This is a genomic window from Vibrio jasicida 090810c, assembly GCF_002887615.1.
GTDB classification, from domain to species: Bacteria; Pseudomonadota; Gammaproteobacteria; order Enterobacterales; family Vibrionaceae; genus Vibrio; species Vibrio jasicida.
On sequence record NZ_CP025793.1, the window covers coordinates 2,133,845 to 2,190,850 of the forward strand.

The following is a 57,006-nucleotide window of genomic DNA, read 5'->3' on the forward strand; positions in this document are numbered from 1 at the left end:
CTAACTCAACTGCCAAGCCTTAATCTGAATAGTGGCACCATGATCAGCTTATTATTGGTCGTGTATAACATTTTGCTAGTTTCGCTTTGTTACCAACGCACCAGTAAGCAAGACTCTTACATCATTTATCCCGTGCTCTCTGCAACGCTACTGGCATTCGTATGCTTTTTGTATTTCTTCTTTTTGGTGTGAATCTTGAGATGCTGTCGCATTGAAGCATCAACTTAATGGTACCATTTGTACGTTTTTAACTGAGTGACTATCTAATGGCGCTGCACAGTTGGTGAGCGTTCCAACATCAATACGACTCGTTTTTGAAAAAGCCACAATCACGTCAATACACGCTTCCTCACTTTCTGCTACCGATGGGTTGGCACTGATAAAAGCGCGAATTTTGTCCACATAAACCGGATGCTCTAAATAAAGGCTCGCCAGCTTTTTTCTACCGATATAAGTATGTTGGCGCTCCTCGCCAATTGGGGACAGCTTATTCTTGTGTTCATGCACTAAGTGGTAATTACAATTGTTGCAGCTTCTCACCTGAGTAAGCGTTAAGGTATTTTCTTCGTCTTTAAATACCTTGATGTCGGTTTGAGTTTGGTTGAGAGCAGCATGACTCTTTGTATCGGCTTTTGAATATTCTAACTGCCCTAACAGGTCGGTATTTTTGCTCACTAAGAAAGCCACATCTACCCCAGAAGCACTGATAAGGTGGCTATCAACGGGAGAGGCACTTGAGCATCCATTTAGAACGATCAATCCAAAGAGAAAAGTAAGTAGTTTTGATTTCATATAGGAATCCTTATTGAATGGAAGAAGTCATTTAAAAAGAATAAAGAAACCAAAGACGGATTAATTGTCATTGCATGCCTACCAGAATCCACCCAAAATAAAAAACCCAGCATTATCGCTGGGTTTGCGTTGATACGGCGACTAACAGTCAACCATTAACATGTTATTTGGTGCTCATTAGTTCTTTCTCTGTCAGGTAAGCTTCGATGATCTTTTCTGCTGACAAATCGATATCTTCCTTGGAAGTATGGCAACTTAGTACAGAAAACAGCATGGTCTTAAGCCCCTTATAACCAGAAGTCGATGGATAAAGAGTTCCCTCTTGTTGCAGTCGATGTACAACACGGGCCGTTAGCTCATTGCGATATTCCTCGCCTCCTTCACCAAACTGTGCTGAAAAACGATTCGACACCACATCGTTGAGGATAGTGATGCCATCCACTGTTGAAAGTTTTTCTGCCATACATTGTGCAAGTGCAGTACAACGGTCAACATGGTCTTCGATCCCCTGCTTACCTAATGACTTAAACGCAGCATAAACAGGCACACCACGAGCTCGACGCGAAGCACCAATCCCAAAGTTGATCGCATTGCGATCTGGCTTATCCATCGCGTCATTAAGGTAGTCACCCATATTGCTGCCGCCCATCGCTTGAGCCAGCAAACTTGCGTTCTTCACGATGACCATTCCCGAGTCATAAGGCATGTTAAACCACTTATGACCATCTGTATCAATTGAATCAACTCTATCGATACCATCCAGTAGATAACGATGTTTTGCACTCGCTGCCGCCCAAAGCCCAATAGCGCCATCAACATGCAACCATGCATTACCATGAGCAGCAACGGCATCAGCAAGTACATGGAAAGGGTCGAAAGCTCCTGAGTCGATACAGCCTGCTTGCGCGCAAACTAGGGTTGGTCCCTCAAGTGCAGTAATGGTCTCCATCAGGGAATCTGGAATTATGCGTAGGTTTTCATCCGTTGGAACTTTAACAATGTTTTCCAAACCGATTCCAATCATGGAAAGAGCACGTTTAATCGTTGAATGAATTTGATCGCTCACAACAACATTAATACGCGGCGCACCATACATACCTTGACTTGCCACATCCCAGCCTGCACGTTCTAAAAGTGCATTACGAGCGGTAATAAGGCTTGTATAAATCGCCTCTTGGGCACCAGATGTAAAGCCGATACCCGAATTTGGCGCCAAGCCAAGTAGTTGGGTCATCCATTCTGCGGCGGTTTCTTCAACCACTGACAAAGCTGGACTAGCAACGTAATACGGTACATTTTGGTCCCATGCGCTCACCAGCCAATCTGCCGCCAGTGAAGCAGGGAAAGAGCTGCCAATGGCATAGCCAAAGAAACGTGGTCCCCCCGTTGCGATCAAGCCTGCATCAACATTTTTAACCATCTCATTGATAACGACTGACGGCTGCGTTGGTGTCAATGGGAGTGGCCCACCAATCGCTTGTCTCAACTCCTGAGAAGTGATGCACTTGTCTACAGGTCGCTCATTTAATGACTCTAAGTAGTCAATGGCGTGTTCAAAGGATTGGGTAAGCGGTGAACGGTATTCATGGAATCGATGTGACATGTTTGCTTCTCTCTTTGGTTTCGATACTCCTAATCTTATGGATTGAGAGAAATATAAATTGTCACCTCGTGCCACCAAACTGAACTATTCCGTCGGCACACTCTCTTTAGCCGAAATGTCACTTTATGCGCTAAGACGTAAGAAAAGACGATGCCTTCCGATAAGCAGACGGCGTTACTCCCAATTTTCTTCGAATAAATCGAGTAAAGTTTGCTGTATCGGTATACCCCAATGACGACGCAATGGTTGTGATTGATAGATGTGAATCTTTTAATAAGCGTAAACTTCTTTCCAACAGTAATTCTTCAATGACATCGCTATAGGTGACGCCAGCCATACACAAGCGCCGTTGCAAAGTTCGTTTATTGATCCCCAAAATACGCGACGCGTCGAGAATAGAAAGCCGTCCCATAGAGGTATAAGGCTGAATGGCTAATCGAAAAGAAGGAAGAAAAGACGTTGGTATCTCACTAAGAGCCGCTTTCACAACAGATTGTCTTTTACTGGGCATACAAACCATTTGGCTTAAGATGCCATCATCGAGCTGAATGCCTGTAGCTGCACGATTAGTATAGAACTGAATATGCTGAAGCTGAGAGCAGTTAAAAAACGGTGCCACCCCTGCGCACTTTAGACTCATATTCAACGTTTTTTGCTTAGAGTTCGAGAGCGCATCAACCAACTCATCCATGAAGATAACACTGAATAACTCAGCATATTGGTACCATGATTCAGCTTCACCATCTTTGTATCGAGCAAACCAAAGATGATTGTGGTAACGCTCAAGACCAATACGAGTGTTATTTGAGAACAGGGGAATCACACGGCAAAACTCTTCGATGCCTTCCGCTACCGTCATTGATGGAGTCAGGGATAACTGTTCTAAAATTTTAGGCACATACAAATCACGACACATCCCCCAGATGGTGTAAATAAAGGTTTCTGGTGAGCAAGATTTCCCAAACGCTAAAATAAGATTTTTAAGCGTGGTTTCAGGTAGAAACTCAACATCAGTAATCTGAATATCTTCTGGCGCCTGTGTTACCTTTATAAGCTGATGCACATCGACATCACTCCGCTTATAGAGCTCCGCTAAATAATGCACCCACTCCGCTCTAACCAAAGGGACACCTTCAAATACAACCGCCATCCTCTGCCCTTCACTTTGTCTAAATGTCGAAAGGTAAAGAAACCAAAACCGCTTGTCTTGTCATTTCGCGACAACAAAGGAATTCGCAAACACCATAAATGTGTTTTACGTACCGATGTATTTGAAGAGAGGCTTTACTGAACTCTCAAATGCACCGACGCAGAAATCACGATCGTATCTGCACTTAGCTTCGCAATTTGGAAAAAGCCACCCTTCTCTGAAAGCTGAGAAGCGTTCAGTGAGTCGACGTCCAACTTCTTAAACCAATATGGCGCTAACGTGCATTGTGCCGAGCCCGTTGCAATATCCTCATCAATTCCAATTTTGGGTGCAAAATAGCGCAATACGTAATCGTTAGGGCCTCGTTGAGCGGTAACCATCACCGCATGGAAATCTCGGATTTGTTTTAGGCAAGTAAAATCGGGATGGTAACGGTTCACTTGCTGTTCTGATTCCAACACCACAACAAGATCGCGAGTAGTAAACACATCAACTGCCTGCACTCCCGATGGCTCCAGATTTAACAAGCTTAAATCCAAACTCGTCGGCACTGGCTTACCTTCCCATGATGGAAGTGCCATTTGATACTGGCAACCATGCTTAACGATAGTAATGTCGCCATAATCACTGTGTAACTTAACAGAACGCTGCTTTAGGCGAGCAATCAAGGCCGCACCAGCCCCCATACTGCCATGACCACACAGGTTGATCTCGCTGGTCAAAGAAAACCAACGAATGTGCCAACAGTTATCGATATGACTAAGAAATGAGGTGACAGGTTGTGCGACACTTTGTGCAATCGACAACATCTCTGAATCACTTAACCAATGAGACAAAAACACCACGCCACAAGGGTTACCTTGCGCTTGTTCAGAACAGAATACATCGTAAACTTGGGTATCGATAACTCACCTCATATCGCTAGCAGCCAAAAACCATAATGTTCATTATTAACGCATTTTCCAAATTAGAGAAAAACACTATTTTTCATCCATTAATAGGGAAAATATCGTGCAACAAATCATTAAGCAAGTGTACACATATCAATAATTGAATTTAGAAGGCTATTTATCTCTCTTGCTGGTTTCAACATTTCGCTCAGATAACAAATCAAAGGAATGAAAAAAGGAAGCATGTAATGCTTCCTTAAAACGTGTTATCTATCGTTAACACTCATCGAATCATTAGATAGAAAATAACCCCAGCAGAGAAACCAAGGATAAATATCAGAGACTTGCTGCGTTTACTTAATGCTTCCTTGCCTTGTTTTTGTGTCGCCATGATGACTCCTTGTCTTTGGCTGAATTAGCGCTTAAACCATTGTCTAAGCGAGTACGTGCTCGCTGATCATTTTGTTAAACGATACGAGGTCAAAAGAGCCCCTGATCTCAAACCGCACTCGCCCGACTTCACTTAGGAACAATTCAATTTCACAATCCAGATCAAGTGTGCCAGACGTTTCAACCGAGAAAGCGTTAATTTTGCTGTATGGCAGAGAAGTGTAATCAACTTTTGACCCTGTAATCCCTTGTACATTGGCTGCAATAACACGCTTATTGGTGAACACCACTTGGTCACGCACGGTCTTGAAGCCAGCAAAAATACTTTCTCCTTCAATCAAGAACTTGTGGAAATCGTCGCGCACCTTTGAAGTTTCAATCGGCTTGAGTTTGAATATGGATGAGTTTTCGAAATCGATCATGGTGTTGCCTTAGAATGTAAATAAAATCACTCATCAATTAATAGCAAAGTCTCTAAGACGAGCCTATTGATTTTGATGACTTTTCTAACTCCATCTCGTTTTTGTTATCGCGCCTGCTTATTTCCATCCTTGTCGCCACTGTTGCGTGTCTTTCAAATCATGCCAATCTAGCTCGCGCTCTCGCTTGGTCATAACCGCTTCAATCACGCACCTCACGACGTTGCCTTCTTCATCAAACTCCATTTCTGAAATGATGAAGTGCTTCTCTTTGTTTACCGGCTCTGTCGCAGTCCATTTGCTGCGAAGTAACTTTTTAGGGTGAATTCGATTCATAACACTCTGCCATTCATAAGAAAAATTTTGCTTTTTCATACGTATAAATTGGCAAATGCAATCACATTCAATGTCGCTATTTTTTCTTCAATATGGTGTTTTTTCTTATTGGTTTGATCTCTTTTTCTGATACTTCCTGTTACTTTGAGTGTTCAAACAAACACAACACATAAAACAACGACAATGAAAAAAACAACACTTTTACTTGCTTCCGTAGCACTGGCACTTTCCGGGGTTGCCCAAGCCGATAAGCTGGAAGACATACAAAAATCAGGCACCTTACGTGTTGGAACAACGGGCGATTACAAACCGTTTTCTTACTATGACGGCAAAAGTTATTCTGGTTATGACATTGATGTCGCCAACCACATTGCGGAGCAACTAGGCGTCAAATTGAAGCTGGTTCGAACCACATGGAAAGATCTACTCAATGACCTTGATGAAGACAAATACGACATCGCCATGGGTGGTATCACACGTAAAATGCAACGCCAACTGAACGCAGAGCAAACACAAGGCTATATGACATTTGGTAAGTGTTTCTTGGTTGCAAAAGGCAAAGCAGAGCAATTCAATACGCTCGAAAAAGTTAACGACCCTTCGGTTAGAGTCGGCGTCAATATCGGTGGTACAAATGAAGCCTTTGCGGATAAAAACCTGCAACAAGCTCATTTCACCCGCTACGAAAACAACTTAGACGTACCGAAAGCCGTCGCGGCGGGCAAAGTTGATGTCATGGTGACAGAAACTCCGGAGGGGTTGTTCTACCAAGTCACGGACGAGCGTTTAGAAGCGGTTCGCTGCGAAGACCCCTTCACCAAAGGTCAGTTTGGCTACTTGATCCCTAAAGGCGAACAGCGCTTACTGAATACGGTGAACTTCATCATGGATGACATAAAACTGAAAGGCATCGACGAGCAGTTTATGCACCATAACTCGCTGAAGTAATTAACAGTCCATATCAAAACCGTTCAATTTTGAGCGGTTTTTGTTGCGTCTTAAGATGCTTCACGCCATATTGTAATGCTGCGCTAATTTTACCGCACTAACCATCCTGCTGATGGTTCTAATATCAACCATGATTAATAGGTAAAATATGAAATTCTCAAGCACGCTTCCTCAAACTCATAAACAACTTCTAAGCAAAATCCTTGCGGTATTTACTGCTGACCCACGCATTCTCGGCATTGGTGCAAGTGGCTCTTACGCCTCTGACTCTATGGATAAATACAGTGATTTGGATTTGGTCATCGCCATCAACCCTGAAGATTTTGATTCGGTAATGGCAGAGCGCTTTGCGCTTATCGACCAAGTAGAAGGTCAAGTCGCGGCTTTCACTGGTGAACACGTGGGAGAACCAAGATTAGTGATCGCAATCTACGCGCCAGATGCGATTCATGTCGATTTCAAATTTGTCTCTTTGCCGGATGCAGCCACTCGTGTTGATGACACTAAAGTGCTTTGGGAACGCGACGGGCAGCTATCGCAAGTCTTCGAAATTGCGAAGCCTCATTACCCACAACCGGATCCACAGTGGATTGAAGATCGCTTTTGGATTTGGGTTCATTACGGCGCAACCAAGATTGCGCGTGGGGAATACTTTGAGGCCGCGGAATTTTTATCGTTCCTACGCTCTGTTGCGATATCGCCATTAGCCCTGAAACAACAAGGGTTGACTCCTTCTGGCGTGAGAAAAATAGAATCACGCATGCCTGCGTTTGCGGCGGAGCTAAAACAAACCGTCGCCATGCCAGAACGAGAAGCGCTGATTCCTGCATTTGAAAAGATCGTAGAGCTGTATCTATCGCTGCGAAAGAACGAGCAAGTCAGTATTAAACCGGAAACTCAGCAGCTTTGTATGGATTACTTCCAGCAAGAGCTGAAAAGCGAGTAGATCCGGCACAGCGTAAAAACAACAACAGATAGAAACAACAAAGGGGATATCACTATCCCCTTTTTCATCGGTCTGATTCACTGAGAGCGATTACATCACGCACTCTTTTGCGGCTTGTGCTTTCTCGATGCCTTCTTCAATCAGAGATTTGGTTTCTTCGCTGCCGATAGATGACATCACTTTATCCATCACCTTATCCACTGTCGATTCAGAAGACGCTTCCACCAAACAAGCGTAAGCATTGGCAATGTGTTCTTTCGCTTCAATAAGTGCTTCAGGGTCACTGAAATCCACATTCATTGCTTCTTCAACCGATGCCGCAAACTCTTCTGCAGATTCCGCAGCATCACCAAATTGGTCTAGGTTAAACGCTTCTTCTACTGAATCCATCTGCTCTTGAACCGTATCAATCGCTTTGTTTGCGGCTTCTTGTGCTTGGTCAATGGCTTTGCTTGCGTCATCACAGCCGACAAGTGCCATTGCTAAAACCATTATTGAGATTGTCTTTTTCATATTTGTTCTTCTAACAAGTAAATCGCTAATCATCACAATACGTGATTAGCCGGTAGATTTTAATTCAAGAGTTGTAAGAAGAGGAAACAGAAACGTTTGAAAGCTCCAAAAACAAAGCCGCTACAATGAGCGGCTTTTGTATTTGCTTTAATGTTTACTCAGATGTTTAAGTAAACATTAAATCTGTCAGGCAATTCTTCCGTGGCTGATTGCCATCATTTCATCGTAGGTACGTTGTAATGCATCAAACGTCCATTCGAAGTAGACGCGACGTTCCATCAGCGGAGCAATTTGGTCTGCATCAAATGATTCGATCGTCAGATCAGAATACTCGACTTGCAGGCTGTTGCCGTCCGTACCCCAATCTTCGTACTCACGATTACCAATGAGATCGTAAAGGTTATTACTTAAGAAGCTGTATACCACTAAGAATGATTTTACTGCGCCTTCCGAAAAGTTAAGCATGCTCGCGACTTGCGCGACGTCATACGACTTTTCTTTATCACCTTGGTCAATATCAAGCCTCACCAATTGAGTTTCCCACGCTGCCAATTCACCGTAGGAATCCAAGACGTACTGGTTCAGTGCTTCGAACACATGAAAAAAGTCCTGGATCATTGAGATGTATTTATCAGACATAACGTCCCTTATTGTATTTGGTGAACGGACGGTCTTCGCCGCCGTGTTATTGCTCACCCTAGCCAGTGGTTGTTAAAAGTTAGACTAGAAGTTGCAACACCGCATACTGTACTTGTAATTTTGTTGTCATTTTTGAGTGATCAGTCAATTAATAGCGTTGGCTCGTCGATGCCCATGTAGTCACACAGTTCACGCTTAATTCGGTGAAAGTCTTGTACCGAGACAAAGCAATCGGCGTATTCTGTTTTACCATCAATGCCGATATAAACATGAGCAAAAGACTCGACCGTCGACGTAATTTTGATGGAATCATGGCTGAGTTCGAACGTCACAACTTGGTCCATATTCAGGTAACGACCAAATTCGATTTTTAGTGCTTTCGCCATAATGGGGTCCTAAGGTAACAGTGCAGATCTGGAAATAGGCAGCATCCCGGTGCTCAAATAGAAAGGCTTGCTAATTTGATGGTGGTTCTGCCCCATAATTGAAGTGAGCCTACCACAAGCCCCTGCCTCCAAAATTAGAGTTTGACCGCACTTTCCTTTGGATTTACTTACAGATGAAACAGTTACTCAAAATCTGACCGCAAATTCACACACAAAAGAAAAACGGAGCGTATTTCACAGTTTCAAGGAACAAAAAGGCCACTGTGATAGCGGCCTTGTAAGTCATTAATTGGCGTGAACTTCACGCATTTATCTGGTACATCGCGAAATAGGTATCGGCTTGAATAACGTGTTTTTTGCTAAGTTGCTTCAAAGCCTCAACAGCGTTTGCGAATGGGTCATCTCCTGAGAATGCTTCAACCAAATTGGTGTAACGCTTTGAAGAAGAAAACAGCACATGCGCCAGCTCTTCAGCGCTGACTTCTAGCTCTACGGTCTCCTTGTAAACCTTCATCGCTTGGAAAGCGTCACAATCACTGAAGTTGATAGCGTGGTCATAGTTGGACTCCATCAGTTCCATCTCTATGCCTAACAGCTTGAGGGGCTTTTCGAGCAACACTTCAAAATCGTACACCACAACGTGCGCTGCAGATTGGCAGACGCGTTGAAGCTCAGTCACCAAAGCCGCAGACTTTGCGTAAGAAAGTGAGCCTGCAAACGTCACTACATCCACACTGTTGTCTGGCAGTGGCACATGCTCACCATCGCCGACATGATACTCGATACCTGCTGATGGTTTGGTTTGCTCAATCATTGACGTGCTCGGATCCACACCATGCAGTTGCTGACAGTATTTAGCCAATGCCAGTGTTGATACGCCCGTACCACAGCCAATATCTAATCCCAACTGGAACTGGGGTAACGCATCTAAGTTAGCTTGTAGGATGACTTGATGCAGCGGCGGACGATAAGCCGCGTAATGCTTAGAGATGGCTTGGTTGTATTCTTCGCTCACTGATGTTCTCTCAAAATCTGTCGATGTTATTTAACCGTATCCGTATAGTGTCGGATATTACTGCCACTCAAAAGCAAAAAGCCACTCATTTGAGTGGCTCTATCTCACAACTTTAAATGCTTTCTGATTTGGTACGATGCTCAGCCTCAAACCAGCTTATAGCTTGGGTTCGGCTTCGAATTGCTTAAGGTCATCAGTAATGTCATTCCAAGGTGCTTTGGATGCGACAAAAATATGGAAGCTTGGCTTATGGGAAGGCACATCATCAAGAATGCCCAAGCGCACATTGACGATACCGTTGTTTTTCTTCGAATAAAGGCTAGAGCCGCAGTGACGGCAGAATGAGAGTTCGGTATTGGCGCTCTTCTGATAGGTTTGGATGTGTTCCGCGCCCTCAATCACAATCAGTTTATCCAGTGCAACGCCACCCGCTGACGAGTAATCGGATCCGGTAAATTTGCGGCATTCAGAGCAATGACAATTGCCCATGTATTTAAATTCATCCGCGACTTCGAGTTTCACCTTGCCACACAGACATGAGCCTTTGAGTACTTCCATGGTTAAGTCCTTCTCTTTATTGGAATGTCAGTTACCGAATCACCATGCCAGTCCAACACGACGAAATAAAGACAAGTAAGTCAGGTTTGCAAAAATGGAACAAAGAAAACCACCGCACTCTTCCATAAGCGCAGTGGAAAACAACTAGGACAAGTCGTTGCTTTTTTTAGAAGCGGAACTCTGCACTTAGCGCGTAGCTGTTCTCAACAACTTTTGCTTCGTACATGGTGTACTCAAGTGCAACGCGAGCTGGGCCCAATGTCACACCTGCACCTACGCCGTAGTAGATGTCGTTTGAATCACCAAGGTTCGTTTGGAAGTGACCCATACCGACACGACCGTAAACGTCGAAAATAGTGATTGGTAGTGTTAGTTTCGCACTTGCTAGCCAAGCATCAGAGTAGATGTGCTCGAAGTCTTTGTGCGTATCGATGAAATCTGCATATCCACCTTCAATCGACAGTAGGTCGTTAAACTGGTAACCGATGTAAAGGTTGTAACCGCTGTTTTGATCACTAAAGTCTGTGTTCTCGTTCTTTACTTGGTATTCAGAATATAGGTAGCTAGCACCAATGTATGGGTTAGCAGCAGCTTGTGTAGCAAAGAAGATAGCAGCGATTGGAAGAATAAATTTGTTCAGTTTCATTTCTTAATAACTCTCAATATAAAAGGTTGACTAACATTCCCTAATCCTTCAGTACGTGATGCTCATGCATCGATTTTTTATTTCCTTATTGCAAGTGACTTCAGGGAACGTTGCGCCTTTTCTCTTTTAAGAAGCTCGCCCCTCACTTGCGGTGTGGGATGCATCATCCTGTGTTTTCGCTGCGGTGACATAACGTAAAACTCAGCAGTTAATAAAACTTCATCACTAGCATATAAACAAAATATAAAACCAATAAATACATAGAGTTAAACATCAAAATAGAGGGTAAAACAAACAAATTAATTGGAACTTTTCTTCCATTCAGTGTTGATTTCCTAGGTAAAAGGGGAGGCATTAAAGGTAGAGAGCAAAAATCGGCGTTCCGATAACGGAATGTGTAGAAAATCACGTTACTCGCGCTTTAAATTGTCAGCAAAATCATCCAATTGAGACTACATTTACTCAATGAGATGAATAAAAAATAGAAGAGCGAGTGTGAATGCCTGACAAAAACATCAGTTTTATCGTAGATGAGTGGCGTTTTGTGCCCAATGAGGGGCAAATACAGTTTGCTGACTCATGCATTACGATTGATAACCGTCTCTCAAAGTTGCTTGAGTTCTTATGTCTGAATCCAGGACTGACTCACACGCGCGATGAACTTATCGAGCAAGTCTGGGGCGGCAGTGTATTGACCGATCAAGTGGTCACCCAAGCGGTATTTGAACTCAGAAAAGTGCTGAAAAAACACAGCCAACAGGAATGCAGCTACATCGTCACCGTACCAAAGCGTGGGTATCGATTTGATGGCGAAGTAAAACTGGAAAAAATCGCGATACAGAAACCGGAAGATCAGGTAATTGAAGAGGAAGAGTCACAAACTGAAGCCTCGAAACCCGCAGTAGAGGTCGTTGAATCTCGCCCTAAAAAGAGCAAACAACCCATCTTAATTGGCGCACTTTCTTTGATTGTTCTTATTCAGGCGGCATTTTTACTGTTTCGCGCAGACGACCCAAAGCCGAACCCTGATTCTCACACCGGGCACTTAAGCCATTACGAATTTCGTTATGCAGTATTGAATGTCAGTGAAGATGTGAAAGCACGACCAGAACTGTACGGTATCGTCATTAAGTTCATGGAACACATAGGGTTTTACAGCAACATTCGTGTGGTCAAATCCAAAGAACACAGAAAACTCGCCGCAGTAGAGTTCAACATCTCCACCAGCAAGAGCAGCGATGGAAAAAAGCTGCGTTTGTTGTTCCAGTATCACAATCGCGTTTCAGGGCAGACTCATTTGAATCGTCGTTACTCGACCAACTTTGAACGGTTTCATCAAACTTTCCCATCCATGATAGATGACATGCTACGCGCGATGTACATTGAGGTGCCGGAAGAAGAGTTGGAACACAATGTGTCAATCTTCCCTAAAGATCCAGAAGCAGTAAAAGCTTTGATGTCTGGGACGGGCGCTTTGTACAACAACGCTGGCTATGAAAATGCGATGGCATATTTTCGTCAAGCAAAAGCCCTCGCACCAGATAATGCCTACACCATTTCGGTAAGCTACATCGGTGAAGTGTTAAGGGTGTTTACCAAAGACGAAGCCAATAAGCAGCAAGTGATTGAAGCACTCAACAAGGAATATTCCTCTTCCTTGTCTGAAGTTTTGAAGCGAGGGAATAACCCAAGAGTGTGTGAAGCCAACGCAATCTTGGCGCTGTCAGAAGACAATCCGGACAAAGCATCGCAAATACTGTTGTCGATTCCGTACAATCAGCAAACGTCATTAACTTATCTATTACTAGCGAAAGCGGAAGAAGCTCGCGGTCACACAAGCGGGGCAAAAGAACTGTATTTGCAAGCGACACAAAATACGTCGTCGCCAATTGCACTGAAACTTGCGGGTCCATTGTTCTTTGACAGCAACTTGGACACCATGATTAAAGAATTGCAAAGCGTAAAAAGCGAAGCTAACCCGTAGTGGTTAGCTTCGCATTAAAGTTTAGAAGTACTGTCCTGCCACACGTCGAGAAGAAGGTTGTCGGCTGATTAAGATATGGCATAGCTCAAGCAGCAAACCAAACGCGAGCGCACTGTAAACGTAGTGCTTATCGATATTTAGCCCCAACCCTTCAACAATCAGCAGCGCACCTAATACAATGAGGAATAGCAGCGCGAGCACTTTCAATCCAGGATGGCGAGTAATCACAGCCTGAACTTTATTCGCCATCAACATCAGAATCACGCTTGAAGAGATGATCACACCAGCAAGAATGGTAATGTCCTGCGTAAGGCTTGCCGCGATAATCAATGAATCGAGAGAAAACACCACGTCCACCGCAATAATCTGCAATATTACCGTGCCAACTTGCCCAGCAAAGAATTGATGTGGTGGAGTTTCAATAGGCACGACCCATGCCCAAAGCTCTTTGATGCCTTTAAACAACAAGAATGCACCACCAACAATAAAGATAAGATCATTACAAGAGAGTGATACCCCTTGGTATTCGACAAACGGTTCTTTCCAAGACAGCAACCAAGATACCGAAAATACCAGCGCAATGCGGTTTAACACTGCTAAACCGATACCGAGATTACGTACGCGTTGGCGCAAATGAGCAGGAAGACGCTCAGTCATGATGGTAATAAAGACGATGTTATCGACACCCAGAATGAGTTCTAACATGAGTAACGTGCCGAAGGCGATAAAGTAGTCGAGATTCATTATTTAAGTTCTCTGTGCAAAGTACGAAAGAATAGTTATTCAATATCCACTCTCTCCTAAGCAGGCACTACCTTGCGCTCAAATCCCCTCTCTAACATGGGGAAGTCTGTATTCCGTTCTTAGGTGCTTTGGGTGAGTTGTTCCCTAATGACGCGATTATGAGTAGCGTCTTTTCATTGCTTTGTAGAACACGTAAAGCAATTTGATCGCGATAAGTGTCATCACTTTCTCCAAGGTTGTGGTTAATCAGAGGAAGGCTATTGTATTCACCCGTTTCATAACCACATCACAAAGCACTTAGAAAAAGATAAAGAAAATATAAAACAAATAACCACCTTAATTTCATAGCTTTAAATAAACTCAAAACCACCAAAGGTGAAAAGTTCGTACCAAAAGAAACGGTTTCTTTGGCTTATAAAATGACATGAGAGAGATATGATTTTTTGCTGAGAGAGACTTGACGCTTTTTCCGATGGTTGACCGTACACTCGCCCTATAAAGAGGAGAACGTAATGCTGTCATCGATTGAACAATTTCTACAAATCCTGAGTGACTACGACATACTGCTCGGTCTGATTTTCATTTTGGCTTATCAAATCTTCAGTAAGATCGCGACGAAAGCACTCACTACGTTAGCGCGGAATAAAAAAGTCAAACCACCAAGAATATTATTCATTACCAGAACGGTGAACATTTTGTTGTTCGCCTTCTTATTTGCTACTTTTTTGCTCGTGAGTGGTATTGGCTACGGGAATTTTTCTATCTTCCTTTCTTCTGTGTTTACCGTTCTAGGCGTGAGCTTTATTGCTCAGTGGTCAATTCTGAGCAACATCACTGCCAGCTTTCTTATCTTCTTCGTTTTCCCTTACCGTGTAGGCGATAACATTCGTATTGATGATGGTGCAGGAATTGAAGGGATGATCACAGACATTCGTTTGTTTCACACCTTGATAAAGCATGAAGACGGCGACTTTTCGACTTACCCAAACAACCTCTTGCTACAAAAGAACGTCACCAAGAGAACCTATAAGAATGCCGTTGAACCGACTCTACAAAAGGTCACCGATGTAGATATCGATGTTAGTGCCGGTGTTGATGACCTTCAGATACAAGAAAGCCGAGCATAGTGCTCGGCTTTCTTGTATTTTACCCATCAAACGATGACAGGTAAGGTCTTCCACGTTCGTTCATGAAGCAGCTCACACCCATTCTCAGTAATGACGATATTTTCTTCATGCACCATCATTTTATTCGGTGCGAATACCATCCCAGGTTCAAGCGTTAATACCATACCGGGTTTTAAGATCACATCACCGTTAGGAACATGAGATGGCCATTCCGTCAGTTGCATTCCAAGCCCATGCCCCATGCGTCCGACATCATTCCCTAACGCGCCGTTTTTCTCGAGTACAGACCACATTGCCTGCCAAAGATCACCTGTGCTTCTGCCCGGCTCTGCAATTATTAGCCCCGCTTCCGTCGCTTGATAGACCGTATCGTACGCCAGCTGAGCCTCTTCATCTATTTGACCAAAGGCATAGTTTCTGTCGAAGTCACTAAAGTAACCATCATAGTTTGCTCCGGTATCAATAATCAGCACATCGCCTTCTGTTAGTTCTCTATCGGTCGGCCCCATAATGATGCTGTCATAACCGCCAGCTCCCGATCCAGATATCAAATAAGGGCAACTGTCAGCACCTAACCGTAACATTTCAATTTGCATGGCTTTACAAGCTTGGCGCTCTGTCATGCCGACTGCAAGGTATTGCTTTAAGAACTCAAACCCAGCGGCGGTGACCTGACAAGCAAAACGAATCTTGTCAATTTCAGCTTTAGACTTAACGCTACGAATATCACGGACAATCTGTGATACATCGACAACATTATGCCGACTCAATAGAGTTTGAAGTTGCTGGAAGTTCTGTGCGGGCATGCGTAAGTGTGTTTCCGGCCCGATCATTGCGCCGATTTTATGAGTTCGTAAACTGACTTCTGCTAATGTTGATGCCAATAATGAAATACCGTCATCTTGTGGTCGAGGTGACGGCCAACTTCTTACATCATCTAGAATATTTTCAAGAATGGCTTTCGCTCCTTGACGAGCTTCTGTCTGTTGATTGGCTGGATAAGCGTTCGCAACAACATCAAAGTAAGTATCATGAAGCTTTTCACTCAACACTTTAAAGCGCTCTCTTTCATCATCAGAAAGTACGACGACTTGAAGATCTGGGCGCTCTTTGAGGATCTTGTCCATATTTTCTTTGTTGATGCGAATTTGGTAATCGTAGGCAGCCTGGTCTGCGGCTTTGATCGCTTTATCAACCATGGCTTGCTTTTCCTTAGACAAACCGTTGTACCACTTGCTGTTGGTCGAAACGGTGCTCACATAAGGCTGCTGCCCCGGGAACATCAAATAGTCTTGAACTTCATGCCATTTAGCGTTGTATATGAAGTAGATTGGGTTGACCATGCTATCAATCGTTTTCAGTTGAAGAGAGCCATAAACCTCTCCCCAAGATAAAGGTGTCGGCGTTGCACCAAATGCTTTGTAAGTTTCGACAGGAATCGTTGACGTAAAAGTGCGGATCTTTTGATTGGCGAAATCTTCTGGTGTACGAATCGGTTTATTACCTCCCCATACCATCTCGCCTTCAGACATCATGGACAGTAATTTTAGGTTTACACTCTCAAACTTAGGGGCGAGTTGGTTATAAATCGTCGGGCTTTCCGTTAAGACCTGATGCGTGATTTTTTCATCCGTACCCAGCACGTAAGGCAAACTGACTGCCTGAACTTCAGGAACATATGAACCTAAGTGACCTGCGCCAACAGATACGAATTGAATGGTTCCTTTTGCTGCTAGTTCGACGATGTCGTTTTCAGTGCCCAGTTGTCCGTAGTAGTAAATACGAACACGAATATCACCATCCGATTCTTTCTTAATCACCTCCGCAAACTTCTGAGCGTAGATATCTTGAACGTCCGTTTTGTCCTCTTCTGAAGCAAACTTCCATGTTTCGGCATGAACACCAAACACAACGCCTAAGCTTAAAATTGCCGCGCTTAATTTTTTCATCCTTTTCTTTCCTTTTCCTTCCAAGTGACACGTAAAATGAACCCCTTCATTTCACGCTTATCCTGAACTCACAGAGGACAACTTCTTTCCAAAACCTCCGCCAGCTATTCTCCTTACAATGAATTCAATCGATTGCTTACTAATTGAATCCAGTAACTTGCCCCGAACTTCAAGATTCGGTCATTAAAATCGTATTCCGGATTATGCAGTGCACACCCACCTACAGAGTTGATGCCGTTTCCAAGCAACACATAACACCCCGGTTTAACGCGCAACATACTGGAAAAATCTTCTGAGATGGTTATCGGGTCACACTTACCATTCACGTTTTCGTCACCCAGAACTTGCTGAGCCGTCGTGATGGCATAAGCGGTTTGCTCATCGCTGTTGATCGTCGGATAAAATGTATTGATGAATTCGAAGGTATAATCAGCGCCTGCAGACTGGCAGATCCCAGCTACAATTCGCTCCATACGTGTTCTGATGATCTCAAGGCTCTGCTCGGTAAAACAGCGACAATCACCTTTTATGGTCACTGTCGTAGGAATCACATTCACCGTCCCATCGGTGATAAACTCGGTTGCGGATACCACTGCAGAGTCGTGAATCGCACTTAAACTTCTCGAAACAATGGTTTGTAGGCCCAACACAACCTGAGCCCCCACTACTAAAGGGTCAATCCCTTGATGTGGTAAAGCCGCATGCCCACCAACGCCTTTAATCACAATTTCAAAGCTGCTCTCACTCGCCATTAATGAACCAGGCCTCACCATCAGTTTTCCTTCCGCTAATCCGGGGAAGTTGTGAATGCCGTAAACTTCATCAATAGAAAAACGTTCAAAGAGCCCATCATCAATCATGGCTTGCGCGCCTTTTCCATGTTCCTCATCCGGTTGGAATATGAAATAAACGGTTCCATCAAAGCCGCCATGCTTAGCAAGATAGCAAGCCGCACCGAGTAGCATTGCTGAATGCCCATCGTGCCCACAGGCATGCATCTTCCCGTCATGCTGAGAGCAGTAAGAAAAAGTATTTTTCTCATGGACATGAAGCGCATCCATATCGGCTCGAAGGCCAATGCTGGCTTTACTTTGTCCATGACGCAGGATCCCAACCAAGCCAGTTTTCCCGATATTACGAACCACTTCGATGCCAAAGCTTTGCAGCTTGCTTGCAATGAAATCAGCCGTCATATCAACATCAAACCCGCATTCAGGAAATCGATGCAAATGCTGTCGCCATTCCATCATGTTTTGAATCAATTCAGAGGAGAGCTGGTTAGGGTCAATAGGCGTAGATGAATGCATAACAAAAAGTCCTTTCAAATCAGTTTCAAAGCGGGGTAATTAAAGATTTAGTGGTAAGTGCTGATCTAAAAGGAGACCAAAACCTTTAATGTTTTTGGGATAGTGGAGTAAAGCTAAAGTGTGCCAAGCCAGTACTTGATTGCTAGACAACACTGGCTTGTTTATCGCAGCTTCAATATCGTGAATAACCGTGGTCGCTCGTAGCGCGGTACAAGAAATGAAAACGGCGTCAGCATCGGGATGACAGGCTTGTATTGCCGCATGAGTAATATCATTTGGAGAGATGAACGTCATCGCGGTGTCATCTTCAAAATCAAAGCCTACGATGTTCAGTACTTCGATACCTACCGTTGAGAAAAAGGCGGCCACGTCTTGGTTTACTGCTTGCGTATAGGGCGTAAGAATAGAGACACGCTTTATGTTCAATCGTTCAAAAGCAGCGAGTGCTGCAGTGACTGGGTTTGTCACTTTTGTATCGGGGTGATGTGCCTGAATAAGGTCGGCAATGCGCTGTTCACCGATCGCAATAGTGCCCGATGTACACGCATAGATAACCACATCTAGCGTTGTCCCAGGAAGAATCGTATCCGCAACCTCTTGGATTCTAGGCTCCATACGACGCAGATTATCTATGGTTAGCGGGTTGTAGTTACGCACTCGACTGGTAAATGAAGCGACATTTTGTGGGAATAGTTGGCGTAAATCGTTCTCGATATTAAAGTCTGTCGCCAGCGAAATAACACCCACACGACCTGCGCTCGCAAGATTATCCAGTTCATTCTGTAGCGCTATTGATCCCACTTCCATGCTCGCATCCTATCCATCAATATCTTGCTGAAACTGACGTTTTGGTACTGCCAATTCGCCTTTCGTTTCGATTTATTATTGCTTTACATTTTGTTTACAAGATTAATAATGCCTTGACGACAACAAGGAATTTCATCGAATGACTCCCATATTGTGCGGATTTTCTGCATTTTTGGTGAGCTATAGTGGTTTTCCTTTAATTAGTAAAAACAAGACATTCGCTCATGAGTGAGGTCACAATTCGGAGCCAGAGCATGATTAGCTCACCATATGGCTTCCATCCATTACAGGCAGAAAGGAATCGATCGTCATGACGTCAACGCCACCACTTTCCGTCGATAGTTTCGACCGCAAAATTCTCGACATTGTCCAGCATTCAAATAGAGCGACTTCAGACACTATTGCTGATCAGGTAGGGCTATCGCCAGCAGCGGTACAGCGTCGATTAAAGCGCATGAGGGCGCAAGGGGTAATACAAGCCGATGTCTCTGTTGTTAATCCCAAGGCTGTAGGCCAAACCATGACTTTTGTTGTGCAAGTAACGTTGGAAAGAGAAAGAGTCGACTTGATGCATAACTTTAAGAAAGAGATGACAACAAATCGCTCGGTACAACAGTGTTACTATGTGACTGGAAGTTCAGACTTTATTCTTATTGTCACTGCGGCAGACATGGAAGGTTATGACAAATTTACGCGAGAAGCTTTCTTCGATAATGCCAATATTAAGAGCTTTCAAACCAACGTGGTAATGGATAACGTGAAAGTGGGCTTAACGATTCCCATTGATGACCAATGAGAAAATTGAGAAAAGTCCATCATTAGTAGACATAAAAACGGCGCCTCCTTTCAAGCGCCGTTTAACGATTTCAACTGATCAGATGGCTTTAAACAGACTCAGAGTCTCATTTCACCAGTTCTCGATAGAGTTCAGGGTCCGTTGCCCCTTCTGTACCTATCACTAATACCTTACTTTCTGGTCCCAAACCAAGCGCTGTTGCATAGTCGCTATCTTGGCGAGCTAGCACTGCAGCCGCAAAACCAGGAACAGCGGACTCTCCAGCTTCAATATGATTTTCACCTTTTGCCAGTATTTGCATCGCCTGAGGGATTGCGTCTTCGCTTAGCGTCATAAAGTCATCTGCGCCGTTATGAAGAATGTCCCACGCTAATACTGATACTTCGCCACACGCCAACCCTGCCATTAAGGTCTCTAAGTCCCCCTCAACAACAATAGGTTTCCCTGCTTGCGCACTTTTTTGAAGGCAATTCGCTTGTTCTGGCTCTACGATAATAAATCTTGGGCGCTGAGCTCCCCACAGATCCCAGAAATAACCACAAACTGCGGACGCTAACCCACCAACTCCGCCTTGCACAAACACGTGAGTCGGGATTTCGCCGTCAAGCTGCGCAACAACTTCAGACAACATTACGGTATAGCCAAGAGCAACATCTTTGGGGATTTCCATATAGCCTTCATAAGACGTGTCGGAAACGATCACACGATCGTGTACTTTTGCTTCACTGTCGGCTAAGCGCACTGATTCATCATAGTTGCCAGATATTCTAACCACTTGCGCACCAAAAGATTCCATGGCGTGTTTTCGACCTTCTGAAACGTCTTTGTGAATATAAATCACACACCCACAACCAAACATTTGTGCGCCCCAAGCAACAGAGCGTCCATGATTTCCATCTGTGGCACAACTGACTACGATTTCAGCCGCCTCTGACTTCCAGTCACCTTGGAGCAGCTCTTTTATTGTTGGCTGTTTGCCATAACGCTGCAAAATGACACTCTGCAACTGACGAGCAACAGCGTACGCACCACCTAACGCTTTGAAACTCTTGAGTCCAAACCTTTGTGATTCATCTTTATACCAAAGGCATGACACTCCGATGCCATCTGCGATGGAATGCAAAGAATGAAGAGGCGTAACCGCATAACCTGGCCATTGAGAAATCGTGTCTATCGCTAACCTAGCACTCGCTACACTAAGAATCTCTTTTTGTTCATCTGAATACGTAAGGCCAGAATGCGCGGAAGGATTGGAGAAGTGGCTCAATTTACCCGTCAATAACTGCATAGATGCTCGTCCTTAAATTGTTCTCATATTCAACCTCATATGCTCATGTGATATGAAATTGCCAACCATTCAAGTTTAACGAGACTCGATGCAGTATTAGTGCCTTATGCTTCGGTAAAATGCTTTTTTTGATACTTAATACTGAGAAGAGCGAGGAAAACCCTCACCTAGTGCGACTTAACGCCACTTACAAAAAATCCACCGTATTCAATGAATACGATGGATTCGTTTATTGCTTTTTGCTTCGAGAATTTAATTATGAAAAGCGTTAAAACACACAGTGTTTAGCGAAACCTGTTGCTTCGTTTGCCGTCCATTCACCTTTCGGCTTCTCTTTTAAGTCTTTACACCACTGCTCGCTACCGATGCCATCTTGCAGAACACAGTGCTTCGCGAAATCAACCGCGTTGTCTGTTGTCCATTCTGTCTTTGGCTTTTCACGCATGTCTTTACACCAAGCTTCTGTACCCACTTCGTCAGAACATGCTGTTAGCGCTGTTGCTGCTAACAGTAGCATTACCAGTTTTTTCATAAATTTAGGTTCCACTTTCAATTGATGAATGAACTATACCCAAAATATCACTGTTCGTGTTAAGCCCGCGACAATTTATCGACTCTCTCTCCGTAAAAGAGACGAATTTCTGCCAAATCAACCTAACTGCATCGAAGTCGTTACTCGGCGTTTAACCAAATATGCTCGAACATGATCATAGATGTAATTGAAGGCAAACGCATACAAGGTGATGAAGATCGTCACGCCCACGTCCATGACAAACGCGTCCCACATGCTGACTTCTAGCATCCACGCCATCGCCGGAATGGTGGCAAATAACAAACCCGCTTCAAACAACACCACGTGTACGATTCGAAGTCGGATCGTGCGTTTCTCTTTTGCCCCTGTCGCAAAGCGATCAAATATCCAGTTGAAGATGAAATTCCAAATCATCGCAATGGTTGCGACGACTATCATGGTTCCTGATAATGCACTGACTTCATGATCTGTAAACAGTGCCAAACCAATAATGGATAAACTGATTGCCAATACTTCAAATAATACGGCGTGAAAAACACGCTCTAACGCTCCCATAAAAACCTCACAACTTTACATGGAACAAGTTAAGTGGCGGGGATTATGACAGCTAGATAACGAAGAGAAAGTTAACAACCATCACGAATAGTGATAGCTTACAACGATACTTTCCGGATGAGTGTCATCCAAATCCTCTTTAGGTATTGAAATGTACAGCTTTGAACAACTCAAAATCTTTGTCACCGTGTGCGAAACAGGATCCTTCTCCGCAGCCGCAAGAAAGCTAAAGCGCGCGCAATCAGGTGTAAGCCAATCTGTCGCTAACCTTGAGATCGCAGTTAACCAAGATCTGTTCAATCGAGAGAAAAACACACCGACACTCACAGATAGCGGTAAAGCCTTATTGCCCATCGCTCAGTCCATTCTGCATCAACAGAAATTCTTCGACCAAAAAGTCGAGTCCTTAGAGCAAGCCTACGAACACGAGCTAGTGATTGCGGTGGATGAATCTCTCATCAACCAATCGCTACTGGCGCAATTTGCCAGCTTGGCAGACCAATTCCCTATTACGCAGTTCGATATCATTACCGCACCGACATTTGATGTAGAAGAGTTGATTCGAAAAGGCAAAGCGCAAGTGGGTATCGTGTTGGCTGATGGTGAGCTAAAAATGGACATGGATTTCTTTACCCTTGGGTACACTCGTTTTCTCACCGTGGCTTCGCCTTCTCACCCATTGGCACAGCTATCGGTGGTTCATGATGCGGAACTCAAAGCCCATCGCCAACTGGTACTGCGCAGCGCACAAAGGAAAGAGCTGTGGTTCAGTTACGCCATCAGCACTCAGTTATGGTTTGCTAATTCGCATCAGACGCTGACCGACTTAGCGTGTCAAAACGTTGGTTGGGGATTATTGCCAGAAAGAGTGGTCAGTAATGAGATTGAGAGCGGTAAGCTAGTTGCCCTACCCGTTGCGCACGAATTTGATGGCTGGCTCACGACAGTTGGATGTTTAGTTTCTCGAACCCGAGGTATGGGCCCGGTTTTGCAAGCACTAGTAAAAACCTTGCAGAGCTATCGCTATCAGGACGAATAATCCAAAACTGTTTTGTAGGTTCAAGTTTTAGAAACGCTCCGAGACCTAGACAGGGTTCAAGCCTAATTGAAGCTAAAGACGACGAGCTTGGGTCAATGCTTGGAGATTCGCAGAACCTGTACCAAAGCACGCTAAACGTAACTCTAATGCCATTTGTTCAAAGTGGTCGACGACAGATTGCGTGCTGATTGTCGCAGCTTTTAATACCGCACCAGCTTGGCCAACAAGGTTAGCACCAAGGTGTATCGCTTTTGCCGCTTCTAAGCCGTTATGTACGCCACCAGAGGCAATTAAAGGTAAGTTAGGGTATTGAGCGTGGATTTGCTCTAGACACTTGGCCGTTGGAATGCCCCAGTCACGAAATAGCTCCGCAGCGCGCTGCATCTTGTTGTCTGTTTGGCAGTAACCTTCAACCGCAGACCAACTCGTGCCACCAGCGCCCGCAACATCAATCGCATCCACACCCGCGTCCACAAGCTGCTTGGCTACTGCACCACTGATGCCAAAGCCGACCTCTTTGATGATCATCGGGACATCAACGCGCTGTTTTAGCTGCTCAATCGATTTAAGTACACCAATCCAATCATGGTCACCATTCTGCTGAAAGGCTTCTTGCATAGGGTTGAGATGCACAAATAAAGCGTCCGCTTGGATAAAGTCGACTGCACGTTGAGCGTTATCGAGACGTTGTTTATCTCTCAGTTGAGCGGCACCCAAGTTGGAATACAAAGGCACGCCTTTAGCGAGATCACGAATGGTTTTGCCCAAACCTGAATGTAGGCTGTCTTCTAGGCTCACTCGCTGCGAACCAACCCCCATCGCAATGCCCATTTCACTGGCCGCTTCTGCCAGACGACAGTTGATGATCTCTGCATCTTTTGCGCCACCCGTCATGGAACTGATCAAGAACGGCAGCGTCAATGAATGGCCAAGAAACTCGCTCGAAAGATCGATGGCGTTAAAGTCACATTCAGGCAATGCGCAATGCTCGAATTCGATAGACTCAAAGCCCGCCGTTTTGCTTTTCATGTTCATGTCATGATGTAAAACAGCGTCAAGATGTAAGTCTTTGCGATTAGATTGCGGAGCCATAATGTCACCCTAAAGTAAAACAGTCGCGCAGTATTGCGATCCTTGCCATTGTCGTCAATGCGAAAATTCGGAAATTGAACAATTTATTTACCGAATCGAGCCTTGTGCGCTCTCGCTTTATGACTAAGAAAGCATATCGAGGCGCTGCGTTTAAAACACTGCGCCTCACTGCTCTATTAAGCTTGGGTAACGATTAACAATGTTGCCACTCCGATGTGCCAAGAGTGGAAGTTCTCTATGTCATTTAGGCTATTTAGCCTCGACGGATTGAATAAGCGCCACCACCGTGCTGGTTGTAGGTGGTATGAACTGGTCTGGATCATCACAGAATTGAATTTTACCTTTCTCTTCAACATGGAAAAGCGGAATCACCAAATTGTCTTTGTGGTACTCAAGGTAATCTTGGTAAGTGAAACTCTCACTCAGCTTAGTGTGTTTGATTTCAGCTCCTTGGCTCAGCAAACTCGCCATTTGGGAGTAACTGACGTTGCCGCCCATCAATAATTTGCCGTGATACTCTTCCGCAACTGAGTGTTTTTCATTGCCGTTAGATTTGGTTTTCTGCAGACAATGTACTTTATCTTCGCCAAACTCGCCGACAAATTGCATACACGCCATGATATTGAAGTGTTGGTCTGGCGTTAGCGCCACCACTTGACCAATGCCAATTAGATTCAGGTTGTCATCAGCATGGCTAGAGATCGGGTTACCGTAGTAATGGTCTAAGCCCAACATGCGAACTTGGCTAATGTAATCCCAGTTTGAATCGGTGAGCAGAACTTTGCGATCGTATCTCGCCAGCGCTTTACCTATCTCTTGAGCCACTCGGTTTGCACCAATCAATAGGAAACCTCTTGGCGCAGGCTCAGCCACACCCAACGCTTTAGCCATAGGACGCGCCGTCGCACTTTGTAGTACCACCGTGCCAATGATCACCATGAAGGTCATTGGCACCAACAGCATGGCTTCTGAAATACCATATTCCGTCAGCTTGATAGCAAACAGGGATGAGATGGACGCCGCCACGATACCGCGCGGTGCAACCCACGAGAGGAACAGCTTATCTTTGAAGGTTAAATTGCTACGAATGGTTGAAGCGAAAATCGAAAGTGGACGCGACACCAACTGCATGAAAATAAACAGCAACACTGCACCGCTACCAAGCGCCGCGAAATCATCAAGACTGATGCGTGCCGCAAGGAAGATGAACAACCCGGTGATCAACAAGATGGTTAAGTGCTCTTTAAAGTGCAGGATTTGCTGAATATTGATGCCCTTTGCATTTGCTAACCACATGCCCATCACGGTAACCGTCAGTAGCCCTGCTTCCGATTCCATTTGGTTAGAAATCGAGAACACACCGAGCACCACCATCAATACCGCAAATGGCTGAAGGTATTCCGGCAGCCAAGCTCTGCGCAAAACGGTAGACACCGCAGCACCAGAAGCGACACCGAGGATCAAGCCCACCGCAATGATGGTGCCGAACACTTCGACGCTGTTAACGGCATTGTGCGAGACGATGAACTCGTACACCATCACCACAAACAACGCGCCTAATGGGTCGATCAAGATACCTTCCCAGCGCAGAATATTGGCGAGTTTGGAACTTGGGCGCACGGTTCTCAGCAACGGCACAATCACCGTTGGACCAGTCACGACGGTTAAACTGGCGAACAAAATCGCAAGCTCCCAAGTAAAATCAAGGAAATAGTGCGTCGCCACACTGGTAGCTACCCAAGAGATGATCGCGCCAACAGAAACAATGCTCCACACCGAACCGCTCACGCCACGAATCTCTTTAAAGTTAAGGGTTAAACTGCCCTCAAACAGAATCACCGCCACCGCGAGAGAGACTAAGGGGAAGAGTAAATCCCCGAGAATGTCGTCTGGATTAAGCCATTGCAGGATCGGCCCAACAATGATCCCCGCCAACAGTAAGAACAGAATGGCTGGTAAGCGCATTCGCCACGCTAACCACTGACAACCTAAACCTATTACCCCAACCGCCGACAGCACCAGCGCTTCGTTGCCCACTTGCATTTATCATCACCTAATTTGTTATTGTTCTGGTGAGCTTTCGCCCAAAACCGGTTAACTCTATAAAAAAGATTAGTTTAGAGTGAACGCTCCGCCAGTTTTCGTTCAAATATGCGACTCTCTCTCAAAATTATCGGTCTGTGTTGTATACCCAAGTAACCTCGAGATGCTCGGTTCAGCGAGAATGACTGGGTTTGTAGACGCGGCGGCGATTTAAAGGTCTAGCGGGTCTAAATCAAGAATCGACAACAAAGTATACAAGCCCAGTCAACTCGCCCTTTGGGAGCGTGTCATTGACCCGATTGCTGCGTCAAACAACTTGGAAAGAGCGGGCTATTACGCTACGTTGTTTTCCTTGAACTCGAATCAATGACAACGCTCTGAATCCTGCATCTTGAAGTCACTTGGGTATATATCCCGTTAGCTTGGCACACAGTGAACTAAGCTTAGCTAAGTTGCTCAAAGTTAAGGATTCTGAAACAAGGACAGGGAGTGCAGCAGTTGTTTATCTCATTGGCGGTTATCTTGGCGGTTTGCGCCTTACTCATCACATTGAAAGCAGTCGGTCGAATATCGAGGCTCGAAGACGAAGTGTCTCAGCTTCATAAAGAACTGGCAGAACTGCGCGCGCGTTGGTTTGAGAGACATACACCGCCGACTCCAGAACCCGATCAACACGCTTCTCAACCACAACAGGCGTCGCTAGAACAGCCCGCACAACCTAGTGCTCCGACGCTTGAATCAAGTCCAACATTGGTTTCAGAGCCAACCTCTACGCCTCTAACAGCCAAAGAAGTACCACCGCCAATTGTCGACCCGAGCCTCCCGTCACTCGATGAAGTGCACATAGGTGGTCTGGCACAAAGCAGTGAATCCGTATTTGAGAAACAAGCCAATAAACTGCTGATCAACATCCAAGAAAACTGGTTGGTTTGGGTTGGCGCGCTCGCCATGTTGATTGGTGGTGGTTATCTTGTACAAGTGATTGGCAGTCACATTGAGTTCTCACCAATCATGCGCGTGACCATCGCATTCTCCATCTCTCTCGCTACCGTGATAGCAGGTGAATGGTTCCATCGCCGCGAGCAGAAATCCCCAGACCGAGCAGGACGAGCGAAAGGCTTTACTTACGTTCCTGCCGCCATTACCGGAACAGGGTTAACTGGCATCTACTGCACGGTGATCTTTGCGTTTGTCTTCTATCAGCTCTTATCGCCAGGTGCATCACTGGTTATCTTGGCAGGCGCGGCATTTTCGAGCTTAGCGCTTTCTATACGCCAAGGCCCTTTGATGGCCGTACTCGGCTTAATCGGTGGTTATTCAGCACCACTTTGGATTGGCGGTGCAGAGCCCAACTATTACTTACTCGCTGGCTACATCACTGCAATTTCAGTTGCCGCAACGCTACTGATGCAAAAGATCCGACACGCTTGGATTTCACCATCGATTACCGTGCCGCATGTTTTGTGGATGTTGTTGCTGATTGAGAGCATGCCGATAGAGCAACTTTTCTCATGGCTTGCGATCTTCCTTTCTCTGAGTTTGTACCTGCTGTTTGCGGTGCCAAGAATGGGTTGGATACTCAAACCGCGTTACCGTCATTGCCAAGGCAGATGGACGCATCCACCGACAGGTATTGCTCTCGCGATGACATTATTAGTGCTGTCGGCATTAGCTCGCATGTCTAGCGTTGATACCGCTGAGATGATTTACTTCTATGCCTTCTTTACTGCCATGATTTGGCTACCCGCCATTAGTAAAACTTGGTCATTAAGAGTCTATTTACCATCGATATTGGTGCCTTCTGCCGCGATCATGTTGCTTTCTATTGCGCTTAAATCTATCTACATGGCTGAAGGAGAAACGCCAGTACTGGTCGCACTCGGCATTAGTATTACGTTGATTGCACTGAGAACATTATTCCAGACATTGGCAGGTGACCGCTCTCAACTAACAGGCATCCTCTTCCTTGTACTCGCCCCTGCAATGACTTTGATTACCCTGCTCTACACCTACGAGTTCATGAGTGGTCATGTTCTAGGTTGGACGTTCTTCACCGCTGCAATTGCGGTTTACTACGCCTTACTTGGACAAAGATTCAAAGCGCTCGCACTGGAATGCTCTGCAATCATGCATGCCATCATTGCCGGAACGGCTTTCGTTTGGCTGAATGACACATGGCTCACGACCGCTATTTCGATTCAAGTGGCGGTTATGGCGTTGCAGACTCAAGCCAATGTTTTCCGCCCAGCGAGTTGGGCAGTCAAAGTCGCCATGGGCATCTTAGTCGTACGTCTAACGCTGTTACCGTTTATTCCAGAGTGGCAGCCTGTCAATGCGGGACACTGGGCTTGGGTGCTGATCAGTTACCTGCCTTCTTTGGCGATTCTTGCTTACGCTCGCACTGTGTTACATCGCTCAGATACAGAGCTCGCCAATTGGTTTGAAGGGGCGTTCTTACACGTGTTCTTGATGGCGGTGTTCACACAAACCAACTACTGGCTCACAGGGCAATACGGTTACCTTGGCTACATCGATTTCACTTCGGCGATTGTGTTTGCTAACCAAGCATTAGCGATGGGGTTGGTTTACAGCTATCGCAGTCAGTTTGCACAGCAATTAGAACGCGTTTATCAAGCATACTGCTATCTACTTTGGGGCGCTTTTGTTGTGCTGATGATGTTGCTCAATAGCCTTGAATCACCGTTGATGGTCAATAATGTTTCCGCTGAATCCATGCCTGTGTTCAACATGCTGTCTCTTGGCTGGTTGTTGCCTGCGATTGTTTTGCTAGTAACCACTTACAAGCGTTGGAACACGTTGCAGATCCCTCGCCCTGTGGTCGCCAGCTTTGGTCTTATCTTGGCAGCCATTTGGCTAGGTATGTCGATTCGCCAGTTCTGGCAACCTATCTCTATGACACTAGCGCAACCGACTGGCATGGCAGAGCTGTTTACTTACTCGATTGCTGGTTTGATTGTTGGCGGCTTACTGACTTGGGTTGGCGCAACACGCAAAGCAATGACGATTCAACGCATCGGCTTAGCCGTGCTGGCGTGCGTCGCGCTTAAGGTGTTCTTGTGGGATGTCCGTTCATTGGATGGCTTCTGGCGTGCGATCAGTTTCTTGGGCCTAGGTGCATCACTGATTGGATTGGGGTGGTTATTTCAAAAACTCCACCGCTCGGTCGCAGAGCCTGTCGAGCAAGCGGAATAAAGTTCAAGATAAGAAAGGTGATTCCCAACTCTTTTCTGGGTTACGCAACCACTGGTGAATTGAGAAAGGAATCTTGGAGTGTTCTTACAGCGCTATTTCAACTGGGGTCCATTTCAAATAAAGAACTATTTCAACAGCGCCACAACCGTATGACGACGAACATTCGCTTGTGCATTCAGCGCTTGGAACGTCGAACTAAACTGACCGGAAGTGGCCATAAAGCCATCGAGTTTCGCATTGACATCAGCGGCACTTAACTGCTTGGATTGGCTCTGCACTGTGCGCATTTGGGAGTTCAATTCACCATGAAACGCTTTGGCTTCTTCCAAGCTGGTTTGCACTTGTCTTATGTGCTGATTCACTTTGGCGATGGTTTGCTTGATGCCATCACGAGAGCCTAAATCAAAGCTCAACTCAGCGATGCCATCCGGTTCTGATTTTAGGTTCAGAACATTCGCTTGCCCTGCAGGAAAGCGATGACCTTCGCCTGTCACTAGCACCTTTTGCTGCATTTGTTGATATGCCGTATCACGCGCTTCAAACAAAATGGTGCCGTCTTCTGCCAGTGACGCTCGCATGCCCATCGCAATCAAACTGCGATCGAGCATTTTCACGGTGTGCGCACCATCGGCTTGACCATCAAATTGGATCATCACTGATTGACCTTGCGGAAAGTCTAAACGGATTTGCTCGGCTTTCTCACTCAAACGATGCACGTTCAAACCGGGAATGGAGAAACGGCGAATATCCGCGTTGTCCAGTTTGAGGTGCAGCTCGTTATCAATCACTTTCTGCCCGTCAAAGCGCGCCTGTTCAACCACTTGTTGAATCGATGCTTTAGAACGTACTAGCCCTTCTTGTAAACCGGGAACGTTCTGCACGCCTTGGTTGACTGCTTGGGTCAAACCTCGCTTGATTTGAGTCAGCTCTTTACCAATCACTTGCAACGATTTAGAGGCAATTTGCACCGCGGTTGCTTGTTGCTGACCTTGAGTAAGCTGAATACCGGAAACGGAATAGGCTGACGCTGTGTCAGCCTGAACTTGCGTAGGACGCGGCTTAATCGCACTGCTCGAATCCGCTGAGCGGGTTGGCATGATAGAGGCTTGTTCTTGCCCACCTAAGCGTATGCTATGGGGTCTTACCTCTACTGTGCTCATCACCATACAAAACTTCCTTAAATACGATCAAACAGGTTGAGATCGTTGATCTTCACGTAGCTAGCTTGCGTTGCTTGTAACGCCGCCATGTAGTTGCTCAAACGTACTGATGCCTCACCGTAATCCAATGCCGATAAGTCACTGGTCACCTTATCAACGAACAACTTGTTTTCACCGTGCGCGCTGTCCATTAGGTCGAGGTTGTTATGGCGACCACCGATTTCTGTCATCGCCCCCAGTACGTTCGCCAAGGTATCATCAATGGCAGATAAGCTAGCGTCTACTTCCGCTTGAAAATTCGGACTCGGGTTCTCAAATTCTGCAATCAAAGCATCAATTTGGTTCAATACATTATCGCCACCGCCAAGCTCCAGAATCTCTTTTGCCGTCATGTTGGAATCCATGGTCACGCCCTTTGCGACGGTTACCACGCGCTTGTCGCTGTTGCCATCAACTTGGTACGCACCACCAGCATTGCTCACAGCAGGCATGTCCGTCTGAGTACCAGAAAACAAGTAATGGCCTTCTTCATCTTGGGCGTTGAATGAAGATTCAATCGAATCACGGTAGCTTTTTAGTTCGATGATCATACCGCTGCGATCTTCATCGGTTAATGTGCCGTTCGCGCCCCAAAGCACTAAATCACGCACACTCTTCAAGCTCTCGTTGACCGAATCCAGATGGGTTTCTTGAGCAGAGAGTGTGGTTTTCAGATTAGCGATATTACTTTGGTACTGACCAATCGCGCTGTTTTCACGCTCAAGGTTCAGCAGCTTTATCGACGCCATAGGATCGTCAGAAAGCTTGGTTAGTCGGTCACCCGTGGCCATTTGTTGAAGAACATGCCCCAAACCTGCGTTGTTGGTTTGCAGGCTTTGCAGCATCATTTGGCTAAATTGACTGTCACTGATTCGCATCTCGGGTTCCTTTTAGAATAACTGCAATACAGAGTCGAAAAGCTGGTTAGCGGTGCTAATGACTTTCATGTTGGCGTTGTGTGCGTTAGCGAATGTCATCAGATTCGCCGCTTCTTCATCGCTGTTCACCGCACTGACGTTGTCGCGCGCGGCATGCGCTTGTTTGTTCATTGCCGCTTTAGCTTCATAATCCGCTTCTGCTTGGCGTGCTTTGATCGCCGTTTCACCAACCATGGCGGTGAACGCATCGTTTAAGCTCAGCGAGCCATAGCCAGTAACGGAAACCGGCTTATTGCTCAGTTGAATCAAGTCATTCAACACATCTGCATTACCCGGAGTGCCATCGCTGGAGAACGCTAGTTCTTCCGCGCTGATATTGGTAATGGTTAGGCTCGCTGCTGGGTTTGCTGGATCGTAGCTAAACAGCGGTTTGCCCGGATTGCCGTTGAGATCTTGGCCTGTTGCCAGCACAGCGTTGTATTCATCCGCCAATGCTTTTGCCATGTCATCCAAAGCGACTTGATTTGGCTTTAGCACATCGGTTTGATAATCGTTAATCGCGCCCAACTTGCCGCCTAGCGAATGGTCAATGACAAAGCTTTGCGAGGCGAAATCGACACTCAAATCCGCAAGATATGGGTCGCTTGGGTCTGGCTTCGCTGTAAGCTGACCATAATCCGAGCCCATAACCAAAGGCTGACCAGAAGCGAGTGTCACCTGCATGCTGCCGTCTGGTTGGTCGGTAGTTTTGATTTCAACGATTTGAGAAAGCTCGCCAATCAACACATCGCGAGTGTCCATCAACTGTGCTGGGTTACCGCCTGTGCCTTGCATTTCGACAATCTGCTTGTTCACATCCGCAATATTCGCCATCAAGCTATTGGCATGGTTCAACGCCGCAGTGCGCTGGTCACTCATGTCTTTGTGCTGATTGTGAAGAGACTCAGTTAACGTATTGAATCGGCGCGCCAACGCTTCTGATTCATTAATGATTTGCTGACGGTATGGGATTGATTCTGGTTTTACTGTGGCATCATTAAGCGCAGCATTGAGGGAATCTAACCCCGCAGAAACACTAAACCCATCCGCGCCAAACGTGTTCTCAAGCTGGCTCATTGCGGTGGTATAACCCGCTGAATACGCTGCTAAACTGTTGGTAGACCACGTTTGCTTCACCAAGAACTGGTCAGTGACACGGCGAATACTCGTCACTTCAACACCCATACCTGGGCTGAGCTTGTTGTACTTACCATCACCAACAGATGCGGTTAGCGCTTGTTGTCGGCTGTATCCCGGCGTGTTGATGTTTGCCACGTTTTGCGCGGTCACATCCAACGCCACACGGTTCGCGTTTAAGCCTGAAAGGGCGATATTAACAAGGTTCATTTACAGCTCCATTTTCCTGATCAGCGGCTGAGTAAACGCGGTCGTCATTCCGGCTTCACCGAGCACTTGTTTAACAGAGGCGACCGCTTGCAGCGTGGGATTAACTGCATCGGTCTTCATCGCGATTTCATCGTTTTCAAGTTGTGACGTGCGTTCAAGGCTGACCACTTTTCCATCGTTCGCCGGAGAGACATTACGTGATTGGTCGAACGCCACTTCGCGCATTGAAGGGCTCAGTTGCTGGATCAGCATATTGGCGATGCCGGAGTTCTGTTTTTTCGCCAACTCCATCGCTAACTGCCCATCGTACATATCGCGAAACACGCCTTGTTGCTGGCTAGCAAACGGGCTGTCTTTGTCGGCCAATACATCACTGCTGCTGCGCATTTGACGTAGCACCATTTGTAGGAACATCGCCTCGAATTGACCCGCAACCACTTCAAGAGCGCCTTCTTGATCGCGACTTTTCTTGATGCTCGCTAGGGCGCTGTTGTCGTGATACAGCATGGTATTGAGTTGTGCTTGATCGCCGCTCGTGTCTAACTTCATCGCTAACTCCTTAAATCACCACAAGCTCAGCATTCAGCGCGCCCGCTTCGTTCAATGCTTGCAGAATCGACATCAGATCCGTTGGCGTTGCGCCTAAGCTGTTTACGGCGTTGACGATGGTGTTCAGTTCCGTACCCGGAGGCCAAATCACCATTTGCGCTTGCTCTTCGTTTACTTCGATTTGGGTTTGATCCACGACTTTGGTTTCACCATCAGCAAACGCGTTCGGTTGGCTGACTTGTTGAGATTCGGAGATTCGAACAGTCAAGTTGCCGTGGCTCACTGCCGCTTCACCAACCTTCACGTTCTTACCAATCACCACCGTACCCGTACGTGAGTTGAAGACGATTCGAGCTGGTTTACGACCTTCTTCCACGCTCATCTCTTCCAACATCGACATCATGGTGACACGCTGTTGGGTGTCCATTGGTGCACGCATTTCGACGCGCGCTTTGTTGATGGCTTTCGCCACGTTTGGACCAAAGGTATTGTTGATTTCACGGGCAATGTTTTTTGCTGTGGTGAAGCTAGGTTTACGCAGATTCAACGTGATTTCGTCACGCTTGTTAAAATCGGTTTCGATTTCTCGCTCTAGCGTAGCTCCGTTTGGAATTCGGCCTGCGGTTGGTGTGTTTACTTCTACTTTAGAGCCGCTTCTGCCTTCGGCTGACAGACCGCCAACAACCACACTACCTTGAGCAATGGCATACACTTCGCCATCGATACCGCGCAGTGGCGTTAGCAGTAAAGTACCGCCACGTAAGCTTTTCGCATCGCCGATAGAAGAAACTACTACGTCCAGTGTTTGACCCGGGCCCGCCATTGGGTCAACGGATGCGGTAACACTTACGGAAGCCACGTTACGCAATTTCGGGTTCATGCTGTCATCAATCTGAACACCAAATTGGCGCAGCATGTTAGTAATCGATTGAGCGGTGAATTTCACTTGGTTACGGTCGCCTTGACCGGCCAAGCCCACCACCAAACCGTAACCGACCAATTGGTTTTCTCGGATGCCCTGCACATCCACCAAGTCCATGATCGGAATTTCCACTTCGGCTTGTGAAGTGGCAGGAAGTCCCAAGGTCAGAGCCAATAGGAAAGAAGTAAAGAATGCGTTGATTGGCTTCATTAGAATGGTACCCATGGGCTGTTGAAGAACTGAGTCAGCCACCCGGCTGCGTTGCTGTCGGCTAATGCGCCACGACCAGCGTAGGTAATGCGAGCATCCGCAATACGTTGAGAAGACACTTGGTTGCTGCGGTTGATGTCATCAACACGCACAATGCCTGTTAGGCGAATAAACTCGTCGCCTTGGTTGAGTCGGAGCCACTTTTCACCGCTAATACGAAGCACACCATTTGGCAGCACCTCATGCACCGTTACGGTGATCGCCCCTTGTAACTTGTTGCCTTGCGAGCTGGACGCACTGCCATCGAAGTTGCGGCTGCCATCAATACTTACGCCCAACTCATCTATGGTTTTGGTGCCAATAGTTGGCGTAGCAAAGTCAACGGTAGAGCTTTTACCAAACTGGGTGCCCGCCTTCTTGCTTGAAGAGGTTTCTTCAGAGAGCTGCACGGTCAAAACGTCACCGACTCGGTAGGCTCGGCGATCTTGAAATAACGTCATGGTGTATTGGTGACGATAAAGGCTACCGGACTTGGCCTCTGGCAAGGTGTAATCCAACACTGGCGGCGCGTATTCGTCTGTGTTTGGCTCTGGCGGAATAAACTCATCACGACCTGCACATCCCACCAGCAACACGACGGCAACTGCCCAACTCTTCGAAAGCCATTTCATTGCTTTTTCCTTCATCATCACCAATTTCTTACTTACATCGATTGCGCGACAAACTTCAGCATGTCGTCTGCGGCAGAAACTACTTTGGCGTTCATCTCGTACGCGCGTTGAGTAGTGATCATGTCGACCATCTCTTCCACTACCTGCACGTTCGAGCCTTCTAAAGCGCCCTGTTTGATGCTGCCCGCTCCGTCTTCGCCTGCAATCAATTCATCCGCAGGGCCACTTGCTTCTGTCTCACGGAACAAGTTACCGCCAACGGCTTCTAAACCAGCTGGGTTGATGAACTTCGCCAGCGTGATTTGACCCAACTGCTGTGGCGTTGGGTCGTCAGCCGACGTGGTTGTTACCGTGCCATCCACACCCACAGAGAACGAAATCGCGTTGTCTGGGATTTGGATCTGTGGCTCTAGTGGCAAACCTTGGCTGTTGACCATCAAACCCTCTGAGTTGATGTGGAACTGACCATTACGCGTGTACATGATCTGACCATCAGAGTTTTCGATTTGGAAAAAGCCCTGCCCCATCACCGCCAAATCCAATTCTTGAGTGGTATTTTGTGTGTTGCCTTGAGTGAAGACTTTCTGCGTACCGACTACGCGAACACCAGAACCAAGCTGAACACCGCTTGGCAGCTCATTCACTTGGTCGACTTGCGCGCCCGGCTGACGCTGAATGCTGTAAAACAAGTCTTCAAACACCACGCGGTCACGCTTAAAGCCGACCGTGTTAACGTTCGCTAGGTTGTTAGAGATGGCAGTCATTTTGGTATCTTGAGCTGCCATGCCCGTTTTACTTACCCATAATGCTGAATGCATTGGTTATCTCCTTTGGACGTGAGAGGGTTATCTCGCCGCCATCAATTTGTTTCCGGCTTGCGCCAAGGTTTCTGCGGTTTTCATCATGCGGACTTGCATTTCAAAGTTACGCGTCAGCGACATCACGCTCAGCAGTTCATCAATGGCAGACACGTTACTGCCCTCAATGTGCTCTGGAGAAAGCTGCACGGTTTCATCCGCTGGGAAAGGCACGCCATCTACGCTGTGTAGCAAGCTGTCGCTCTCTTTTTGCAGTTGGTTGATTGGTGGTTTCACCATTTTCAAAGTGCCCACTTCCACTTCTGCACCACCACCCGGAGGAATCACAGAAACACGGCCACGTTCACTGATTTCAATCTTCTGAAAATCAGGTACAACGATGGGTCCGTTTTCACCGACAACTGGGAAGCCATTGATGCTCATTGCGCCAAAGGTATCGACTTTGATGTTGCCCGCTCGGGTGTAAGCTTCATTGCCAATTGGCGTTTCGACGGTGAGGTAGCCCTCGCCCATGATCGCCACATCGAGAGGACGACCAGTTTTCATGATGTCGCCAGAATCAAAACGCGTTGCGGCTGAATTGGTCACCACCATGGTGCGGCCATCAAAGCCCGCACCTTGTAGCTCAACGCTGCGAACGCGTTCCATATCTGCACGGAAACCTGCGGTGTCAGCATTCGATAAGTTGTTCGAACGTACGTGCTGAGCCTTAAGAACTCGACTCGCACCCGACGTGGCAGTAAATAACAAGCTATCCATGCGACTCTCCCATTACACCGCGTTGAACAGAGCTTGAGTCAGCTTGTCATTGGTCGAAATGGTTTTCGCATTCGCTTGGTAGTTACGCTGCGCCGTCATAAGCGCAACCAGCTCGCTGGTTAAGTCAACGTTAGAGCCCTCTAGCGCACCCGGTGTTAAGTCACCCAATGTGCCCGTGCCCGGAACACCCATGATTGGCGCGCCAGAGCTAAAGCTTTGTGTCCAAGCCGTGCCGCTCACTTTCGATAGACCTTGCGTGTTAGCAAAATCCGCAAGCACAACCTGACCTTGCAGCTGAGACTGGCCATTAGTGTAAGTCGCGTAAACCATGCCGTTGTCTTCCACTCGAACGCCCGCAAGCTCACCTGAGGTGTAACCGTTCGGGTTGTTAGTGCTCACGCCAAACGCAGCGCCAAACTGAGTGCTGCCGTTCAAGCTGATATCAATGCTCATTGCGTTTGCGCCCGCCGCTGGGAATGCAACGTTGAAAGAACCTGTTGGAGAAGCTAGCGTGCCGTCAGTATTGAATTGAACCGTTTGAGCCGTTGCTGGCGTCGTTGGTGCACCGTCGACTTCCACGTTCACTTGCCATTCGTTATCTGATGCCTTCGTGAAGTACTGAGTTACCGTGTGCGAGTTGCCAAGTGAGTCGTACACCTTAGTGGTGTAAGAAGAGTTGAATGAGTTTGGATCGGAAGAATCGAATGGGTAAATCGCTTGGTCGACTGCCGTTGCGCTCGCATCAAAGTTCGCCACAAAGTCCAGATTATCGGTCGCTTTTGCGTTAAGTGAAGAGGTAGAAACTTTGATGTCGCCAACAGAGCCAGTTTGAAGATTCGCATTGTTGTCTACGCTGTAACCTTGCAACTTGGCACCGTTATTTGCGGTCACAAAGTTGTTCTTATCAGTGCCAAACACACCTGCGCGAGTGTAAAGCATCTGCCCCATGTGATCTTTCGTCACGAAAAAACCACTGCCGTTGATCGCCAAGTCCATTGCACGGCCTGTGCCTGTCACCGAACCATTCTTATCGAAGTTCTGAGAAATCGACGCCACTTCTACGCCGCCAGGCTGCATGCCGTTGTAAACCGCTGCAAATTCTGTGCGGCCACCTTTAAAGCCGTACGTTGATGCGTTGGCAATGTTGTGGCTGATGGTGTTTAACTCTGTGTTGGTCGCGTCCAGACCACTAAGTGCGATGTTAAAACTCATAAATAACCTCTGATTTCCTTATTTGGTTAAGCACCAAACTGAGTGATTTGATAGAAAGGAACGTTGCCAACGCCTTGAACATTGACCAGTGCTGCGCCACCTGAGCTAGGAATTCGTACCTGCTCAACCGTGCCCGCCAGCAAAACATTTGGGCTCTTTTGCCCTTCTTGAACTTCCACCGCAACGGTGTATTTACCCGGTTTCAAACCAAGCTCTTCGGGATTGATCGAGAACTCGACGTCACCCGCACCGTGTGCACCTAAAGGCACTTTGGTTGATTGGCCGAATTCATCTTTGACGACTAATGTCACTTGGTTCGAACCGTGTTCTAGCTCGACCTTGCCACTTTGCACGCCTTCACCAAGTTCAAACTCATTCGAAGAGACGTACACGGTTTGACCAACCAAACCAGCCGTTGAAAGCACCTGCATGTTGTCGAGCAATACCATGCTGTTTTGCATCAGCATCGACATGTTTTCAGTACTTTGAACTTGCGAAAATTGCGCTAGCTGGCTGACATACTCAGTACCATCAAGCGGGTTCAGCGGATCTTGGTTTTGAATTTGCGCCACCATGAGCGAGATAAACTCGTTTTGTAGTGACGTTGCACTGTTCATATCCGACGGGTTCGCTGAAATGCCGCCCGTATCACCACTAGCGGTCGTTGCGACTGGTGCGTCAGAAGAGAGCGCAGTGTATTGTGCGAGACTCATTAATTACCCTGCCCTAGTCGAAGCAGACCTTGCTGCATGCTTTTCACATTCGTCAGCACTTCCACATTGGTTTCAAAGCTGCGCGTTGCGGACATCATGTCGGCCATCTCTGACACCACATCAATGTCTGGGTAGTACACGTAGCCTTCGTCGTTCGCTAACGGGTTGTTAGGTTCGAAGCGTTTTTCTGCCTGACCCGCGTTCTGCACCACATCTACAATGCGCACTTCCGCATTCGGATAAACACCGTTTTCTGTCGCCATCTGCGTTTTCTGATACACAGTGGCAAACACAGGTTTGAGTGCTTTGTAGGCATCATCCGGATTGGCAGACACCGCATCGGCGTTGGCAAGGTTACTGGCTACCGTGTTCAGGCGAACAGTTTGCGCCGTCATCGCCGAGCCAGTGATCGAATAGATATCAGTAAATGACATGTTTAACGTCCCTCAATCACTTTCGCCAAGCCACTGAATTTCATGTTGAGAAACGTCAGGCTGGTTTGAAAGTCCATGTTGTTTTGCGTGAACTTGGCTTGTTCAACGCCCAGTTCCACAGTGTTGCCGTCTTTGCTGTTTTGGTAAGGCACCGAATATTGCGCCTCAACCTGAAACTTCGGCACCGGTTTGTTCACACTGCCCGCTGACATTTGGTTCATCACGGTGGTGAAACTTAGGTCCTTTGCCAAGTACCCAGGGGTATCAACATTTGCTAGGTTACTGGCGAGGACTTTGGTACGCTGAACGCGAAAATTGAGTGCCTCTGGATGTACACCTAACGCATTTTCGAATGTGATCGCCATGCATCTTTCCTTAAAGTCGGCTCGAATACGCCAAGATCAAAACAAGATGCATGCCATAAAATTTAGTTATATATATCAATGAATTACAAACAAGGAAGGAAGCCTCGCTTCCGGTTTACGGAAACCATTCAAGCCAAGGGGAAAGGTCGATTTTCCTCAATCATGCTGCTTTGCGGTTTGGCTTTGAGTGCAAGCTCAGTCAGTGCTTTAGCGAATGAAAAAAACCTAACCGCAGACGAGTTAGAAGCCATTGTCGGCGAGCAGTTTGAGCAAGAAGTGGCGCAAGTAGCACACTCACGTCAATGGGGAAACTACCAACTCGATTATCAAATATGGGTGCCAGGTTCTGCCAATCATCTACCGGTTTGTGACGCCCCTTTGGCAATCACAGGACGCGATAACCGCCCGTTACCTGTTGGCAATTTAAAGCGTGCTGTCAGTTGTGAAGCGGTGAGCTCTCCATGGCGCATCAATGTCACAATCAAATCGGCGGTGACGCTTCCTGTGCTTGTCGCCACCAGCACAATTGACCGAAACGAAACCCTCTCAGCCTCAAACTTAAAATCAGAAACACGCACGATTTCGCGCCAAGACGATTTCTTCACAAAAGCAAACCAAGCCATTGGCCTTGAAACCACCCGCCGCATTCGCGCAGGCCAAATCATTGACCCAACCAACTTAAGTTCGCCGCCATTGATCGAGAAAGGCAACGAAGTGATCATCATTGCCAGCAAGGATGGGTTTAGTGCCAGTACCAAGGGCGTCGCCTTAGAACAAGGCAAGAAAGGTCAGCAGATTGAAGTAGAAAACATCAGCTCTGGCAAGGTGATACGAGCGGTTGTGACAGGGCTCAACCAAGTGCATACCCAATTTTGATTTTGGACTCAGGTTATCATTTTTCGATTTAGATGCTCGTCAGCGCAGGTGAACTTCGAGTACAAAAAATAAATATTTAATGTTCATCACACCCTAGTCGCCTATTCGATTTAGAACATGATGATTGAGGACAACAGCATGAAAATCGACAAAGTCGCGGGCGGTCATGTCCCACAAACTAAATTCCAGCAGGCGAGTAAAAAGCCAGTCGACACCATTGCACAGAGCAAAATTAACGAACCGGCATTTCAAGCGAACACAGCTGCGATCGATCGCGCTCAAGCAGAAATGAAATCCCTGCCAGACGTAGACATGGCAAAGGTTGAGCAAATTCGCAATGCGTTGGCACGTGGTGAACTGAGTCTAGATACCAAAGCATTATCCAAAGCAGTAATGCAATTTCACACCGGTCACGAGTAACGCAGCGCATTAGGAGTCATGCATGGCAACGGCGGCATCACAGCATATTCAGCAGTTTGTTCGTTCTATTTCGGAAGACATCAAACTCTACCAGCAATTGTTGGGGCTGATTCAGCAGCAAAAAGCACTGTATTTGAAGTTCGATGGTGAGGCGCTAAGCGAGAACATTCAAAAACAAATGCCGATTTTGAATCAGCTTGGTCGTTCTGCAAGTGAAAGAAGCCAGTTAATGCGTAAGCTCGGATTGCCTTGTAATGAGACCAGTGTGAATCGTATTTTCAATGCCTTGCCAGCCAAGATTGGTACGCAAGCGAGAAAACAATGGACGCTGTTGGAATCCTTGGTGAAACAATGCCAACAGAACAATCAGAGCAATGGCCAAAGCTCTGCAGCGTTCCAAGAGTTAGTCAGTCAACTCAAACAACCTGTGCAACACACTTATGAAGAGCGTTCGTTCTAAACAACGATTCTCGCCTTGCCTGCAGAGTCTACCGCCATCCCGGTCGATTGCTGTGGGCTTTTTTGTTTTGTGCGCAATGTGCTTGTCTTCAATGACGATGGCCAAGCCGCATGAAGTCACTATCAGTCAGCAATATCAAGTGCTCGCGCCATATCAAACGCAAATTAGCCAACGTCTCGATTCCGTTAGCCCGCTTCTCGATCATATTTTCAAACAGCTAAAGCAAAAGTCTTTGCCCGCCAACTTGGTGTTAGTGCCCATGCTGGAATCATCTTACAACCCGAAAGCAGTATCACACGCCAATGCCGCCGGTTTATGGCAACTGATTCCTGCTACAGCGACGCGCTTTGGCTTGCAAGTGAGCGATAAGCAAGATGAGCGCTTTGATACCAAAGCCAGCACTCAAGCCGCCATAAGATATTTGGAATTTCTGTATAACAAGTTTGATCAAGATATTGCGCTCACTCTGGCCGCATACAACGCAGGAGAAGGTCGCGTTGCACGAGCCATCAAAAAAGCAGACAGTCGAGATTTCGCGGCACTTACTTTGCCCAAAGAGACTCAGCAATACGTTAATCGCTTTTACGCATTGGAACGTTTGGTAAACATACAGCAATTGCGTACCGATTCTTTCCAGCCATTACTTTTGTTTGCAAACCATCCCACCATCTACGCCGAACCGCTTATAGACCTTAGTCGATTGCCCCCACTCGTGGAATTGTGAACACTCTCACTAAATTTCACCAATGTCAGAAGCACGTAAAATTACAAGATCCTGTTCTGCCAATTTGCAAACTCGTGATCTCGATGCAAACGCGTGCATAAAAGTTACGGTAATGTATCTCAAAGATAAGAAAGAGCAGTGGTTTGCTGATAATTTACCAACTTGCACTTGTGTATTGGCTAGATATCCATCACATTACGTGTGCAAATAAAGTGAAAACCAATAGTTAGACCTATTAATTATTTACACAACAAATATAAAGCCGCTATTGTTTTCACAGATTGATACAAAAAACAGAATATCGAGATGACGCTTCGCTTGCGCGTCTGGAATAAGTCCGGGTTCCGGGGGGGAGCTCGGACTTTTTTTATTGCTTGGAAGTTACAATTTTGATCTGAGGAGGGTTACAGCAACTCTTTTGCGATAAGTTGTAGCAAGAAAGTTTCGCGTTCAATGCTCATGCCTTTCTTCGGGCTTTCCGCCATCGTCTTTTCATTGTGCGCGATCGCGTCGTGAACATTCATCCATACTGGACGCATGCCGTTCTTCACTTCGTAATCTTCATAAGCCGTTTCACCTAGCTCACGGTCAATTTTGCACGTGTAGCAGTAAGACGTCATGTGCATCACATCGGCATCGTCTTTGTACCAAGGACGAAATTCTTCGAAGATACCGTAAGGCTTGATGTTGTGAATGTTCTTCGCACCCGTTTCTTCTTCTAGTTCACGAACCAGACCAGCAATCACATCTTCACCCTCGTCGATACCACCACCAGGCAAGGTGTAGTCATGGTAACGCTCTGTGTAAAGAAGCAGTACGTCTTCACCATCTAGCACAATGGCACGCGCTGCGTTGCGCTGAAAGATGATTTTGTCGTCCAGATGTTCAATGTCTGGATGCGTCGTCGATTTTAAATGTCTCATCGCTGATTCCGCTGTGAATGTTTTGCGCGCATACTACCGAAATTCATGCGCATTCCCAAGTTTCAATTCGAGCACGTCTGAAACAAATATAGGCGAACAGTGAGCAAATTCTAAAATTGCACAGAATTCCCTTACAAGCGTCGTGCTTTTAACAAACATAAGACAATATTTTTCTGAAACTCTCCTATAATCAACACACTACTCGTTAATCCCATGCGGAGATCAAGAATGAAAAAGACAACTTTAGTAACGGCAGTGGCAGCAGCGATGGTGTTGGCAGGTTGTTCAACTTATGAAGGTGCGACTCGCTCAAATGAATACACATCAGCAGCAAACCCAGCAGCGGTATACTGCGTACAGCAAGGCGGCGAGCTAGATACAGTAACGGAAAATGGTGAACGCGTAACTTACTGCCAACTGTCTGAAAACGAGCGCTTTGAGCAGTGGGAATACTACCGCAACAACCACAAAAAAGATGGCGAGTCGTAAACAACATTAACATTTACGCAATCTAAGATTACAATTTTATCAACAAAGGAGCGTTAAGCTCCTTTTTGTTTACCGTAAATTTCCCTACATTCTGATACTTAGCCCTTTATCCACCAGCCTTACCGCATAGCGATACGATATCGAACGGCGTTTTATTCTGACATTCCCCTGACATTACTTTCCAAGTGGTCAATAAAATCCCTTGCACACATCACGAAATTTCACGTTTTTTCCACATTTTTATCGGAGCGGGTGGTCAGGATGAAAACAAATACTGTTAAGCAAGCCGAATCGGCACAAACGAACGTCATTACAGAAGAATCAAAACGCATCATCTATAAGTCGATGCTAAGTGCACTCACCATTGTTGCCATCAGTATTTTAGTCAACCTAAGTATCCGAGTGGACTACGTTTTATTAGGTTCTTCATTGGGCGAAACCTCTATTACTGAAACACTGCAATTGATCATGCTGGCGGTTGCATCTTGGTCTTTCTTCCGCATGTCTAAACAAGAGACTCATGTCTCACATGCCGCGATACTTATTTCAGGCTTTTTTGCGGTATTGATGATCCGTGAAATGGATTACTGGTTTGACATGATCCACCACGGCTCTTGGGTCTTTCCTGCCCTTGCGTTAGCGGCACTGGCTTGTGCGAAAGCTTACCAAGGTGGTAAAGGCACCGTGAACGAAATGGCAACCATTCTACAATCACCTTACATGAAGCTACTTATCGGCTCAGTGATCTTGTTGTTGGTGTTCTCTCGCCTGTACGGCATGGGTAGCTTCTGGCAACACGTAATGGGCGAGCACTACGTACGCGATGTGAAAAACATCTCAGAAGAAGGTATGGAGTTGCTGTGTTACAGCCTAATCGCGCTGAGTGCCGTACGCACACGTCGCGAACTTAAGCGTCAGTAAGTTGAAGTGGCTTAACTAGCTATTCGCTTCGGGGTCAAATTGCAGGTTCAACGTCGTTAATATCGGATGAAACACTGCTAACGCTTGCTCTGCTGCAACCACTGAATCATCAAAGGCCGTCATTTCGATGGCCTTTTTCATATCTGCAATTTGCCCTCGCACTTCAGGCTCTAAATCGAGCGCTTGAAACTTTTCTATCGCACTAAGGCCAATGTCTAAAGGCTTTGCTCGTACCTCAGCGAGATCACGTTCAAAGGCGCCACGCTTAACTCCCTCTAGATACACGCGGTAAGTCGTGAGTTCATCAAACAACAAAAATGCTTCCGCTAAAACGCCTGTATTAGGGTAAGGCACACTCACATGGTGTGAGAGGTCGAGTGAAATGTTGAGCTTTACGCCCATTTCTGCACAGCGCGACTTCAATACGCGTAATAAACCCTGTTCATCCATTAAGGTTTGAATCTCGATGATGCGCTCTAGATGGTAGTCATTGGAGAGTAAAGTGACGTCAATGGTTTGCCCTGCCTCGCAAAGGCCACTTCTCAATAACTCCGCAGCGGCATTTTGCATGTTCTGCACCGTATTGAGTGAACGATTCTCGATGATGACCTGCTGCTCAGGAAAATCGATTTCCCTAGCCTTAGCTAACTGGTAAAAGTAGCGGTACATCGCATCCGCTTCTGAGACGGTTTGTCCTTGGGTCACACCGCCACAAAAAACCAAGGCAGTCGTCTCAAAGCAAAATTCGTTTAAAACATTCAACAGCGCTTCCACGCGTGAGCGACCTTCAGCACTTAACTGATCGTGCACCAACCGCTTACCTAAAATGATCACTACCTTATTTAACTTCATTACCCAGATCTCAATTACTCATACTTTAGCGAACAATTTGTATACAAAAATCTGCTTTGCCAATACTCTCACAGGTATTAACATCTAATTAACAATGTCATTTTAGAGACCTGAATAAAGGTCCGTAGAGAAAGGAAGTCAATTATGCTGTCGATTTTCGATATTTTTAAGGTCGGTGTCGGTCCATCTAGCTCCCACACCAATGGCCCAATGCTCGCAGGTTACCATTTCACTCAATTACTTAGCGACTCTATGGCGAAAGTGCACAAGGTGCAAGTTGACCTTTACGGTTCTTTATCGCTGACTGGCAAAGGCCACCATACAGACCGCGCTACCGTCCTTGGTTTAATGGGCAATAAACCCGATACCATTAAAATGACCAGTGCAAAAGCGGCGCTACAACATACCATTGAACATGGCACACTCTCGGTTGCAGGTGTTCATGAGATCGTGTTTAGCTATGATCACGATATTGTCTTCCACAGTGATAACCTTCCTCTTCATGAAAATGGCATGGCCATCACGGCTTATGATGCTTCTGGTGATCAGGTGGCGTTTGAAACTTACTACTCTATTGGTGGTGGCTTTATCGCTACGGCAGCGGAACTGGAACACGGCAGCAATGATGCTCAAGTTGAAGTACGCTTTCCGTTTTCTTCTGCCGACGAAATGTTGGAAAACGCAGAGCTCAATGGCCTCAGTCTAGGAGGCATGATCCTACAAAACGAATTGGCTTTTCGCGAACAGGAAGAGATCGATCAAAAAGCTGAGCAGATCTGGAAAGTGATGTCGCTATGCATGCAACGAGGCTTTGATACCGAAGGCATTCTCGAAGGCGGGTTGAACGTAACTCGCCGAGCGCCAAACCTACTCAAAAAACTCGAAGCCAATGCGGCAGTCGAGAACGATCCAATGGAGATCATGGATTGGATTAACCTGTTTGCTTTCGCAGTGAGTGAAGAGAATGCTGCAGGTGGTCAAGTAGTGACGTCACCAACCAATGGTGCTGCCGGTGTTATTCCTGCCGTGCTTATGTACTACCACCGCTTTATTAAGGAGCTCGATAACAAGCAATTGAAAGACTTCTTAGCCGTCGCGGGGGCGATTGGCATCTTGTACAAAACCAACGCTTCCATCTCAGGAGCAGAGGTTGGATGCCAAGGCGAAGTCGGGGTATCGTCTTCGATGGCGGCCGCAGGCTTAACGGCACTGCGTGGAGGCAGTAATGAGCAAATCTGTATTGCCGCAGAAATCGCCATGGAGCATTCGCTTGGCATGACTTGTGACCCAATTGGTGGTCTGGTTCAGGTGCCGTGTATCGAGCGAAACGCGATGGGCGCGATGAAAGCCATTAACGCCTCACGCATGGCACTGAAACGCACCAGCAAATGCCTTATTTCATTAGATAAAGTTATCGAAACCATGTACCAGACGGGCAAAGACATGAATAAGAAATATCGTGAGACATCACTTGGTGGACTCGCGGTGATTCATATGGCCCCACCATGCGAATAGCATACTTTATATCAGTTATTGCTAATTAATATTTTTCATTGTTGGCGGACAAAATTCCGCCAACGCCTGTTTTCTTATCAAAAACCACCTTATTTACTCAAACTCTCCCGTCTGTTTATTATTTCAACGACTTTTCAAAACCTTAAAAACCATATGAGAACAATCATCTTATAAATTGTTACTTTTTGGTCATTTATTCACATAATTTCTAGTTGATCTAGAACAACACATTAGTGAGGCAAACGTTTCGCATTAGAAATTTTAGTGCATTAAATTCAGTTTATGCGACAATTGTTTCAATATGTAACATAGCGTTTAAGTAACATTTAACAGAAATAATAACTACCTTTCTCGCAATAGTGAGTATTTAATTATGTGGAATAAACTAAATAAATCTATGATGTTCTGCCAAATGATGTTTGGCTTATCATTTTACGGCGTGTTAGTCAGTCTGACGCGTTTCTTCTTAGAGGATCTGAATTACAACGAAGCTGATACCATGATGATCGTCGGTGCATTTTCGGCGATTGGCCCTCTATTTGCGATTGCTGGCGGCTTTATCGCTGACAAATTTTTAGGTGCTTACCGCTCTCTATCGATTGCCTTCTTAGCATTCGCATCTGGCTATGTACTGCTTGTTCTTGGTGCTTCGGCAACCAACGTACCGCTTTCCATGTGTGGTATCGCATTGGCAAGTTACGGCCGTGGTTTAATGTCTCCTTCTTACCCTAGCTTGTACAAACGTACCTTTAAGTCGCAAGAAGACTTCGAGAAAGGCTACCCAATTAACTACTCAGTGAACAACGTGGGCGCTTTCCTAGGCCAATACTTGTTCCCTATGATTGTGCTTATCATCGGCTTTAATGGTGGTTTCACTATTTCAGCAGTGATGGCTGGCGCAGCATTGGTGATGCTACTTGTGTTCCGCAAAGGCTTGGTTGGCGTTGCTTCTGATCTGGATCGTCAAAGCGTAAGCATGAAGAACTGGACCTTCTTCGCCATTATCTCTGCGGCGATGATTGCACTGGTATTCTTCATGTTCTCTAACATGGATATCGGTCAAAACATCGTTTACGCCATCGGCGGTGCAGCGATTCTTTACTTTGTTTCTTTGATGTTGAAAGCAAGCAAAGCAGAATCATTGAAGATGGGTACTATCCTTATCGTTACCTTCCTAACCACGTGTTTCTTCGTTTACTACGGTCAAATGATGACTTCAATGAACATGGTAGCGATTAACACTCTGAAAGGTTCTCTATTTGGCTTCATCCCACTAGAGCCTGAAGCAGCAATGGCGATGAACCCACTATGGTGTATGGTTGGTGGCCCTATCGTTGCTGGCTTCTTTGGCATGCTAGAAAAACGTGATATTCACCTATCAACCGCGACTAAGATTGCATTGGCATTCGTGCTAACCGCTATCGCATTCGGCATCCTAACGTTCGCGGTAACGACTGTTGGCGAAGACGTTATCATCATGCCTGAAATCTTCCTAGCGATTCACTTCTTCCAAGCAATTGCGGAAGTTATCGTAGGTTCAATGGTAGTTGCGTTCATTCTATCTGTGGCGCCTAAGCACATCGAAAACTTCTCAGTAAGCTTGTTCTCTGTAGCAATCGCACTGAGTGGTATCGTTGGTGCTGCATTCTCGACTTCTATCGCACTAGAGAAAGGCCAAGAGATCACCCAAGAGATCGTACAACACGTTTACGGCGAATACTTCCAACTGCTGACTATCCTAGCGGTTGTGATGGTTGCGATTGCCTTGGGCGCGTCATTCATCATTCGTAAGATGCTTGAAGCAGCAAAACAAAGTGAAGCTGAATTGGAAGTGGTTGAGCAAAACTAATTCTCTCTCAGCAGCAAACGAAAAACGGAAGCCAAGCGGCTTCCGTTTTTTTATCGACAAAGAAGAAGGATAGAGAAATCATTAAGCGGTTAAAGTAACCATCAGATAACCGTTGAGTGCCAGTACCAAAGTAACGATAACCATACCGACATAAGAGACCCATTTGTTATTTTTGAACTCACCCATCAAGCGTTCGCTGTTGGTAAAGATAAGCAATGGGATAATCGCCAACGCAATACCAAAGCTCAACACCACTTGGCTCATCACCAAGATATCGGTGGTGTTCATGCCTAAACCAATCACCACAAACGAAGGTGCCATAGTAATAAAGCGTCGTACCCACATTGGAATAGAGAAGCGGACAAAGCCTTGCATCACCACCTGACCTGCCATTGTTCCAACAACGGTAGAAGACAGGCCTGAAGCAATCAACGAAACACCAAACAACACAGATGCGGCTTTACCTACCAATGGCGTTAGCGTCATGTACGCTGTTTCAATTTCCGCCACATGTTGGTTGCCTGAGTAATGGAACACGGCAGCAGCCATCGCCACAATTGCGATATTCACAAAGCCTGCAATTACCATCGCAATCAACACATCAAAGCGAGTGGTGCGAAGGCGAGTTTTGGTGCTTTCGCCATAGCTGTTTTTGAACAGTGCAGAATGAAGATAGATCACGTGAGGCATTACAGTCGCGCCTAGAATACCCGCAGCAAGGTAGATTTGATGTGAATCCGTAAAGGTTGGAGTCAGCAAACCTTTCACCATTTCACCGCCCGCAGGGTGCGCAAAAAACAGTTCAGCAATGTAGATAACCGCCACCAACATCAAAAGTGAACCGATCACGACTTCTAGCGGTTTTTGACCTTTCTGGTTAAGCATCAAAATCATCACGGTTGCTACCGCAGTGATCATCGCTCCTTCCATTAAGCTAATTCCAAACACCAACTGAAAGCCGACTGCTGCACCGATAAACTCGGCAAGGTCTGTCGCTATCGCGATGATTTCAGCTTGGATCCAGTAGAAGCCTACCGCCCATTTATTTGGTAAGTGGTCACGTAGATGCTCCGCTAGATTTTTGCCTGTAACGATACCTAGCTTGGCGGATAAATACTGAATCAACATCGCCATTAGGTTTGCCCATAGCACTACCCAAAGTAGCTGGTAACCAAATGAAGATCCTGATTCAATATTTGTCGCAAAGTTGCCTGGGTCGATGTAACCAATCGCGGCAATAAACGCCGGGCCTAACATCAGCATTTTGCGTTTGATTTTGTTGAATGCCGAAACTTTTGATGTTGTGGCGGCATCTAAATGTATGGATGCATTATTTATCGATACATTACTCATGACGATATTCCTCTCTAGTCGATGAGAAGAATCATACGCCCACCCAAATGAGAATCAATATCATTTGGGTGCACAAAAACGGTAATTAAGATTTCAACAATTAATTTTTAATTATCGATAAACAAAAGCTATCAAAGATTTCTGTTGAATTTGGCTTGCCATCGACCAAAAACAACAATGCCGCGTTAGACGCGGCATTGAAAGCGGGGGATGGTTTCGATTACTTAGTCGCGACGGCCGCGCAATTGAATCGGTTGGTTAGAAGCGTCTGTTTGAATCATCACACCACCGTAAGTAGCGTCATTACGACCTTTAAGAGTCAGGTTAGAATCCGCACGCTCCACATTAACTTGGTTTGTTTGGCTAGTAGCCATATCAATAGTACCCGTGTATGAGCCATCGCCAGCGAATGCTACATTCATTGAACAAGCCATTAAGCCTACTAGTGCGATTAGTTTTTTCATACGTCACCTCGATTATTTGTGGTACATCGTTTCGATGAAGAAACTGTAGCAACAGTTCCAAAGTAGCACGAGGAAAACCCGAATTTACCAAATGGAAATCCTCGGTCAAAAAATGCTTTTCTGCCATAAACTTAGAATTGACCATCCCCTGTCTTTTTTTATGGGAGGCGGAGTTATGATGCCGTGGCAACGTTGGCTGGAGTAAAAGAATGACAATGAATCTGGATATGCAAAACGTTTTGGTATTAAAGCGCATGTATGAGCTGCGTAATGTTCGTTTAGTGGCAGAATCGATGGGGAAAACCTCAGGTGCCATCAGTAAGAACTTAACCAAGATGAAAGCGCAACTGGACGATCCTTTGTTCATTCAAACCAAAAATGGCTTTGAGCCGACCTCGTTTGTCGAAGCCAACATGCCTCATTTTGAGCAGATTCTAGCAAGCGTGGATGCCATCAAACCACAAGAATTCTCACCCGCTCACTTTACTGGTGAAGTATCCATTTACGCCAATACCCTGTTCTGGGATCGCTTTGGCGACAAACTGTACATTGAACTTATCAAGCAAGCACCTAACGCGAGATATGCGTTTTTAAGGTGGGGAGCAGATGCCCGTAATCGAATCATCGATGGTGAAAACGCTATTGCAATTCACTACTTTGATGAAGACTTACCTCAGTCAATCGCTCAGAAAGAATTGGGGAAAGGAAAAGCGGTGTTCTTTGTGCGAAACGACCATCCAGCACGAGACTTCCAATCATTAAGTGACTACGCCTTACTACTGTTCAAAACGCCGGGGTGGAATGATCATAAATACCCATTGCTCGATCGTTTAAAGAACATTGGTTTCGATGTCACGCCCAAAGTGGAAGTGGAGCACCCCGCAATGATTCATAGCATCATCATGCAAACCGATCATTTTGGGATCACCATGAGCGGTAATGTTCCAGAAAGTTGCCGTAGTATAGATTTACCAAACGGGTTGGAGTTGGGTGTTAGCTTTGTTATGAGTTGCCGTCGCTCTCAGCAGCATGACCCGCAAAATCAATGGCTATTCAATGTCATCCAAACGATCATCGCGAAGCATTCAAAACCCGATTAAAACGGTGCTTCACCTAACACACCGAGTGTGATCGCTTGGTGATGTTTCTTAAGATACTCAATGTCTTGTAAATAAGCCGTATGGTGGCAATCATCCATGTTCGCTTGAAATTGCGCATCGCCAGTGGCAGCAGACGTACGCATAAAGTCTACCAGTGCAGTCAAACGCAGCGTCATCGTATCCACCAGTTCTTCTCGCTCTAACCTTGAACAACCATAGGCGTCACAGAAACGCTTTGCTCGTTTAATCTGCTCTTCAAGCGTGCCCATTTTGTCATTTTCATCGGTCTTAAATGGCGCCCAACCATAGACTGAAAAAGCCAAATCCCAAATTCTTGGAGCTGGGTGTGCCGTATCAAAATCAAAAATGCCCACGACAGCGCCATCCTTTAACGCAACGTTATAGGGCATAAAGTCGCCATGGCAGATGACTTCGTGTGGCAAGCGAGTTGGCAGCATCCAATGGCAAACTTCATCTTGATGTCTGGAAAGGAAGTCTTGAGAAGCATCATGCAGTTGTCGGAGCAGTTTTGCTGCGGAAGTAAGAGCCGAGAGCGAAGCAATCTCTCCCTGCAAAGGATAGTTATAGCTTTCTCCATCGACGAAGGTCAGCAACTCTTTTCCACCTTCAATTGACACCGCTTTAGGACAAGCATGAAAACCGTTGGCATGAAGATGATGAAGCAATTGATGAATGGTTATGGTCCAAAGACTTGCAGGTCGACTGACCAAGTCTCCTTTACGATAAATAGCCCCTTCTCGGCCACCTTGTAACGTTTCCATGACCCCTCCTTGAAAAGTCGAGCAAATCGCTCATGAGTAACGACGACTTGAAACGTATTCGCTTTATACCATTATACCCAAGTAACCTCGAGCGGCTTAGGTCAATGAGTTAACCCATATCATAAACTGTTCAATAACCATTTGGTAAACGCATCAACATGTGGTTTTTCTCCGTGTTTGACCATCATATAATGCGCACCACGGCTCGGCATGGACCACTCCCCTATGCGAACCAAGCTTCCTTGTCGCAGATGTTCGTCAACCAAGAAGTCTCTCACCAATAATACCCCTAACTGATTCACCGCCGCTTCAATCGATAATAAAGAGTGCTCGAATTCTGCGACCATTGGAGCCAGTCTCCCTTGATAACCATGATAAGCAAACCAAGATTGCCATGTTTCCTGATACCCACCCGTCGCCAGCTTGGCAGTATGTGCCAATTCAGACAAATTCGACATTGGGTTGAGATGTAAGAAGCCAGGACTGGCTACCACAATCCAGTTTTCATCCGTCAACTTTACAGCTTGTTTTGACTGCCAGTTCCCATACCCGTTGATAATTTCGACATCAGCAATATCGCTGCTACTCGGTACAGCATTGGCCGTCGTCGAAATCTTAAACCGAATGTCAGGGTACTGACGATGAAAATCGGCTAGGCGAGGTATCAACCACTGGACACAAAAACTGTGTGCAACATGTAAGGTTAATTGAGTGTGCCTTTGACGTGAGAACAAGTGCAGAGTCGCCACAGAAAGACTTTGAAATACATGACTAACGACAGGCAAATAATCGTGTGCGGCTTGTGTCAAAAGTAGCTTAGCTCCATTGCGCTCAAACAAGGTCGCATCGAGATAAACTTCCAAGGATTTCACTTGCTGACTGACGGCAGCACGTGTGACATTGAGTTCTTCTGCCGCTTTGGTAAAGCTTTGCAAGCGTGCTGTGGCTTCGAACGCTTTAAGGGAATTTAAAGGTGGTAAGTTTTGCATGTCAGGCTCCACGCGAACAAGTAAGAAAATACTATGACGGGGCTATGACAGATAAATGAAAGGATACAAAAAAGCCAGCGTTAGACGCTGGCTTTCAAAGTAGCTAATTCAATAAAGAATTATTGAGCAGCTTCTTCAGTTTGGTATTGGAACGCAGGAACAACAACTTCTACACGACGGTTCGCTTCACGACCTTGACGAGTTTCATTGCTTTCTACTGGGTTCGCTTCACCCATACCTTTAACAGTCATACGGTCTGCTGCGATACCTTCAGCTTGGAACTGGTCAGCAACTGCTTGTGCACGCTTCTCAGTTAGCTCTTGGTTGTAAGCTTCAGAACCTGTTGTGTCACTGTAACCAGTGATTTCAACTTGAGCTTGTGGGTAAGTGTTCATTAGCTCAACAGTGCCGTTTAGAGAAGATGCATCTTGTACTTCTGCACTTTCTAGGCCGAACTGTAGAGTTGTAGTTTGAGCTGGGTACTCGTTTTCAACGATGCGAGTCGCTGGACGAGTTTCAACTACTTCTTCTTGAACTACTGGCTCAGAACCGAACTTGTAGTTGAAGCCAATACCGAAGAAGTCTGCGTCCATATCGTTGATGATGTCGTCAGACATATCTTGGTAACGTTGGTACTCAGCACGTAGGCTCCAGTTGTAGTTGATTTGGTATTCAGCACCTAGAGAGCCAGTTGGTACGAAATCTTTCTCGTCACCAGCCATCATGTATGCAGCACCTACTTTAGCAAATAGGTTCCAAGAATCTGTTAGTGGTAGGTTGAACTTAGGAGCAAGAGTGATTGCCCATAGGTCGCCATCTACTGTGTTTAGACCAGCTTTGTTGAAGTTAGCTGTGAAGTTACCTAGGTAATCAACGCCGTATTCAGCAGCAACGTATTCGTTGAAGTTGTAACCGATGTGCATGCCAGCTGCGAAGCTATCATCATCACATGGAGCGTCAAGGTGACAAGCGTCGTTTAGTGCGTTGTAACCTAGTTTACCGCCAACGTAAGTATCAGCAAGAGCAACATTCGACATTACGCCACCAGCTAGAATGGTAGCCACTGCAAGAGCGATTTTTTTCATTATTTTACCTTTAATGCGAAGGCGACCCGACTACTATCCACAACTATACAGCTGCCATCACGCAAGTCAGAACCTACACTGTTTCGAGTGATTAAAAACTATGCCATTGGTCTCAATCAAAACGTCATCAGACATCTGGAATGAGCACTTATCTTCAAGCATTTTTCTCAGAGCTCAGATCCGAAACTTCGATTGTTTGGCGCATTCCGAATGATTCAGAGCACAAACAAAACGGACAAATCGTTCCAAAAACAGAACACCAAAATGCGAATTATCCTAAGCTAGGCGCAATAGTACATAGCAGCTATATTTTATTTTTAGCTACTGTGCCTACAAAGGGCGCTAAAGCATAAGATTGCTAAATGATTGAGATGAGATAACTTTTGTGACATAAATCTCAAAACAGACTTTAACAGAACAACCTTCGCTTTCATAAATTAGATTTCTTATCGTGACGATTAGTTTTTTTTATCGATAGCCACATAAGCACCAGAAACTGAAGGTTTTTTGTTTTTATTGGCGAAAAAATTTACAGTCACCAGACATTGAGGTAGGAAAAAACGCACAAAAAACACAGCCTACAAAAAGCAGGCTGTGAACTAATTGCTTTAAATCTTGTCGGAAACCGCCAACGTTGCCGCCAATACATCTTGGCCAAACAGCACACTACGTTCCGGAGACCAGCCGTAAAGTGGGTCTGGATGGTTGTTATTGTCTTTGAATGGCATTTCAATGGTGTAAGACAAACACTTGAATTGCTCTGCCACCCAGTTAGAGCCAACGGTTAGGTTCGCTTTACCCGGTTCATCTTTATCGTAACCGATCTCGTCTTGGAACTCTGGTGTAATCGTCAGAAGTGCTTGTTTAAACGCGTTTTCCAACTCAGCCATGCCTTCGTCATAAGAAGGAATACCTTCAGAGCCCGCCACGAAGTTGTACGGGATAGCTTCATCACCATGAATATCTAGGAACATATCCACGCCAGTTTCTAGCATGCGCTCACGAACCAAGAAGACTTCAGGACTCTTTTCCATTGATGGCGTTTGCCACTCACGGTTTAGGTTTACGCCAACCGCGTTAGTACGTAGGTGACCACGCACACCGCCGTCTGGGTTCATGTTTGGTACAACGTAAAGTACTGCTTTTTCAAGCAATGCACGTGCAACCGTGTCGTTCTCATCAAGCAGACGTTGGATCATGCCTTCCATGAACCATTCCGCCATCGTCTCACCTGGGTGCTGACGTGCAATCATCCAGATTTTCTTTTTGCCTTCTTCTGGTTCACCGAAAGTAAGCAAGCTCATGTCATTGCCATCTAGCGTATGGCCAAGCGTCTCTAGTTGGCAGTGGTGCGCGCTTTGTGCCATGTGTAACAGGTCTAGGTGACGGTCGTACGTGTAAGGTGCAAAGTACGCAAAGTAAATTGAGCTGCGCTCAGGGATAACAGTGAAAGTCAGCGTGTCGCCATCGAACTCTGCCGGTACTCGGAACCACTCTTCACGATCGTAAGACGCAACCACGTCGTAACCTTGCCAACCTTCAGGGTAAGCCGATTTCGCAAGATCAAGAAGTTTGATGGTGTGTGATTGCTCGGCTTCTGTCTCTAGACGGAAGTGGAACCACTGGTAGAATTCCGACATGTTGTCGTTAGGAATTTTGAGTTGGATGTCGTTTTTGTCGTCCGCTTTCACTACGTGAATGCTGCCGCTGTCAAAGTTGCTGAATACTTTCATTTTATTACTCACCTTTTGCATCTGAGCTTGAAAGACTGAGGCTAACACAAAGGGAAGAGGTGCCTCTAACACTTTCACTTCTTCCCTATCCGTTTGCGATCAAAATATTCAGTTTAGTCGAGCTTATCCGCTTTGCCTGCTGGTCCTGCGAGTTTTGCTAGCCACTTATCCCAGATGAATGGCGTCTGCTCGTTATCTTCTGCTTCCTCTTTTCGACGTACCGCGTTGCGTACCATCATTGCTCCTGTCCATCGGAATGGCTCTGGCGGGAAATGCCCCAACGGCCCTTTGGCTAAACCGCTTTTCGTCCATTCATTCTCGATTCCGAATACCAACGAAGATAAGATCTTTCCGCCCATTCGAGTCTGCGCTACCCCATTACCCGAATAACCAAAGCCATAAAAGATATTGCTTTGGTTATCTAACTCACCGAAGAATGGAAAACCAGTTGCGGAGCGATCTGAACCGCCTGTCCATGAATAAGCGAACTCAGCCCCTTTCAAACGCGGGAACAACTTATCGAACGACTTACGCAGTAGATCTTGATAGCGCGTTGGCTTGTTGAACATCGCGTTGACTTGGTTGTTGAAAGAGAACTGATTGCCGCCTTTCCCCAACATCAAACGGCCATCTGGCGTATCTCGGTAA

General features: G+C 46.1%; 58 protein-coding genes and 2 pseudogenes (2 of these 60 only partly in view). 17 read left to right on the top strand and 43 right to left on the bottom strand.

Annotated elements, in window-relative coordinates:
- Positions 1-192: the 3' portion of a hypothetical protein gene (locus C1S73_RS26915; RefSeq protein ID WP_038868338.1), read on the top strand. The gene continues 96 nt to the left of window position 1, outside the view; the window shows 192 of its 288 coding nt (coding positions 97-288); its start codon lies beyond the left edge, outside the window; it ends in the stop codon at positions 190-192.
- 27 nt (positions 193-219) lie between these two features.
- Here the strand turns inward: C1S73_RS26915 and C1S73_RS26920 are convergent, their stop codons facing one another.
- From C1S73_RS26920 to C1S73_RS26945, 6 genes are all read right to left on the bottom strand, one after another.
- Positions 220-792, bottom strand: coding sequence for a hypothetical protein (locus C1S73_RS26920; protein WP_038868336.1), 573 nt, complete (start codon positions 790-792; stop codon positions 220-222).
- Between the two features lie 163 nt (positions 793-955).
- On the bottom strand, positions 956-2,395 hold the full coding sequence (locus C1S73_RS26925) for a pyridoxal phosphate-dependent decarboxylase family protein (protein WP_038868334.1): 1,440 nt from the start codon (positions 2,393-2,395) through the stop codon (positions 956-958).
- Between the two features lie 130 nt (positions 2,396-2,525).
- Positions 2,526-3,545 carry a helix-turn-helix domain-containing protein gene (locus C1S73_RS26930; RefSeq protein ID WP_038868332.1) on the bottom strand — a complete coding sequence of 340 codons (1,020 nt, stop codon included), beginning with the start codon at positions 3,543-3,545 and terminating at the stop codon, positions 2,526-2,528.
- Positions 3,546-3,679: 134 nt separating this feature from the next.
- The gene (locus C1S73_RS26935) at positions 3,680-4,450 is read right to left on the bottom strand and encodes a PhzF family phenazine biosynthesis protein (protein ID WP_038868330.1); all 771 of its coding nucleotides are present in this window, start codon (positions 4,448-4,450) and stop codon (positions 3,680-3,682) included.
- A 419-nt stretch (positions 4,451-4,869) separates the two neighbouring features.
- Positions 4,870-5,247 (bottom strand): PH domain-containing protein, encoded by a 378-nt coding sequence (locus C1S73_RS26940; RefSeq protein ID WP_038868327.1) that lies wholly within the window; start codon positions 5,245-5,247, stop codon positions 4,870-4,872.
- A 117-nt stretch (positions 5,248-5,364) separates the two neighbouring features.
- The gene (locus C1S73_RS26945; protein ID WP_038868488.1) at positions 5,365-5,580 is read right to left on the bottom strand and encodes a TIGR02450 family Trp-rich protein; all 216 of its coding nucleotides are present in this window, start codon (positions 5,578-5,580) and stop codon (positions 5,365-5,367) included.
- Between the two features lie 183 nt (positions 5,581-5,763).
- Here C1S73_RS26945 and C1S73_RS26950 point away from each other — a divergent pair, with 183 nt between their 5' ends.
- Positions 5,764-6,528: a transporter substrate-binding domain-containing protein gene (locus C1S73_RS26950; protein WP_038868325.1), complete on the top strand. Its 765-nt coding sequence runs from the start codon at positions 5,764-5,766 to the stop codon at positions 6,526-6,528.
- Positions 6,529-6,676: 148 nt separating this feature from the next.
- A complete protein-coding gene (locus C1S73_RS26955) occupies positions 6,677-7,474 on the top strand; it encodes an aminoglycoside 6-adenylyltransferase (protein WP_038868323.1) in 798 nt (265 codons plus the stop codon).
- Positions 7,475-7,564: 90 nt separating this feature from the next.
- Here the strand turns inward: C1S73_RS26955 and C1S73_RS26960 are convergent, their stop codons facing one another.
- The 6 genes from C1S73_RS26960 to C1S73_RS26985 form a co-directional block, all read right to left on the bottom strand.
- Complete coding sequence (locus tag C1S73_RS26960) at positions 7,565-7,987, bottom strand: lipoprotein (protein ID WP_038868321.1); 423 nt, start codon at positions 7,985-7,987, stop codon at positions 7,565-7,567.
- A gap of 186 nt (positions 7,988-8,173) precedes the next feature.
- A complete protein-coding gene (locus C1S73_RS26965) occupies positions 8,174-8,626 on the bottom strand; it encodes a hypothetical protein (protein ID WP_038868319.1) in 453 nt (150 codons plus the stop codon).
- A 140-nt stretch (positions 8,627-8,766) separates the two neighbouring features.
- Positions 8,767-9,012, bottom strand: coding sequence for a hypothetical protein (locus tag C1S73_RS26970; RefSeq protein WP_038868318.1), 246 nt, complete (start codon positions 9,010-9,012; stop codon positions 8,767-8,769).
- A gap of 301 nt (positions 9,013-9,313) precedes the next feature.
- Positions 9,314-10,027: a class I SAM-dependent methyltransferase gene (locus C1S73_RS26975; protein WP_038868316.1), complete on the bottom strand. Its 714-nt coding sequence runs from the start codon at positions 10,025-10,027 to the stop codon at positions 9,314-9,316.
- Positions 10,028-10,183: 156 nt separating this feature from the next.
- Complete coding sequence (locus C1S73_RS26980) at positions 10,184-10,585, bottom strand: GFA family protein (protein ID WP_005435931.1); 402 nt, start codon at positions 10,583-10,585, stop codon at positions 10,184-10,186.
- Between the two features lie 166 nt (positions 10,586-10,751).
- Entirely contained in the window at positions 10,752-11,231 is a 480-nt protein-coding gene (locus tag C1S73_RS26985; RefSeq protein ID WP_038868315.1) for a porin, read from the bottom strand.
- Positions 11,232-11,730: 499 nt separating this feature from the next.
- On the opposite strand from C1S73_RS26985, the gene C1S73_RS26990 reads away from it, so the two are divergent.
- On the top strand, positions 11,731-13,215 hold the full coding sequence (locus tag C1S73_RS26990; protein ID WP_038868314.1) for a winged helix-turn-helix domain-containing protein: 1,485 nt from the start codon (positions 11,731-11,733) through the stop codon (positions 13,213-13,215).
- 21 nt (positions 13,216-13,236) lie between these two features.
- Here C1S73_RS26990 and C1S73_RS26995 read toward each other — a convergent pair whose 3' ends face one another.
- Complete coding sequence (locus C1S73_RS26995; RefSeq protein ID WP_038868313.1) at positions 13,237-13,959, bottom strand: TerC family protein; 723 nt, start codon at positions 13,957-13,959, stop codon at positions 13,237-13,239.
- Positions 13,960-14,471: 512 nt separating this feature from the next.
- Between C1S73_RS26995 and C1S73_RS27000 the strand changes: the two genes are divergently transcribed.
- The gene (locus tag C1S73_RS27000) at positions 14,472-15,086 is read left to right on the top strand and encodes a mechanosensitive ion channel domain-containing protein (RefSeq protein ID WP_038868311.1); all 615 of its coding nucleotides are present in this window, start codon (positions 14,472-14,474) and stop codon (positions 15,084-15,086) included.
- 26 nt (positions 15,087-15,112) lie between these two features.
- Here C1S73_RS27000 and C1S73_RS28165 read toward each other — a convergent pair.
- From C1S73_RS28165 to C1S73_RS27015, 4 genes and pseudogenes are all read right to left on the bottom strand, one after another.
- Positions 15,113-16,027: pseudogene (locus C1S73_RS28165) on the bottom strand (M24 family metallopeptidase); the annotation flags it as partial.
- Positions 16,010-17,035, bottom strand: a pseudogene (locus C1S73_RS28170) (TRAP transporter substrate-binding protein); the annotation flags it as partial. The pseudogenes C1S73_RS28165 and C1S73_RS28170, both read right to left, overlap by 18 nt.
- Positions 17,036-17,148: 113 nt before the next feature.
- Positions 17,149-18,342, bottom strand: a complete 1,194-nt coding sequence (locus tag C1S73_RS27010; RefSeq protein WP_038868309.1) for a M20 aminoacylase family protein — start codon at positions 18,340-18,342, stop codon at positions 17,149-17,151.
- Positions 18,343-18,381: 39 nt separating this feature from the next.
- A complete protein-coding gene (locus C1S73_RS27015; RefSeq protein ID WP_038868307.1) occupies positions 18,382-19,149 on the bottom strand; it encodes a maleate cis-trans isomerase family protein in 768 nt (255 codons plus the stop codon).
- Positions 19,150-19,459: 310 nt separating this feature from the next.
- On the opposite strand from C1S73_RS27015, the gene C1S73_RS27020 reads away from it, so the two are divergent.
- Positions 19,460-19,945, top strand: coding sequence for an Lrp/AsnC family transcriptional regulator (locus C1S73_RS27020; RefSeq protein WP_038868305.1), 486 nt, complete (start codon positions 19,460-19,462; stop codon positions 19,943-19,945).
- 106 nt (positions 19,946-20,051) lie between these two features.
- On the opposite strand, the gene C1S73_RS27025 is transcribed toward C1S73_RS27020, so the two are convergent.
- The 3 genes from C1S73_RS27025 to C1S73_RS27035 form a co-directional block, all read right to left on the bottom strand.
- On the bottom strand, positions 20,052-21,233 hold the full coding sequence (locus tag C1S73_RS27025; protein ID WP_038868303.1) for a diaminopropionate ammonia-lyase: 1,182 nt from the start codon (positions 21,231-21,233) through the stop codon (positions 20,052-20,054).
- A 268-nt stretch (positions 21,234-21,501) separates the two neighbouring features.
- On the bottom strand, positions 21,502-21,765 hold the full coding sequence (locus C1S73_RS27030; protein WP_038868301.1) for a DUF3012 domain-containing protein: 264 nt from the start codon (positions 21,763-21,765) through the stop codon (positions 21,502-21,504).
- Between the two features lie 117 nt (positions 21,766-21,882).
- Positions 21,883-22,320: a PACE efflux transporter gene (locus tag C1S73_RS27035; protein ID WP_038868300.1), complete on the bottom strand. Its 438-nt coding sequence runs from the start codon at positions 22,318-22,320 to the stop codon at positions 21,883-21,885.
- Positions 22,321-22,471: 151 nt separating this feature from the next.
- On the opposite strand from C1S73_RS27035, the gene C1S73_RS27040 reads away from it, so the two are divergent.
- Positions 22,472-23,359 carry a LysR family transcriptional regulator gene (locus tag C1S73_RS27040; RefSeq protein ID WP_038868298.1) on the top strand — a complete coding sequence of 296 codons (888 nt, stop codon included), beginning with the start codon at positions 22,472-22,474 and terminating at the stop codon, positions 23,357-23,359.
- A 72-nt stretch (positions 23,360-23,431) separates the two neighbouring features.
- Here the strand turns inward: C1S73_RS27040 and fni are convergent, their stop codons facing one another.
- Entirely contained in the window at positions 23,432-24,451 is a 1,020-nt protein-coding gene (fni, locus tag C1S73_RS27045; RefSeq protein WP_038868297.1) for a type 2 isopentenyl-diphosphate Delta-isomerase, read from the bottom strand.
- A 249-nt stretch (positions 24,452-24,700) separates the two neighbouring features.
- Positions 24,701-26,494 (bottom strand): cation:proton antiporter, encoded by a 1,794-nt coding sequence (locus C1S73_RS27050; protein ID WP_038868294.1) that lies wholly within the window; start codon positions 26,492-26,494, stop codon positions 24,701-24,703.
- A gap of 489 nt (positions 26,495-26,983) precedes the next feature.
- Here C1S73_RS27050 and C1S73_RS27055 point away from each other — a divergent pair, with 489 nt between their 5' ends.
- Positions 26,984-29,707 carry a DUF2339 domain-containing protein gene (locus C1S73_RS27055; protein ID WP_038868292.1) on the top strand — a complete coding sequence of 908 codons (2,724 nt, stop codon included), beginning with the start codon at positions 26,984-26,986 and terminating at the stop codon, positions 29,705-29,707.
- A 125-nt stretch (positions 29,708-29,832) separates the two neighbouring features.
- On the opposite strand, the gene C1S73_RS27060 is transcribed toward C1S73_RS27055, so the two are convergent.
- From C1S73_RS27060 to flgB, 12 genes are read right to left on the bottom strand one after another with little or no spacing between them, the layout of a single operon-like run.
- On the bottom strand, positions 29,833-30,873 hold the full coding sequence (locus tag C1S73_RS27060; protein ID WP_038868290.1) for a flagellin: 1,041 nt from the start codon (positions 30,871-30,873) through the stop codon (positions 29,833-29,835).
- Positions 30,874-30,884: 11 nt separating this feature from the next.
- Positions 30,885-31,784: a flagellar hook-associated protein FlgL gene (gene flgL / locus C1S73_RS27065; RefSeq protein WP_038868288.1), complete on the bottom strand. Its 900-nt coding sequence runs from the start codon at positions 31,782-31,784 to the stop codon at positions 30,885-30,887.
- 12 nt (positions 31,785-31,796) lie between these two features.
- Positions 31,797-33,170, bottom strand: coding sequence for a flagellar hook-associated protein FlgK (gene flgK / locus C1S73_RS27070; protein ID WP_038868286.1), 1,374 nt, complete (start codon positions 33,168-33,170; stop codon positions 31,797-31,799).
- Positions 33,171-33,719, bottom strand: a complete 549-nt coding sequence (locus C1S73_RS27075; RefSeq protein WP_005432415.1) for a rod-binding protein — start codon at positions 33,717-33,719, stop codon at positions 33,171-33,173.
- 10 nt (positions 33,720-33,729) lie between these two features.
- Positions 33,730-34,851, bottom strand: coding sequence for a flagellar basal body P-ring protein FlgI (locus C1S73_RS27080; protein ID WP_038868282.1), 1,122 nt, complete (start codon positions 34,849-34,851; stop codon positions 33,730-33,732).
- Positions 34,851-35,522 (bottom strand): flagellar basal body L-ring protein FlgH, encoded by a 672-nt coding sequence (flgH, locus tag C1S73_RS27085; protein WP_038868279.1) that lies wholly within the window; start codon positions 35,520-35,522, stop codon positions 34,851-34,853. Before flgH ends, C1S73_RS27080 begins: the two co-directional genes overlap by 1 nt.
- Positions 35,523-35,554: 32 nt before the next feature.
- Positions 35,555-36,340: a flagellar basal-body rod protein FlgG gene (gene flgG, locus C1S73_RS27090; RefSeq protein WP_005432423.1), complete on the bottom strand. Its 786-nt coding sequence runs from the start codon at positions 36,338-36,340 to the stop codon at positions 35,555-35,557.
- Positions 36,341-36,367: 27 nt separating this feature from the next.
- Positions 36,368-37,099, bottom strand: a complete 732-nt coding sequence (gene flgF / locus C1S73_RS27095; protein WP_005435899.1) for a flagellar basal-body rod protein FlgF — start codon at positions 37,097-37,099, stop codon at positions 36,368-36,370.
- Between the two features lie 12 nt (positions 37,100-37,111).
- A complete protein-coding gene (gene flgE, locus C1S73_RS27100) occupies positions 37,112-38,311 on the bottom strand; it encodes a flagellar hook protein FlgE (RefSeq protein ID WP_038868276.1) in 1,200 nt (399 codons plus the stop codon).
- A 26-nt stretch (positions 38,312-38,337) separates the two neighbouring features.
- Positions 38,338-39,024, bottom strand: a complete 687-nt coding sequence (gene flgD, locus C1S73_RS27105; protein WP_005535962.1) for a flagellar hook assembly protein FlgD — start codon at positions 39,022-39,024, stop codon at positions 38,338-38,340.
- Positions 39,024-39,458: a flagellar basal body rod protein FlgC gene (flgC, locus tag C1S73_RS27110; protein WP_005432431.1), complete on the bottom strand. Its 435-nt coding sequence runs from the start codon at positions 39,456-39,458 to the stop codon at positions 39,024-39,026. The genes flgD and flgC overlap by 1 nt, the downstream gene beginning before the upstream one ends.
- Positions 39,459-39,460: 2 nt before the next feature.
- Entirely contained in the window at positions 39,461-39,823 is a 363-nt protein-coding gene (gene flgB, locus C1S73_RS27115) for a flagellar basal body rod protein FlgB (RefSeq protein WP_005432433.1), read from the bottom strand.
- A gap of 78 nt (positions 39,824-39,901) precedes the next feature.
- Here flgB and flgA point away from each other — a divergent pair, with 78 nt between their 5' ends.
- The 4 genes from flgA to C1S73_RS27135 all read left to right on the top strand — a co-directional run bounded on the left by flgA (position 39,902) and on the right by C1S73_RS27135 (position 42,303).
- Positions 39,902-40,699 (top strand): flagellar basal body P-ring formation chaperone FlgA, encoded by a 798-nt coding sequence (gene flgA / locus C1S73_RS27120; RefSeq protein ID WP_081094879.1) that lies wholly within the window; start codon positions 39,902-39,904, stop codon positions 40,697-40,699.
- A gap of 138 nt (positions 40,700-40,837) precedes the next feature.
- A complete protein-coding gene (gene flgM, locus C1S73_RS27125) occupies positions 40,838-41,119 on the top strand; it encodes a flagellar biosynthesis anti-sigma factor FlgM (protein WP_038868484.1) in 282 nt (93 codons plus the stop codon).
- Between the two features lie 22 nt (positions 41,120-41,141).
- A complete protein-coding gene (gene flgN / locus C1S73_RS27130) occupies positions 41,142-41,579 on the top strand; it encodes a flagellar export chaperone FlgN (protein ID WP_038868272.1) in 438 nt (145 codons plus the stop codon).
- Between the two features lie 46 nt (positions 41,580-41,625).
- Positions 41,626-42,303: a lytic transglycosylase domain-containing protein gene (locus C1S73_RS27135; protein ID WP_038868483.1), complete on the top strand. Its 678-nt coding sequence runs from the start codon at positions 41,626-41,628 to the stop codon at positions 42,301-42,303.
- 404 nt (positions 42,304-42,707) lie between these two features.
- Here C1S73_RS27135 and C1S73_RS27140 read toward each other — a convergent pair whose 3' ends face one another.
- Positions 42,708-43,226: an NUDIX hydrolase gene (locus C1S73_RS27140; RefSeq protein WP_038868270.1), complete on the bottom strand. Its 519-nt coding sequence runs from the start codon at positions 43,224-43,226 to the stop codon at positions 42,708-42,710.
- 228 nt (positions 43,227-43,454) lie between these two features.
- On the opposite strand from C1S73_RS27140, the gene C1S73_RS27145 reads away from it, so the two are divergent.
- Both C1S73_RS27145 and C1S73_RS27150 read left to right on the top strand, forming a co-directional pair.
- Positions 43,455-43,715 (top strand): putative hemolysin, encoded by a 261-nt coding sequence (locus tag C1S73_RS27145; RefSeq protein WP_038868267.1) that lies wholly within the window; start codon positions 43,455-43,457, stop codon positions 43,713-43,715.
- Between the two features lie 261 nt (positions 43,716-43,976).
- Positions 43,977-44,636, top strand: a complete 660-nt coding sequence (locus C1S73_RS27150; protein WP_038868264.1) for a hypothetical protein — start codon at positions 43,977-43,979, stop codon at positions 44,634-44,636.
- 15 nt (positions 44,637-44,651) lie between these two features.
- On the opposite strand, the gene C1S73_RS27155 is transcribed toward C1S73_RS27150, so the two are convergent.
- Positions 44,652-45,488: a YdcF family protein gene (locus C1S73_RS27155; RefSeq protein WP_038868262.1), complete on the bottom strand. Its 837-nt coding sequence runs from the start codon at positions 45,486-45,488 to the stop codon at positions 44,652-44,654.
- A gap of 144 nt (positions 45,489-45,632) precedes the next feature.
- On the opposite strand from C1S73_RS27155, the gene C1S73_RS27160 reads away from it, so the two are divergent.
- Both C1S73_RS27160 and C1S73_RS27165 read left to right on the top strand, forming a co-directional pair.
- Positions 45,633-47,003 (top strand): L-serine ammonia-lyase, encoded by a 1,371-nt coding sequence (locus C1S73_RS27160; protein ID WP_038868261.1) that lies wholly within the window; start codon positions 45,633-45,635, stop codon positions 47,001-47,003.
- A gap of 373 nt (positions 47,004-47,376) precedes the next feature.
- Entirely contained in the window at positions 47,377-48,852 is a 1,476-nt protein-coding gene (locus C1S73_RS27165) for a peptide MFS transporter (protein WP_038868258.1), read from the top strand.
- An 81-nt stretch (positions 48,853-48,933) separates the two neighbouring features.
- Here C1S73_RS27165 and C1S73_RS27170 read toward each other — a convergent pair whose 3' ends face one another.
- Both C1S73_RS27170 and C1S73_RS27175 read right to left on the bottom strand, forming a co-directional pair.
- On the bottom strand, positions 48,934-50,205 hold the full coding sequence (locus tag C1S73_RS27170; protein WP_038868255.1) for an Nramp family divalent metal transporter: 1,272 nt from the start codon (positions 50,203-50,205) through the stop codon (positions 48,934-48,936).
- 224 nt (positions 50,206-50,429) lie between these two features.
- Entirely contained in the window at positions 50,430-50,669 is a 240-nt protein-coding gene (locus C1S73_RS27175) for a VPA0252 family protein (protein ID WP_009705043.1), read from the bottom strand.
- A 209-nt stretch (positions 50,670-50,878) separates the two neighbouring features.
- On the opposite strand from C1S73_RS27175, the gene C1S73_RS27180 reads away from it, so the two are divergent.
- Entirely contained in the window at positions 50,879-51,769 is an 891-nt protein-coding gene (locus tag C1S73_RS27180; RefSeq protein WP_038868253.1) for a LysR family transcriptional regulator, read from the top strand.
- On the opposite strand, the gene C1S73_RS27185 is transcribed toward C1S73_RS27180, so the two are convergent.
- The 5 genes from C1S73_RS27185 to C1S73_RS27205 all read right to left on the bottom strand — a co-directional run.
- Positions 51,766-52,551: a phosphotransferase enzyme family protein gene (locus C1S73_RS27185; RefSeq protein WP_038868251.1), complete on the bottom strand. Its 786-nt coding sequence runs from the start codon at positions 52,549-52,551 to the stop codon at positions 51,766-51,768. The two genes, C1S73_RS27180 and C1S73_RS27185, sit on opposite strands and share 4 nt — an antisense overlap.
- A 119-nt stretch (positions 52,552-52,670) precedes the next feature.
- On the bottom strand, positions 52,671-53,540 hold the full coding sequence (locus tag C1S73_RS27190; RefSeq protein WP_038868249.1) for a LysR substrate-binding domain-containing protein: 870 nt from the start codon (positions 53,538-53,540) through the stop codon (positions 52,671-52,673).
- Positions 53,541-53,659: 119 nt separating this feature from the next.
- Complete coding sequence (locus C1S73_RS27195; RefSeq protein WP_038868247.1) at positions 53,660-54,625, bottom strand: outer membrane beta-barrel protein; 966 nt, start codon at positions 54,623-54,625, stop codon at positions 53,660-53,662.
- 608 nt (positions 54,626-55,233) lie between these two features.
- Positions 55,234-56,358: a M14 family metallopeptidase gene (locus tag C1S73_RS27200; RefSeq protein ID WP_009705048.1), complete on the bottom strand. Its 1,125-nt coding sequence runs from the start codon at positions 56,356-56,358 to the stop codon at positions 55,234-55,236.
- Between the two features lie 113 nt (positions 56,359-56,471).
- On the bottom strand, positions 56,472-57,006 hold the 3' portion of the coding sequence (locus C1S73_RS27205; RefSeq protein WP_038868244.1) for an FAD-dependent oxidoreductase. It continues 866 nt past the right edge of the window; the window shows 535 of its 1,401 coding nt (coding positions 867-1,401); its start codon lies off the right edge, out of view — the gene reads right to left on this strand; the stop codon is at positions 56,472-56,474.

What these genes read in the sequence shown, in the direction of transcription:
- C1S73_RS27080 (WP_038868282.1), bottom strand. Translation starts at nt 34,851, where the DNA reads ATGAAGCCAATCAACGCATTCTTTACTTCTTTCCTATTGGCTCTGACC.
- C1S73_RS27020 (WP_038868305.1), top strand. Translation starts at nt 19,460, where the DNA reads ATGACGTCAACGCCACCACTTTCCGTCGATAGTTTCGACCGCAAAATT.
- flgF (WP_005435899.1), bottom strand. Translation starts at nt 37,099, where the DNA reads ATGGATAGCTTGTTATTTACTGCCACGTCGGGTGCGAGTCGAGTTCTT.
- C1S73_RS27170 (WP_038868255.1), bottom strand. Translation starts at nt 50,205, where the DNA reads ATGAGTAATGTATCGATAAATAATGCATCCATACATTTAGATGCCGCC.
- C1S73_RS27010 (WP_038868309.1), bottom strand. Translation starts at nt 18,342, where the DNA reads ATGCATTCATCTACGCCTATTGACCCTAACCAGCTCTCCTCTGAATTG.
- flgA (WP_081094879.1), top strand. Translation starts at nt 39,902, where the DNA reads ATGAATTACAAACAAGGAAGGAAGCCTCGCTTCCGGTTTACGGAAACC.
- C1S73_RS27025 (WP_038868303.1), bottom strand. Translation starts at nt 21,233, where the DNA reads ATGCAGTTATTGACGGGTAAATTGAGCCACTTCTCCAATCCTTCCGCG.
- C1S73_RS26985 (WP_038868315.1), bottom strand. Translation starts at nt 11,231, where the DNA reads ATGAAACTGAACAAATTTATTCTTCCAATCGCTGCTATCTTCTTTGCT.
- C1S73_RS26930 (WP_038868332.1), bottom strand. Translation starts at nt 3,545, where the DNA reads ATGGCGGTTGTATTTGAAGGTGTCCCTTTGGTTAGAGCGGAGTGGGTG.
- C1S73_RS27150 (WP_038868264.1), top strand. Translation starts at nt 43,977, where the DNA reads ATGAAAACAAATACTGTTAAGCAAGCCGAATCGGCACAAACGAACGTC.
- C1S73_RS27185 (WP_038868251.1), bottom strand. Translation starts at nt 52,551, where the DNA reads ATGGAAACGTTACAAGGTGGCCGAGAAGGGGCTATTTATCGTAAAGGA.
- flgE (WP_038868276.1), bottom strand. Translation starts at nt 38,311, where the DNA reads ATGAGTTTTAACATCGCACTTAGTGGTCTGGACGCGACCAACACAGAG.
- flgG (WP_005432423.1), bottom strand. Translation starts at nt 36,340, where the DNA reads ATGCATTCAGCATTATGGGTAAGTAAAACGGGCATGGCAGCTCAAGAT.
- C1S73_RS27175 (WP_009705043.1), bottom strand. Translation starts at nt 50,669, where the DNA reads ATGAAAAAACTAATCGCACTAGTAGGCTTAATGGCTTGTTCAATGAAT.
- flgC (WP_005432431.1), bottom strand. Translation starts at nt 39,458, where the DNA reads ATGTCATTTACTGATATCTATTCGATCACTGGCTCGGCGATGACGGCG.
- C1S73_RS26950 (WP_038868325.1), top strand. Translation starts at nt 5,764, where the DNA reads ATGAAAAAAACAACACTTTTACTTGCTTCCGTAGCACTGGCACTTTCC.
- C1S73_RS27000 (WP_038868311.1), top strand. Translation starts at nt 14,472, where the DNA reads ATGCTGTCATCGATTGAACAATTTCTACAAATCCTGAGTGACTACGAC.
- flgM (WP_038868484.1), top strand. Translation starts at nt 40,838, where the DNA reads ATGAAAATCGACAAAGTCGCGGGCGGTCATGTCCCACAAACTAAATTC.
- C1S73_RS26945 (WP_038868488.1), bottom strand. Translation starts at nt 5,580, where the DNA reads ATGAATCGAATTCACCCTAAAAAGTTACTTCGCAGCAAATGGACTGCG.
- C1S73_RS27180 (WP_038868253.1), top strand. Translation starts at nt 50,879, where the DNA reads ATGACAATGAATCTGGATATGCAAAACGTTTTGGTATTAAAGCGCATG.
- C1S73_RS27030 (WP_038868301.1), bottom strand. Translation starts at nt 21,765, where the DNA reads ATGAAAAAACTGGTAATGCTACTGTTAGCAGCAACAGCGCTAACAGCA.
- C1S73_RS27195 (WP_038868247.1), bottom strand. Translation starts at nt 54,625, where the DNA reads ATGAAAAAAATCGCTCTTGCAGTGGCTACCATTCTAGCTGGTGGCGTA.
- C1S73_RS27155 (WP_038868262.1), bottom strand. Translation starts at nt 45,488, where the DNA reads ATGAAGTTAAATAAGGTAGTGATCATTTTAGGTAAGCGGTTGGTGCAC.
- C1S73_RS27165 (WP_038868258.1), top strand. Translation starts at nt 47,377, where the DNA reads ATGTGGAATAAACTAAATAAATCTATGATGTTCTGCCAAATGATGTTT.
- C1S73_RS27075 (WP_005432415.1), bottom strand. Translation starts at nt 33,719, where the DNA reads ATGAAGTTAGACACGAGCGGCGATCAAGCACAACTCAATACCATGCTG.
- fni (WP_038868297.1), bottom strand. Translation starts at nt 24,451, where the DNA reads ATGGCTCCGCAATCTAATCGCAAAGACTTACATCTTGACGCTGTTTTA.
- C1S73_RS27040 (WP_038868298.1), top strand. Translation starts at nt 22,472, where the DNA reads ATGTACAGCTTTGAACAACTCAAAATCTTTGTCACCGTGTGCGAAACA.
- C1S73_RS26965 (WP_038868319.1), bottom strand. Translation starts at nt 8,626, where the DNA reads ATGTCTGATAAATACATCTCAATGATCCAGGACTTTTTTCATGTGTTC.
- C1S73_RS27015 (WP_038868307.1), bottom strand. Translation starts at nt 19,149, where the DNA reads ATGGAAGTGGGATCAATAGCGCTACAGAATGAACTGGATAATCTTGCG.
- C1S73_RS26995 (WP_038868313.1), bottom strand. Translation starts at nt 13,959, where the DNA reads ATGAATCTCGACTACTTTATCGCCTTCGGCACGTTACTCATGTTAGAA.
- flgD (WP_005535962.1), bottom strand. Translation starts at nt 39,024, where the DNA reads ATGAGTCTCGCACAATACACTGCGCTCTCTTCTGACGCACCAGTCGCA.
- C1S73_RS27035 (WP_038868300.1), bottom strand. Translation starts at nt 22,320, where the DNA reads ATGGGAGCGTTAGAGCGTGTTTTTCACGCCGTATTATTTGAAGTATTG.
- C1S73_RS27140 (WP_038868270.1), bottom strand. Translation starts at nt 43,226, where the DNA reads ATGAGACATTTAAAATCGACGACGCATCCAGACATTGAACATCTGGAC.
- C1S73_RS26955 (WP_038868323.1), top strand. Translation starts at nt 6,677, where the DNA reads ATGAAATTCTCAAGCACGCTTCCTCAAACTCATAAACAACTTCTAAGC.
- C1S73_RS27200 (WP_009705048.1), bottom strand. Translation starts at nt 56,358, where the DNA reads ATGAAAGTATTCAGCAACTTTGACAGCGGCAGCATTCACGTAGTGAAA.
- C1S73_RS26940 (WP_038868327.1), bottom strand. Translation starts at nt 5,247, where the DNA reads ATGATCGATTTCGAAAACTCATCCATATTCAAACTCAAGCCGATTGAA.
- C1S73_RS26980 (WP_005435931.1), bottom strand. Translation starts at nt 10,585, where the DNA reads ATGGAAGTACTCAAAGGCTCATGTCTGTGTGGCAAGGTGAAACTCGAA.
- C1S73_RS27160 (WP_038868261.1), top strand. Translation starts at nt 45,633, where the DNA reads ATGCTGTCGATTTTCGATATTTTTAAGGTCGGTGTCGGTCCATCTAGC.
- C1S73_RS26920 (WP_038868336.1), bottom strand. Translation starts at nt 792, where the DNA reads ATGAAATCAAAACTACTTACTTTTCTCTTTGGATTGATCGTTCTAAAT.
- flgB (WP_005432433.1), bottom strand. Translation starts at nt 39,823, where the DNA reads ATGGCGATCACATTCGAAAATGCGTTAGGTGTACATCCAGAGGCACTC.
- C1S73_RS27050 (WP_038868294.1), bottom strand. Translation starts at nt 26,494, where the DNA reads ATGCAAGTGGGCAACGAAGCGCTGGTGCTGTCGGCGGTTGGGGTAATA.
- C1S73_RS26925 (WP_038868334.1), bottom strand. Translation starts at nt 2,395, where the DNA reads ATGTCACATCGATTCCATGAATACCGTTCACCGCTTACCCAATCCTTT.
- flgL (WP_038868288.1), bottom strand. Translation starts at nt 31,784, where the DNA reads ATGCGAATCAGTGACAGTCAATTTAGCCAAATGATGCTGCAAAGCCTG.
- flgH (WP_038868279.1), bottom strand. Translation starts at nt 35,522, where the DNA reads ATGAAATGGCTTTCGAAGAGTTGGGCAGTTGCCGTCGTGTTGCTGGTG.
- flgN (WP_038868272.1), top strand. Translation starts at nt 41,142, where the DNA reads ATGGCAACGGCGGCATCACAGCATATTCAGCAGTTTGTTCGTTCTATT.
- C1S73_RS26960 (WP_038868321.1), bottom strand. Translation starts at nt 7,987, where the DNA reads ATGAAAAAGACAATCTCAATAATGGTTTTAGCAATGGCACTTGTCGGC.
- C1S73_RS26990 (WP_038868314.1), top strand. Translation starts at nt 11,731, where the DNA reads ATGCCTGACAAAAACATCAGTTTTATCGTAGATGAGTGGCGTTTTGTG.
- C1S73_RS27145 (WP_038868267.1), top strand. Translation starts at nt 43,455, where the DNA reads ATGAAAAAGACAACTTTAGTAACGGCAGTGGCAGCAGCGATGGTGTTG.
- C1S73_RS27060 (WP_038868290.1), bottom strand. Translation starts at nt 30,873, where the DNA reads ATGGTGATGAGCACAGTAGAGGTAAGACCCCATAGCATACGCTTAGGT.
- C1S73_RS27190 (WP_038868249.1), bottom strand. Translation starts at nt 53,540, where the DNA reads ATGCAAAACTTACCACCTTTAAATTCCCTTAAAGCGTTCGAAGCCACA.
- flgK (WP_038868286.1), bottom strand. Translation starts at nt 33,170, where the DNA reads ATGAACCTTGTTAATATCGCCCTTTCAGGCTTAAACGCGAACCGTGTG.
- C1S73_RS26970 (WP_038868318.1), bottom strand. Translation starts at nt 9,012, where the DNA reads ATGGCGAAAGCACTAAAAATCGAATTTGGTCGTTACCTGAATATGGAC.